The 57,671-nt window shown below is 51.6% G+C and carries 58 protein-coding genes and 1 pseudogene (1 of these 59 running past the window's edge); 13 read left to right on the top strand and 46 right to left on the bottom strand.

Annotation, left to right across the window (positions count from 1 at the left end; translation table 11 throughout):
- Positions 1-899, top strand: partial view of a glucose-specific PTS transporter subunit IIBC gene (ptsG, locus tag HCN83_RS05845; protein ID WP_168005416.1) — the 3' portion only. 1,129 nt of this gene lie to the left of the window's left edge; only the last 899 of its 2,028 coding nucleotides appear in the window; its start codon lies off the left edge, out of view; it ends in the stop codon at positions 897-899.
- A gap of 720 nt (positions 900-1,619) precedes the next feature.
- On the opposite strand, the gene hpf is transcribed toward ptsG, so the two are convergent.
- A complete protein-coding gene (gene hpf / locus HCN83_RS05840; RefSeq protein WP_168005414.1) occupies positions 1,620-2,174 on the bottom strand; it encodes a ribosome hibernation-promoting factor, HPF/YfiA family in 555 nt (184 codons plus the stop codon).
- Positions 2,175-2,372: 198 nt separating this feature from the next.
- Complete coding sequence (cspD, locus tag HCN83_RS05835; RefSeq protein ID WP_168005412.1) at positions 2,373-2,570, bottom strand: cold-shock protein CspD; 198 nt, start codon at positions 2,568-2,570, stop codon at positions 2,373-2,375.
- 358 nt (positions 2,571-2,928) lie between these two features.
- Between cspD and HCN83_RS05830 the strand changes: the two genes are divergently transcribed.
- Complete coding sequence (locus tag HCN83_RS05830) at positions 2,929-3,324, top strand: single-stranded DNA-binding protein (RefSeq protein ID WP_168005410.1); 396 nt, start codon at positions 2,929-2,931, stop codon at positions 3,322-3,324.
- Between the two features lie 6 nt (positions 3,325-3,330).
- Positions 3,331-3,573, top strand: a complete 243-nt coding sequence (locus tag HCN83_RS05825) for a hypothetical protein (RefSeq protein ID WP_168005408.1) — start codon at positions 3,331-3,333, stop codon at positions 3,571-3,573.
- Positions 3,574-3,707: 134 nt separating this feature from the next.
- Here the strand turns inward: HCN83_RS05825 and HCN83_RS05820 are convergent, their stop codons facing one another.
- Both HCN83_RS05820 and HCN83_RS05815 read right to left on the bottom strand, forming a co-directional pair.
- Complete coding sequence (locus HCN83_RS05820) at positions 3,708-4,124, bottom strand: hypothetical protein (protein WP_168005406.1); 417 nt, start codon at positions 4,122-4,124, stop codon at positions 3,708-3,710.
- Positions 4,114-4,560: a DUF2243 domain-containing protein gene (locus HCN83_RS05815; RefSeq protein WP_168005404.1), complete on the bottom strand. Its 447-nt coding sequence runs from the start codon at positions 4,558-4,560 to the stop codon at positions 4,114-4,116. The genes HCN83_RS05820 and HCN83_RS05815 overlap by 11 nt, the downstream gene beginning before the upstream one ends.
- A gap of 188 nt (positions 4,561-4,748) precedes the next feature.
- On the opposite strand from HCN83_RS05815, the gene fdhF reads away from it, so the two are divergent.
- The 3 genes from fdhF (at position 4,749) to HCN83_RS05800 (ending at position 9,558) form a co-directional block, all read left to right on the top strand.
- Positions 4,749-7,709, top strand: a complete 2,961-nt coding sequence (gene fdhF / locus HCN83_RS05810) for a formate dehydrogenase subunit alpha (protein ID WP_246238106.1) — start codon at positions 4,749-4,751, stop codon at positions 7,707-7,709.
- Positions 7,702-8,193, top strand: a complete 492-nt coding sequence (locus HCN83_RS05805) for a DUF1641 domain-containing protein (RefSeq protein WP_168005402.1) — start codon at positions 7,702-7,704, stop codon at positions 8,191-8,193. The genes fdhF and HCN83_RS05805 overlap by 8 nt, the downstream gene beginning before the upstream one ends.
- An 81-nt stretch (positions 8,194-8,274) precedes the next feature.
- Complete coding sequence (locus HCN83_RS05800) at positions 8,275-9,558, top strand: L-lactate MFS transporter (protein WP_168005401.1); 1,284 nt, start codon at positions 8,275-8,277, stop codon at positions 9,556-9,558.
- Positions 9,559-9,626: 68 nt separating this feature from the next.
- On the opposite strand, the gene manA is transcribed toward HCN83_RS05800, so the two are convergent.
- Positions 9,627-10,583, bottom strand: a complete 957-nt coding sequence (gene manA / locus HCN83_RS05795) for a mannose-6-phosphate isomerase, class I (protein WP_168005400.1) — start codon at positions 10,581-10,583, stop codon at positions 9,627-9,629.
- 202 nt (positions 10,584-10,785) lie between these two features.
- Here manA and HCN83_RS05790 point away from each other — a divergent pair, with 202 nt between their 5' ends.
- Positions 10,786-12,558, top strand: a complete 1,773-nt coding sequence (locus HCN83_RS05790; RefSeq protein WP_168005399.1) for a glycoside hydrolase family 13 protein — start codon at positions 10,786-10,788, stop codon at positions 12,556-12,558.
- 181 nt (positions 12,559-12,739) lie between these two features.
- On the opposite strand, the gene HCN83_RS05785 is transcribed toward HCN83_RS05790, so the two are convergent.
- The 11 genes from HCN83_RS05785 to HCN83_RS05735 all read right to left on the bottom strand — a co-directional run bounded on the left by HCN83_RS05785 (position 12,740) and on the right by HCN83_RS05735 (position 22,003).
- Complete coding sequence (locus tag HCN83_RS05785; RefSeq protein WP_168005398.1) at positions 12,740-13,054, bottom strand: DUF3243 domain-containing protein; 315 nt, start codon at positions 13,052-13,054, stop codon at positions 12,740-12,742.
- 141 nt (positions 13,055-13,195) lie between these two features.
- On the bottom strand, positions 13,196-14,164 hold the full coding sequence (locus HCN83_RS05780) for an alpha/beta fold hydrolase (protein ID WP_168005397.1): 969 nt from the start codon (positions 14,162-14,164) through the stop codon (positions 13,196-13,198).
- Positions 14,151-14,552, bottom strand: coding sequence for a hypothetical protein (locus tag HCN83_RS05775; protein ID WP_168005396.1), 402 nt, complete (start codon positions 14,550-14,552; stop codon positions 14,151-14,153). Before HCN83_RS05775 ends, HCN83_RS05780 begins: the two co-directional genes overlap by 14 nt.
- A gap of 110 nt (positions 14,553-14,662) precedes the next feature.
- Positions 14,663-15,106 carry a flagellar export chaperone FliS gene (gene fliS, locus HCN83_RS05770; protein WP_168005394.1) on the bottom strand — a complete coding sequence of 148 codons (444 nt, stop codon included), beginning with the start codon at positions 15,104-15,106 and terminating at the stop codon, positions 14,663-14,665.
- A 122-nt stretch (positions 15,107-15,228) separates the two neighbouring features.
- Positions 15,229-15,573, bottom strand: a complete 345-nt coding sequence (locus tag HCN83_RS05765; protein WP_168005392.1) for a flagellar protein FlaG — start codon at positions 15,571-15,573, stop codon at positions 15,229-15,231.
- Between the two features lie 66 nt (positions 15,574-15,639).
- Positions 15,640-15,993, bottom strand: coding sequence for a hypothetical protein (locus tag HCN83_RS05760; RefSeq protein WP_168005390.1), 354 nt, complete (start codon positions 15,991-15,993; stop codon positions 15,640-15,642).
- Between the two features lie 23 nt (positions 15,994-16,016).
- Positions 16,017-17,795 (bottom strand): flagellar filament capping protein FliD, encoded by a 1,779-nt coding sequence (fliD, locus tag HCN83_RS05755; RefSeq protein ID WP_168005388.1) that lies wholly within the window; start codon positions 17,793-17,795, stop codon positions 16,017-16,019.
- A gap of 134 nt (positions 17,796-17,929) precedes the next feature.
- Positions 17,930-18,847 (bottom strand): cation diffusion facilitator family transporter, encoded by a 918-nt coding sequence (locus HCN83_RS05750; protein WP_168005386.1) that lies wholly within the window; start codon positions 18,845-18,847, stop codon positions 17,930-17,932.
- A gap of 13 nt (positions 18,848-18,860) precedes the next feature.
- Complete coding sequence (locus tag HCN83_RS05745; protein ID WP_168005384.1) at positions 18,861-19,430, bottom strand: TetR family transcriptional regulator; 570 nt, start codon at positions 19,428-19,430, stop codon at positions 18,861-18,863.
- A 630-nt stretch (positions 19,431-20,060) separates the two neighbouring features.
- Positions 20,061-21,635: a flagellar hook-associated protein 2 gene (locus HCN83_RS05740; RefSeq protein WP_168005382.1), complete on the bottom strand. Its 1,575-nt coding sequence runs from the start codon at positions 21,633-21,635 to the stop codon at positions 20,061-20,063.
- 149 nt (positions 21,636-21,784) lie between these two features.
- A complete protein-coding gene (locus HCN83_RS05735) occupies positions 21,785-22,003 on the bottom strand; it encodes a hypothetical protein (protein WP_168005380.1) in 219 nt (72 codons plus the stop codon).
- A 122-nt stretch (positions 22,004-22,125) separates the two neighbouring features.
- On the opposite strand from HCN83_RS05735, the gene HCN83_RS05730 reads away from it, so the two are divergent.
- Positions 22,126-23,013 carry a sulfurtransferase gene (locus HCN83_RS05730; protein WP_168005378.1) on the top strand — a complete coding sequence of 296 codons (888 nt, stop codon included), beginning with the start codon at positions 22,126-22,128 and terminating at the stop codon, positions 23,011-23,013.
- Positions 23,014-23,056: 43 nt separating this feature from the next.
- Here the strand turns inward: HCN83_RS05730 and HCN83_RS05725 are convergent, their stop codons facing one another.
- Positions 23,057-23,422 carry a DUF4870 domain-containing protein gene (locus HCN83_RS05725; RefSeq protein ID WP_168005377.1) on the bottom strand — a complete coding sequence of 122 codons (366 nt, stop codon included), beginning with the start codon at positions 23,420-23,422 and terminating at the stop codon, positions 23,057-23,059.
- 153 nt (positions 23,423-23,575) lie between these two features.
- A complete protein-coding gene (locus tag HCN83_RS05720; RefSeq protein ID WP_168005376.1) occupies positions 23,576-23,845 on the bottom strand; it encodes a hypothetical protein in 270 nt (89 codons plus the stop codon).
- Between the two features lie 425 nt (positions 23,846-24,270).
- Here HCN83_RS05720 and yyaC point away from each other — a divergent pair, with 425 nt between their 5' ends.
- The 3 genes from yyaC (at position 24,271) to HCN83_RS05705 (ending at position 27,790) form a co-directional block, all read left to right on the top strand.
- Positions 24,271-24,897, top strand: coding sequence for a spore protease YyaC (gene yyaC, locus HCN83_RS05715; RefSeq protein ID WP_168005375.1), 627 nt, complete (start codon positions 24,271-24,273; stop codon positions 24,895-24,897).
- Between the two features lie 252 nt (positions 24,898-25,149).
- The gene (locus tag HCN83_RS05710) at positions 25,150-25,488 is read left to right on the top strand and encodes a DNA primase (RefSeq protein ID WP_168005341.1); all 339 of its coding nucleotides are present in this window, start codon (positions 25,150-25,152) and stop codon (positions 25,486-25,488) included.
- Positions 25,489-25,693: 205 nt separating this feature from the next.
- On the top strand, positions 25,694-27,790 hold the full coding sequence (locus HCN83_RS05705; protein WP_168005374.1) for an ATP-dependent Clp protease ATP-binding subunit: 2,097 nt from the start codon (positions 25,694-25,696) through the stop codon (positions 27,788-27,790).
- A 348-nt stretch (positions 27,791-28,138) separates the two neighbouring features.
- Here HCN83_RS05705 and HCN83_RS05700 read toward each other — a convergent pair whose 3' ends face one another.
- The 6 genes and pseudogenes from HCN83_RS05700 to HCN83_RS18730 form a co-directional block, all read right to left on the bottom strand.
- Positions 28,139-29,743, bottom strand: coding sequence for a hypothetical protein (locus HCN83_RS05700; RefSeq protein WP_168005373.1), 1,605 nt, complete (start codon positions 29,741-29,743; stop codon positions 28,139-28,141).
- Between the two features lie 60 nt (positions 29,744-29,803).
- Complete coding sequence (locus HCN83_RS05695) at positions 29,804-30,400, bottom strand: YusW family protein (protein ID WP_168005372.1); 597 nt, start codon at positions 30,398-30,400, stop codon at positions 29,804-29,806.
- Positions 30,401-30,712: 312 nt separating this feature from the next.
- The gene (locus tag HCN83_RS05690; protein ID WP_168005370.1) at positions 30,713-32,800 is read right to left on the bottom strand and encodes a glycoside hydrolase family 3 protein; all 2,088 of its coding nucleotides are present in this window, start codon (positions 32,798-32,800) and stop codon (positions 30,713-30,715) included.
- A 2-nt stretch (positions 32,801-32,802) separates the two neighbouring features.
- Entirely contained in the window at positions 32,803-34,116 is a 1,314-nt protein-coding gene (locus HCN83_RS05685) for a serine hydrolase domain-containing protein (RefSeq protein WP_168005368.1), read from the bottom strand.
- Positions 34,117-34,175: 59 nt separating this feature from the next.
- Positions 34,176-35,496, bottom strand: a pseudogene (locus HCN83_RS05680) (exo-beta-N-acetylmuramidase NamZ family protein).
- 294 nt (positions 35,497-35,790) lie between these two features.
- Positions 35,791-36,558, bottom strand: a complete 768-nt coding sequence (locus tag HCN83_RS18730; RefSeq protein WP_168005367.1) for an STAS domain-containing protein — start codon at positions 36,556-36,558, stop codon at positions 35,791-35,793.
- 220 nt (positions 36,559-36,778) lie between these two features.
- Between HCN83_RS18730 and HCN83_RS05670 the strand changes: the two genes are divergently transcribed.
- Positions 36,779-37,468 (top strand): helix-turn-helix transcriptional regulator, encoded by a 690-nt coding sequence (locus HCN83_RS05670; RefSeq protein WP_168005366.1) that lies wholly within the window; start codon positions 36,779-36,781, stop codon positions 37,466-37,468.
- Here HCN83_RS05670 and HCN83_RS05665 read toward each other — a convergent pair.
- The 21 genes from HCN83_RS05665 to HCN83_RS05565 form a co-directional block, all read right to left on the bottom strand.
- On the bottom strand, positions 37,465-38,148 hold the full coding sequence (locus HCN83_RS05665; protein ID WP_168005365.1) for a hypothetical protein: 684 nt from the start codon (positions 38,146-38,148) through the stop codon (positions 37,465-37,467). The genes HCN83_RS05670 and HCN83_RS05665 overlap by 4 nt on opposite strands.
- Positions 38,149-38,283: 135 nt before the next feature.
- The gene (locus HCN83_RS05660) at positions 38,284-39,444 is read right to left on the bottom strand and encodes a flagellin (protein ID WP_168005364.1); all 1,161 of its coding nucleotides are present in this window, start codon (positions 39,442-39,444) and stop codon (positions 38,284-38,286) included.
- A 168-nt stretch (positions 39,445-39,612) separates the two neighbouring features.
- Positions 39,613-39,825: a carbon storage regulator gene (locus tag HCN83_RS05655; RefSeq protein WP_168005363.1), complete on the bottom strand. Its 213-nt coding sequence runs from the start codon at positions 39,823-39,825 to the stop codon at positions 39,613-39,615.
- 139 nt (positions 39,826-39,964) lie between these two features.
- Entirely contained in the window at positions 39,965-40,111 is a 147-nt protein-coding gene (locus HCN83_RS18840) for a carbon storage regulator (RefSeq protein ID WP_425483591.1), read from the bottom strand.
- A gap of 252 nt (positions 40,112-40,363) precedes the next feature.
- Positions 40,364-41,737 carry a hypothetical protein gene (locus HCN83_RS05645; RefSeq protein WP_168005361.1) on the bottom strand — a complete coding sequence of 458 codons (1,374 nt, stop codon included), beginning with the start codon at positions 41,735-41,737 and terminating at the stop codon, positions 40,364-40,366.
- Positions 41,738-41,815: 78 nt separating this feature from the next.
- Complete coding sequence (locus HCN83_RS05640; protein ID WP_168005360.1) at positions 41,816-42,841, bottom strand: flagellin; 1,026 nt, start codon at positions 42,839-42,841, stop codon at positions 41,816-41,818.
- 313 nt (positions 42,842-43,154) lie between these two features.
- Complete coding sequence (locus tag HCN83_RS05635; RefSeq protein WP_168005359.1) at positions 43,155-43,343, bottom strand: hypothetical protein; 189 nt, start codon at positions 43,341-43,343, stop codon at positions 43,155-43,157.
- Between the two features lie 65 nt (positions 43,344-43,408).
- A complete protein-coding gene (locus tag HCN83_RS05630; protein WP_168005358.1) occupies positions 43,409-44,107 on the bottom strand; it encodes a response regulator transcription factor in 699 nt (232 codons plus the stop codon).
- Positions 44,108-44,306: 199 nt separating this feature from the next.
- A complete protein-coding gene (gene csrA / locus HCN83_RS05625) occupies positions 44,307-44,537 on the bottom strand; it encodes a carbon storage regulator CsrA (RefSeq protein WP_168005357.1) in 231 nt (76 codons plus the stop codon).
- Complete coding sequence (gene fliW, locus HCN83_RS05620) at positions 44,538-44,981, bottom strand: flagellar assembly protein FliW (protein WP_168005356.1); 444 nt, start codon at positions 44,979-44,981, stop codon at positions 44,538-44,540.
- Positions 44,982-45,135: 154 nt separating this feature from the next.
- Positions 45,136-45,699, bottom strand: coding sequence for a DUF6470 family protein (locus tag HCN83_RS05615; protein ID WP_168005355.1), 564 nt, complete (start codon positions 45,697-45,699; stop codon positions 45,136-45,138).
- 6 nt (positions 45,700-45,705) lie between these two features.
- Positions 45,706-46,857 carry a flagellar hook-associated protein FlgL gene (gene flgL, locus HCN83_RS05610; protein ID WP_168005354.1) on the bottom strand — a complete coding sequence of 384 codons (1,152 nt, stop codon included), beginning with the start codon at positions 46,855-46,857 and terminating at the stop codon, positions 45,706-45,708.
- A 24-nt stretch (positions 46,858-46,881) separates the two neighbouring features.
- A complete protein-coding gene (gene flgK, locus HCN83_RS05605; RefSeq protein ID WP_168005353.1) occupies positions 46,882-48,513 on the bottom strand; it encodes a flagellar hook-associated protein FlgK in 1,632 nt (543 codons plus the stop codon).
- A 36-nt stretch (positions 48,514-48,549) separates the two neighbouring features.
- Positions 48,550-49,038 (bottom strand): flagellar protein FlgN, encoded by a 489-nt coding sequence (locus HCN83_RS05600; RefSeq protein ID WP_168005352.1) that lies wholly within the window; start codon positions 49,036-49,038, stop codon positions 48,550-48,552.
- Positions 49,039-49,050: 12 nt separating this feature from the next.
- Positions 49,051-49,350, bottom strand: coding sequence for a flagellar biosynthesis anti-sigma factor FlgM (flgM, locus tag HCN83_RS05595; protein WP_246238105.1), 300 nt, complete (start codon positions 49,348-49,350; stop codon positions 49,051-49,053).
- A gap of 61 nt (positions 49,351-49,411) precedes the next feature.
- Entirely contained in the window at positions 49,412-49,846 is a 435-nt protein-coding gene (locus tag HCN83_RS05590; protein WP_168005351.1) for a TIGR03826 family flagellar region protein, read from the bottom strand.
- Between the two features lie 71 nt (positions 49,847-49,917).
- Positions 49,918-50,595 (bottom strand): ComF family protein, encoded by a 678-nt coding sequence (locus tag HCN83_RS05585; protein WP_168005350.1) that lies wholly within the window; start codon positions 50,593-50,595, stop codon positions 49,918-49,920.
- Complete coding sequence (locus tag HCN83_RS05580; protein WP_168005349.1) at positions 50,592-51,965, bottom strand: DEAD/DEAH box helicase; 1,374 nt, start codon at positions 51,963-51,965, stop codon at positions 50,592-50,594. Before HCN83_RS05580 ends, HCN83_RS05585 begins: the two co-directional genes overlap by 4 nt.
- A gap of 111 nt (positions 51,966-52,076) precedes the next feature.
- Positions 52,077-52,925 (bottom strand): DegV family protein, encoded by an 849-nt coding sequence (locus tag HCN83_RS05575; RefSeq protein WP_168005348.1) that lies wholly within the window; start codon positions 52,923-52,925, stop codon positions 52,077-52,079.
- A 150-nt stretch (positions 52,926-53,075) separates the two neighbouring features.
- The gene (locus HCN83_RS05570; protein ID WP_168005346.1) at positions 53,076-53,768 is read right to left on the bottom strand and encodes a response regulator transcription factor; all 693 of its coding nucleotides are present in this window, start codon (positions 53,766-53,768) and stop codon (positions 53,076-53,078) included.
- A 27-nt stretch (positions 53,769-53,795) separates the two neighbouring features.
- On the bottom strand, positions 53,796-54,926 hold the full coding sequence (locus HCN83_RS05565) for a sensor histidine kinase (RefSeq protein ID WP_168005344.1): 1,131 nt from the start codon (positions 54,924-54,926) through the stop codon (positions 53,796-53,798).
- Positions 54,927-55,321: 395 nt separating this feature from the next.
- Between HCN83_RS05565 and HCN83_RS05560 the strand changes: the two genes are divergently transcribed.
- Positions 55,322-55,978 carry a YigZ family protein gene (locus tag HCN83_RS05560; RefSeq protein WP_168005343.1) on the top strand — a complete coding sequence of 219 codons (657 nt, stop codon included), beginning with the start codon at positions 55,322-55,324 and terminating at the stop codon, positions 55,976-55,978.
- A gap of 393 nt (positions 55,979-56,371) precedes the next feature.
- Here HCN83_RS05560 and HCN83_RS05555 read toward each other — a convergent pair whose 3' ends face one another.
- On the bottom strand, positions 56,372-57,313 hold the full coding sequence (locus tag HCN83_RS05555) for a nuclease-related domain-containing protein (RefSeq protein ID WP_168005342.1): 942 nt from the start codon (positions 57,311-57,313) through the stop codon (positions 56,372-56,374).
- Between the last annotated feature and the right edge of the window lie 358 nt (positions 57,314-57,671).

The raw sequence follows: 57,671 nt of genomic DNA, 5'->3' as shown, positions 1-57,671 counted from the left end.
GCCGTGAGCCCTGGTGGATCGTGATTATCGTCGGTCTCGTATTTGCCGTCATCTATTACTTCCTGTTCACCTTCATGATCAAGAAGTTTAACCTGATGACGCCGGGCCGTGAGAAAAACATGGACAACGGTGACTCGAAAAAGTCCGGTTCCGTCAGCGAGCTTCCTTACTCTGTATTGAAGGCATTTGGCGGCAAAGAGAACTTGTCTCACCTGGACGCCTGCATCACCCGTCTGCGCATCACCGTTAAAGACGTGGATCAAGTTGATAAAAATGAGCTGAAAAACCTTGGTGCATCCGGCGTCATGCAAGTTGACAAAAACATTCAGGCGATTTTCGGACCTCGCTCAGAGACGATCAAGAGTCAGATGGAAGATATCATCAGCGGCAAAACACCTGCTGAACCGGATTCAGCTCCGGAAGCTTCCAGCGGACCTGTTCTGTCCAGCGCTGCCGTTGCACTGCCGCTGAACGGTGAACTGAAAAAGCTCGAAGAAGTTCCGGATGACATGTTCGCTGAAAAAATGATGGGCGACGGTTTCGCGATTGAACCAGCTGATGGCACGGTCGTCTCCCCGGTTGACGGGAAAGTCGTGCAGCTGTTCCATACGAAGCACGCTGTCGGCCTCGAAGCTGAAGATGGTACAGAAATCCTGATTCATATCGGTATTGATACCGTCAATATGAAAGGCGAAGGTTTTGAAGCATTCGTGGAGCAGGGTGACACCGTCCGCGTCGGCGATGAGCTGATCCGCTTTGATCTGGATAAGGTGCGCAAGGAAGCCAAAGCTTCCATTACACCGGTTATTTTCACGAATTTAAGCGAGAAACAGCGCATTTTCATCCTGCGTGAAGGCTCGGTTAAACGCGGCGATACAGACGCCATTCGCATCGATTAATCTAAAAGCCGGTGATTCTCTGTTGCGGAGGATCGCCGGCTTCAAAGTGTTGATAAAGTCATTTTAGGTGAATAACGTTGCATCTGCCTGTATCTGCGGACACTCGCTTTCCGGAGGGAACGGCCTCAGCTAACCGCTTCCTCCTGCTGTCGGAAGCGCTGGATCTTCGCCTCGTTCTGATCCTCCAGGAGTCGAGCTCCTTCGATGCCGGCAGTTTGCAGTGCGTTTCACGTACTTGGATAGGACTGCACGATCGGCTTCCTTTCAGGATAGAACCTTCCCGATGAAACGTTTCGATGTTGAATAGGGGGTGTCCGTACTTTCTAGAAATCTTGATAAACGTAAAAAAGCAGTCACGTCTATCTGTGTGCCGTTGTTCTCCACAAGCAGAGTCGTTTCCTTGATGTGTCCGGCGGAGACGCCTGTGGAATCCGCGCAGTCTGAAGATCCTTTCTCAGGGGGCACCCTGAGAAATAGCTGAAGACAAGCCCACGGCAGGCTCGGTAAGCAGAGAGGAAATACAACCAAACAAATAAACATGTAAATTGAAAGACTTTTTCAACAGTCTGGGAGGTCCTCTCTTACAGAGGATCGCCGGCTTTATTACTATGAAAGGCTGTCCAAAAAGATACGGCGCGCGTGAACGGCGTATGAAAAAGCAAAGAAGCTGCCCCCGCTGAGAGGCAGCTTCATTCGTTTGTTATTCAGGTACAGCCGGGATCAGGATTCCGGTTCGATCAGCCCGTAGCGTCCGTCACGTCTTCTGTACACGACGTTCGTATCTCCGTTAACCGAGTTGGAGAACACGAAGAAGCTGTGACCGAGCATGTCCATCTGCAGAATAGCTTCTTCTGCATCCATTGGCTTCAGGTCAAAACGCTTCGTACGGACGATTTCAAAATCGTCGTCCGGGAATTCTTCATCCGCAAGCGGCTCGAGTTCATTTTTGAACATGAACTTCAGGCTGTCATCGCCGTTGCGGTATTTACGATTTACTTTCGTTTTATGCTTGCGGATCTGCCGCTCAAGCTTCTCAATTACGAGATCGACGGCAGCATACATATCTGCATGCTTTTCCTCCGCCCGAAGGAGGAGCTTCGGCATTGGGATCGTAATCTCCACTTTTTGCTCCTGATTAAGGACACTCATCTTCACGTGAACGTCAGATGAAGGTGTTGTATCGAAATAGCGCTCCAGTTTGCTGACTTTTTTCTCCACGTGGTCTCTCAGCGCATCCGTAATCTCCAGGTTCTCGCCACGAATATTAAAATTCATAAGCTAACAACTCCTTTCGGTTATACGTACATTATTCGCTGTACCCTCACGCTTCTCCTGCTGAAACATTCATTTTCTTCATAAATAATTAACAAAAACCTGCTGGGCGCCGAAGCGGATCCGCCCTCCTTTCCGCAGGTTCAGCTGGTAAAAAACGCCCCGTCTAAAAAGCTGTACGGGACGTCTGCTTATATACGGTTATTTTTTCACAACGTTGGATGCCTGCGGTCCCCTTGCTCCTTCGACGATGTCGAATTCGACTTCCTGGCCCTCATCCAGCGATTTATATCCTTCTTCATCGATGGCCGAATAATGAACGAACACGTCCTCCGACCCTTCCACTTCAATAAATCCGAATCCTTTTTCTGCGTTAAACCATTTTACTTTTCCGAGCATAGAATGATCCCATTCCCTTCGTAAAAAGTGAGCGGCTGCTCCGTCACCTACAATATATCAACCCGCCTCTGCTTCGTCAATGCTATTTGTCAGATAATTTCATCATCTTTCCGGAGTAGATTTACTTTTCAGAAAGCGTTCTCATTTTTAGTTCTTTAGACTCATTTTTATCTCTTTCATTTGTCATATTATTATTTTAGCACGTATTTTGATCCATTATTTTACTTCTGATTCAGTATTCATTATGGTGAAACAAGAAGTATTTACAACTCATTCATAAAGGAGGGCAGTCGTACATCGCAGTTTACAATCCAACATCCTATCCCACTACACCAACCAAGTTAAAGGAGCGACTATTATGCTGAATCAATTTATTTTTATCGGAAGAGTGGCCAAAACGCCTCATCATACAACGACCGCCAACGGTGCTTCGCTGACACGCTTTACGCTTGCCGTGAGACGTTCTTTTCGCAACAGCAAAGGCAGCTATGACACAGATTTTGTACAGATCGCCTGCTGGAACAAGCTCGCTGATCGTGTTGCAGATTACTGCGGCACCGGCTCCCTTTTGTCTGTAAAAGGCCGTATTCAGATGCGCCAGCTCGTCGTAAATGACGAAAAGCAGGTCTGGGTGCCTGACGTTATCGCTGACACAGTCACGTTTTTAAAGCTGAATAAGCTGGACGGGTCTTATGAGGAAACGACGATAGATGACTCATCTGAAGAATCCGTTCAGGAACAGACAGGGGTGTGACCGGACGTGACAGAGCTGGAGCTGCTGAAAGTAATTATCCGCCGGCTGTCCCGTCTCGAAAACCTGCTCTCATCCAAAGACGATATGGAGCTCATAACCGAGCAGCTTGATCATCAGTCTGATGCCATCCGCCATCTTCATGACAGCATGGCGGAAATGAAAGGGCTCGTCGATTCTCATCATATGGAAAACGTCAACTCAGACGACGTTCTGCTCCGCTCGATTCTGCAAAGCTCGGACAGAAGCTGATACACATCCTGCCTCTCACCCGTTCGCAGGAAACAGAAGAAGCCGCCCCGATGCGGCTTCTTTTTTGCATTTTATAGAGCTTTTCCGTTCTTGCTGCGTCCGATTATTCGTTAAAACACCTTATCGTCAGGGAACTATTTAATCGTGGCATTACTGCTGATATCGTATCCGCCGGTTGTCAGGATGCGATGCTCGTGATCAGCCAGAACAAGCGTGATTTCGGTTCCAGGGTCAAGCTCACCGAGAGCATACGGAAAGGCATAAACTCTCGCTTCCCGTTCGCCATTCACGTAAAGGTGCCCGTGTCCTCCGGGTGTCACCGCTTCATCTCTCGTAAAGCGAAAGTGCTCGGTTTCCTCATGAAGCAGGTAACCGCCTTCCGTTTCCTCCAGACGGATTATGAGTTCCGGCACTGGTTCTTCCGCTTCCACCGCCCTGTGGCTATGATTTTCTGTCAGGTGGCTGATGAAATGGCTGTTAGCCGTATGCCCATACAGCATAAGTCCCGCCGTACCAAAAATAATAAAGAAGCTGACGATTTTATAGGTCACGCTGCTTCACCTTCTTTCGAAGCAGGAAGCCTGCTCCGAGCAGGATGACCCCGCTTGCCAGAAAAGCCAGGTCGAACAAAAGCGGGTTTTCAGCTTCCGGATGCACCCGGTGAATCTGAAGGATATGATGATTGATGATCCCTTCCACCAGATTAAACAGGCCTCCTCCGATCAGGAATAAACCGCCCGCAGACATCCACGCACGTTTTGGTTCCTGCGGTTTACCGCTCAGCCAGAGCAGCAAAGCTCCTGCCATGATCGTCAGCGTTACAGCGAAATGAAACACCCCGTCACTGATAATCTGAACGTTTGTCGGCGCATCGTGAATGACGCTGTGCCACTGCAGAAGCTGATGAAAAACGATCCCGTCCAGTGCCCCCAGAAATCCGAACCCGAGCAGGAAACTCCCGATATGCATTTTTTTCTGATCCTTCATGTATCTCTCTCCTCTCAAAAATCGTTGTCATCCTATACACAGGATTTCGATTTCCGAAACGTCATCTAATGACCTATTATCATAGAATTATATTATTCAAAGAAACAGGTTTCCTGAAAGCGCTGACTGGGGAAAAGTGTAAGTATCTGAAAATTTCATACAATTTTATTTTAAGGGAGGAATCTGCATTGTCGAAGCAAGTCAGTGTACAAGTGAACGGAAAGCTCCATCAGGCTTCTGAAGAACAGACGGTGCTGCAGCATTTGAATGAACGCGGAGTGGAAGTCCCCCAGGTCTGCTACCATGAAGCGCTCGGCCCGATTAAAACGTGCGATGCCTGTATCGTGGAGGTCGACGGCGAGCTCGTCCGCTCCTGTGACACGAAAGTAAAGAAAGGTTCCCGGATCGATACGGTTCAGCAGGATGTGAAGGATGCCCAAGTCATTGCAATGGACCGCATTCTACATAACCATGAGCTGTACTGCACAGTGTGCGACTATAACAACGGTAACTGCGAAGTCCATAATGCCGTTAAGGACATGAAGATCGAGCATCAGACTATCCCGTTTGAACCGAAGCCGGAACCAAAAGACAATTCTCACCCTTATTACCGCTATGACCCGGATCAGTGTATTTTATGCGGCCGCTGCGTCGAAGCATGCCAAGACGTGCAGGTGACAGAAACGCTCCGCATCGACTGGGAACGGGACCGTCCGCGAGTTATCTGGGATAACGATGTGGCCATCAATGAGTCGTCCTGTGTTTCCTGCGGCCACTGTTCGACCGTCTGTCCGTGTAATGCGATGATGGAAAAAGGCATGGAAGGCAAAGCAGGCTATATGACCGGGATGGATCAAAAAACCCTTCGCCCGATGATCGAGCTGACGAAAAATGTTGAAACCGGCTATGGCTCCATTCTTGCAATATCTGACATGGAAGCTTCCATGCGCGACGCTAAAATTAAAAAGACGAAAACCGTCTGTACGTATTGCGGTGTCGGATGTTCATTTGATGTATGGACGCAGGGAAGAGACATTCTGAAGGTGGAGCCGCAGGAGGAAGCCCCGGCAAACGGGATTTCCACGTGTGTGAAAGGAAAATTTGGCTGGGATTACGTGAACAGCGAAGAGCGGGTTACGAAGCCTCTCATCCGTGAAGGATCCCGCTTCAGAGAAGGAACGTGGGAGGAAGCCTACAAGCTGATCGCCGAAAACCTGCGTTCGATCGAAAAAGAACACGGAAACGATGCGCTTGCCTTCATTAGTTCATCCAAAACGACAAACGAAGAGTCTTACCTGATGCAGAAGCTCGCGCGCAGTATTTTCAAAACAAACAACGTGGATAACTGCTCCCGCTACTGCCAGACGCCGGCAACGAAGGGATTATTCCGCACCGTCGGCTATGGCGGGGATTCCGGCAGCATCACCGACATTCAGCAGGCGGATCTCGTGCTCGTGATCGGCTCCAATACAGCCGAATCCCATCCTGTACTCGCCACGCGGGTGAAGAGCTCACAGAAGCTTCACGGTCAAAAGCTTATCGTCTCAGACCTGCGCCGACACGAGATGGCCGAACGTGCGGATCTGTTTCTGCATCCTCGCTCAGGCTCCGACCTCGTCTGGCTTTCTGCTGTATCCAAATACATTTTGGATCACAACATGGAAGACAAAGCATTCATCGATAAGCATGTCAACGGCATTGACGAATTCCGTGAAACGCTCGAAACGTACACGCTTGAGTATGCAGAGAAATATACCGGTCTCAGCCGCGAGGAGCTGATTCGGACGGCTGAAATGATCGCCGAAGCGGAAACGGTCTGCTCTCTCTGGGCCATGGGCGTCACCCAGCACCTCGGAGGCAGCGACACGAGTACGGCGATTTCCAATCTGATGCTGATCACCGGAAACTATATGAAGCCGGGAGCCGGCACGTATCCTCTCCGCGGACATAACAACGTGCAGGGCGCCAGCGATTTCGGCAGCATGCCGGATAAATTCCCCGGCTATGAATCAGTAGAAGACAGCGTAATCCGCCGCAAATATGAAGAGGGCTGGGGCACCTCCCTTCCGGAAAAAGCCGGCTGGAACAACCATGAAATGGTAGAGGCGGTTCATGACGGCAGACTGAAAGCGATGTACCTGAAAGGCGAGGACATGGGCATCGTTGACTCCAATATTAACTACGTGCATGAAGCATTCGAGAAGCTTGATTTCTTTGTTGTACAAGACGTCTTCTTATCCAAAACAGCTGAATTTGCGGACGTCGTGCTTCCGGCAAGCCCGAGCCTCGAAAAAGAAGGTACGTTTACGAATACAGAGCGCCGCGTGCAGCGCCTTTATCAAGTACTGGAGCCGCTAGGGGACTCGAAACCGGACTGGAAAATCATTATGGAACTCGCAAATGAGCTGGGTGCAGACTGGAACTATTCGCATCCTTCTGAAATCATGGCGGAGTCCGCTTCCCTTGCACCACTTTTTGCAGGTGTCTCCTATGACCGTCTCGAGGGTTACAACAGCCTGCAGTGGCCGGTTGCCGAAGACGGCACCGATACGCCGCTTCTCTTCAAGGAAGAGTTCCCGTTCCCGGATGGTAAAGCCCGCCTCTTCCCGGTTGACTGGTCCGTTCCGCTTGATTTTGGAGAGGAATATGATCTGCACATCAACAACGGACGACTGCTGGAGCACTTCCATGAAGGCAACATGACGTACAAAGCGGAAGGCATTACGAGTAAAACGCCAGGCGCGTTTCTTGAAGTGTCTCCGGAGCTTGCAGAGGAGCGAGGGATTGAAGACGGTTCGTTTGTCAAACTGACCTCTCCGTACGGCCAGGTGAAGGTATCCTGTATCGTAACAGACCGGGTGCAGGGCAAGGAGCTGTACCTTCCGATGAACGACTCCGGCTCGTCAGCTGTTAACCAGCTGACGAGCAGCTACGCCGATAAAGACACCGACACGCCGGCCTATAAGGAGCTATCCGCCAAGATGGACGTGCTGAAGCCGAAGGGCGAGAGCCCGCTTCCGCGCACGAACCATCGTTACGGCAATCCTCAGCCGCAGATCGGGGTCAATGTTGAAGCAAAATGGCAGCGCAAAGATTACGTGTTCCCTGGAGATGTAGTGAGAAGGAAAGGGGCGAAACCGAATGGCTAGACCGATTCGTGACATTGAACCTGCTCCGCTCTCAGCTGAAACGCAGCGTCAGAAAGACCTGGAGGAAGTGGAACAGGCACTCGCTGATAACAAGGAAGCGGTGCTCGGTGCGATTGATCTGATGAACAACCTCCATAAAAACGGCATCACCCGGATCGCAAACGGTCTTGTGTCAGAGGGCGATAAAGTGCTTGAGATCATCGTTCAGGAGATTTCAAAAGATGAAAACACGAATGCGCTTCGCAACATGCTGCTGATGGTCGGCGTGCTCGGTACGATTGACATGCGTAAAATCGAGCCGCTTCTGCTGAAGCTGAACAACGGCATCGAGCGGGTTGCAGAAGACCCGGATCCGGATGAAAAAACGGGCTATTTCGATCTCGCCAAAAAGCTGAAGGATCCTCAGATCAATCGTTCCCTGACGATTTTGATGCGCTTTTTAGAAGGCATGGGCCAGGAAACGAAGGATCAGGAGCGCAACTAAATGAGCCTGAACCGGGCGGAGGGACACCGCGTTCCCTTCCGCTCGTTTTTTTCAGACAACCGTTCAAAGGAGTGAATAAGCATGGCAGCAGAAACATCCAAAAACCGCTGGCTCATCGCAGCGGCGGCAGTTGGCATTCATATATCCATCGGTTCCGTTTATTCATGGAGCGTATTCTCCAATCCGATGAACGAAACGTTCGGCTGGAGTCTGACGGCGATCTCGATTACATTCAGTATTGCGATCGCCTTTTTAGGTCTGTCGGCCGCCTTCATGGGGCACTTCGTCGAAAAGTACGGACCGCGTGTTTCCGGGCTTGTTTCCACCGCTTTTTTCGGAGTCGGCATGATCGGATCCGGTCTGTCCGTCCAGCTCGAATCGCTGTGGATGCTCTATTTCTTTTATGGGGCAATGGGTGGCTTCGGTTTGGGTGTCGGCTATATCACGCCGGTATCGTCGCTCGTCAAATGGTTTCCGGACCGCCGCGGACTTGCGACCGGCATGGCGATTATGGGCTTTGGTTTCGCTTCGTTGATTGCAAGCCCCGTTATGCAATACTTAATTGGTGCCTTCAGCATCGCGGCAACCTTTTATATTCTCGGTGTCGTTTATTTTGTGATCATGCTCATTTCGTCCTTGTATCTCGCCAAACCGCCGGAAGGCTGGAAGCCAAAGGCGATGCGGGAAAAAGAAGAGAGCGGCGAGCAGTCTGAGAAAAAAGACCTTGCCTTTCTCACTGCGAACGAATCGGTTAAAACACGGCGCTTTTACCTGCTTTGGGTGATGCTGTTTATTAACGTCACCTGCGGAATTGCCATCCTGTCCGTTGCTTCGCCGATGGGTCAGGAAATTGCCGGTCTTTCTGCAGCAGCGGCTGCGACGATGGTTGGGATTATGGGCTTCTTTAATGGAGCAGGGCGTTTAGCCTGGGCATCTATTTCCGACTATATCGGACGACCGAACGTCTACACCGCTTTTTTCGCAATTCAGATCGTCTCGTTCATTGTGCTTCCGAGCTTAACCGATGCGCTCATTTTCCAGGCCGTCCTGTTTCTTATTATGACATGCTACGGCGGTGGGTTTGCGTCGATTCCGGCCTACATCGGTGATATTTTCGGTACGAAGCAGCTCGGTGCCATTCACGGCTATATACTCACTGCATGGGCTGCAGCAGGTCTCGTCGGACCAGTCGTTGTTTCCTGGCTCCGTGAAGTGACGGAAAGCTACGCGCTGACGATGTATATTTTTGGCGGGATGTTCGTCATCGCCTTATTTGCCTCCATCCTCATCCGCGCCGACATAAAGAAACTGAAGGAAAAGCAAGGAAGCGAAGAGTACGCAGAAGCGTCCGGAAGCAGCAGCTGATACGAAAAAGGTGCCCGATCATTTTCTGATGCGGGCACCTTTTCTTATTCGTGCAGCGTTTTACTTGCTCAGGCTGATTCACCAGGCTCAGCAGCGATCAGCTCAAGCGTACCGGCAAAAACAGGCTGCTCCTCCCCTGCTGTGACGACGAAGTGATCTCCCTTTTGGACGGGCATTTTCTCGTCGTTTAACAGGACATAGCCTTCTCCGTCAATGACCGAGATCAGCTGATACGACGCTTTTTTTGCCAGCGCAGTTTCCGATTCGACTAGGGCTCGGCGAACTGTAAAGTACGGAGCCTCAATTAAGGTCTCAATCGTCGCACCGGCTGTCTGTTCCGTTGTACGTGGAGGGGTTTGATCCTCATGAGGCACCATCGAGCAGGCGATCGAATCCTCCAGATGCAGCTCCCGCAGCTCGCCGTCCTGACCGGGACGATCGTAATCATAGAAGCGGTAGGTAATATCCGAGCTTTGCTGGACCTCCAGCAGCGTGATCCCACCGCCAATAGCATGCACCGTCCCACTCGGAACATAGACGAAATCCCCCGCCTTTACGTTAACGCGCCGAAACAGCTTGTTCCATTCCCCTGCTTCTGCAAGCTCCTGGAGCTCTTCTCTTGTGGCAGCGTGATGACCGAGCACCAGCTCTGCACCGGGAGCGGCATGTACAATATACCAGCACTCCGTTTTTCCGTACGCCCACCCTTCCTTTTCCCTCGCGTAATCGTCGTTCGGATGCACCTGTACAGATAAATCATCGGCCGCGTCAAGCAGCTTTACAAGCAGCGGAAAGTCACCGTTCTGCTGTCCGAACAGCTCTGGTTTTTCACTCCAGAGCGTGGACAGCGGCATCCCGTCATACGGGCCTCCCTGTACTTCAGTCGCTCCGTTTGCGTGCCCGGAAATGCCCCAGCACTCTCCTGTATTGTTTTTCGCTTCCCTATATCCGAAACGGTCCCGTAAAGCAGACCCGCCCCATATTTTCTCTTTGAATACCGGCTTCATTTTCAGCAATTGTGTCATGGCAACCTCCTGATTGAATGTCCATGGACACACCTTTGTACCCATGCTATACTGGCGGTGCAACCGCTTTTTTATTCGTCCGTTTGTGCAAACGATTGCACTTATTTATTGCGGATGACCGGCACGACGTCGTGCACTGATACTTATTGTAGCGGATACGGGAGGCGCTGCCTACCCGCTCTGCGGACAGGGAGGAACCGATATGCTGCTAGAAGCAATCTACCACCAGCCAAAATCGCAATATGCATACGCCTATGATCATGAAACACTGCACATTCGAGTTCGTACGAAGAAAGACGATATGGACCGGGTTTCCGTCGTCTGGGGAGACAAATATGACTTCCATGAGGAAACGATCCGGACGTCAGAAATGAACGTTTTTGCCCGTGATACGATGTTTGACTATTATGAAGTGGAAATCAAACCGCCGTTTCGGCGCTTTGCCTATGCCTTTAAATTTGAGAAGGGCGACAGAACCGTTTTCTGGAACGAGACCGGCTTTAAAGAAGACTCGCTTCATTCCGGCGGTGTCGGCATGCTCTGGTCGCCGTCGGGCATGTTTGAATTCCCATTTTTAAATACGATCGATGTTTTCACTCCGCCTGAGTGGGTGAAAGACGCCGTGTTTTATCAAATTTTCCCGGAGCGGTTTGCTAATGGAGACGCATCCTTAAATCCGCCCGGCACAGAAGCATGGACTCCTGACGCTGTGCCGACACGCGACAACTTTTTCGGCGGCGACCTGCAAGGGGTCATCGACAAGCTGGACTATCTGGAAGAGCTCGGCGTGACGTGTATCTACTTCACACCGTTTTTCGAAGCGTTTTCCAATCATAAATACGATACGATCGATTACTTAAAAGTCGACCCGCAGTTCGGTGATAACGAAACCGCGAAGCGGCTCGTTGATGAAGCACACGCGCGCGGCATCCGTGTCATGCTCGATGCTGTGTTCAACCATTCCGGCTACTATTTCCCACCGTTTCAAGACGTGCTGAAAAACGGAGAGAAATCACGGTTCCGCGACTGGTTCCACATCCGCGACTATCCGCTAGCAGAAGATCCGCTCAACTATGATACGTTCGGCTTCGTCGCCCAGATGCCGAAGCTGAACACGGAGCATCCGGAAGTGAAAGCGTATCTGCTTGAGGTTGCCCGTTACTGGATTGAGGATATCGGCGCAGACGGCTGGCGCCTTGATGTCGCCAATGAAGTAGACCACCGCTTCTGGCGGGAGTTCCGGGATACCGTGAAGAAAGCGAATCCGGATGCCTATATCCTCGGTGAAATCTGGCACAATTCGCTCGCTTGGCTTGGCGGCGACCAGTTCGATGCCGTCATGAACTATCCGGTCACCAACGCGATTCTCGACTTCTTTGTCAAAGAAGAAATCGACGCCGCGCACTTTATGGGCCGGCTTGACGCCATGTTGATCTCCTATCCGCGCCAGGCAAACGAAGCTGCGTTTAACCTGCTCGATTCCCATGACACGCCGCGCCTGCTAAGCATTGCAGAGGGCGACAAAGAGCGGATGAAGCTCGCTGCTTTGTTTCAGCTGACTTACATGGGCGCGCCGTGCATTTATTACGGCGATGAAGTCGGCATGGACGGCGGCGCCGATCCTGGCTGCCGACGCCCGATGGTCTGGGAGGAAGATCACCAGGATCAGGAGCTGCTTTCGTTTTATCAGACCCTCATCTCGCTGCGGCGCAGCCACCGCGCGCTCCGTGACGGCTCCTTCCGCTTTATCTCCGCGGAATCCGGCAGCAGCGTGACGGCCTACGAACGCGCAGACGACATGTCCCGTTTCGTTATCGCAGCGAACGCTGGCACAAAGCAGGAAAAAATTGAGCTAAGCGACCTCGGTCAAGGGACATTTCGAAGCCTTGAGGACGATACGCTTTACGAATTGAAAAATGGGAAGCTGACCTTAACACTCGTGCCGCTGCAGGCGGTCGTGCTGAAAGAGCAGTAACCACTGATCCGCATCTTCCGTTGACGAAGATGCGGATATTTTAGCAGAATCAGCCTGGATCCCAACTGGCTGGTTTGGATGTCCGGTTTGCAGATCGTGAGTAAAATTACGGATGCCATTACCGAAAGCATTCCATGAAAAAAAAGCTCCGGATCGCATTGATCCGGAGTTTTTTCCTGCTTTATGCGTTGCCTTCTTTTTGCGCGAGACGGACGAGCGTGCGGGCGATGTGCCGCTTTTCTTCTTCTTCCGCGACCTGCCACATTTCCTGCAGCAGCTTCTCTTCCGAGTTACGCGGCTCTTCGTGGTTCTTCAAGTATTCAGCCACGCGCTCGGCACCTTTTGCGAGCTGCTCTTCTCCGAGACCAAGCTTCTCGCCGCGATTCACCTGCTTGTTTAAATAATCGAGAAATCCTTGAAAGCTGTCGAGAATTTCCTGTTTTTTCTCTTCGGACGTATGGTCAAGCTTTTCTTCTGCCTGTTGTTTTGGATCCATGTGATAACGCCTCCTCTAATATAGTGTGTACGAAGGCTATTTCACGAATCGCCATATTCTCAACCCCATAATCAGGATTTTATGTAAATCCTTTTCATAGTAAAAAAGGTAATCCTTACTCTCCCTTGTTGTCTCCTCCTTTTACCTGCCCGTTAAAAACGTGAAAATCCGGTCCCGCATGCCGGGCAGCGCTTCATGGGCAAAATCCGGATAGAGCACGATCTCTTTTTCCGACGTGATTTTATTGTAGGCAGCAAACTGCGACGACGGCGGACAAACCGGATCAATCAATCCGGTTCCCATTAAGACAGGTGCCTGAATCCGGTCAACCAGATGCTGAATGTCAATATAGCCGAGGCGCTCAAAAAAGGAATCCCGTTCCGCATGCACCGGGTCGAAGCGGCGGAAGTAGCGGCGGATATCCTGATAGGCTTCCACGTCCAGATCCATTTCCCAGACACGCAGGTAGTCCGATAAAAACGGATACACCGGCGCTGCGCGCTTTACACGAGGCTCCAGCGCCGCACAAGCAACCGCGAGCGCCCCGCCCTGAGACCAGCCGGTCACTGATACGTTCGTTTCATCGATATCCTCCCGTGCCATTACGAGGCGGGCGAGCTGAACGGTGTCGAGAAAAATGTGGCGGAACAACAGCTCATCTTCCCCATCCTGCATGCCTCTCGTAATATGACCCTGCAATGTGTTGCCGCTTACGCCTCCGGTATCCTCCGATAATCCACCTTGACCGCGGACATCCATCGAAAAAACGGCCCGGCCGGCAGCGGCAAACGCTGCCTTTGACGTCCAGTCACCGGCATTCATGCTGTACCCGTGAAACTCCAGCACGGCCGGCAGCTTCTCCGCCCCCGCAGGCGGCTGATGCGGGATAATGGCTTTGACATGAATCTGCGCCCCGCGAACGCCGGTAAACGTCAAGTGTCGGCACGTGGCAAACGGAAATTGAAACGATGCCTCTTCTTCTTTTACGTCAGCCTCAATGGCCTCAAGCTCTGCGAGTGCCCGCTGCCAGTAATCGTCAAAATCAGCTGGCTTCGGATTTCTTCCTTGATAGGCGTAAAGCTCCTCAAGCGGCATATCAATGACCGGCATCAGTATCATCTCCTGACGTAGAATAAAGAGCTGCGGTATCCTGCCACGTTTTCAGTGCAGGAATAAACTGCTCGTGTAAAAATTGCATTTTTTCCGCTGTCGTCCATTCTTTTTCCGTAATCGCTGCCGCTTCGGTAACCGCATGATGAAATATAGTCAGACGATTGAGCGCGCTCTTTTCTGATCCGAAGATCGAGAACATCGTCATATTCTCCGGATTGTACGGAATCAGTCCCGTGCTGACAGAGGCGAGCAGCCTGTCTGCGATATCGTCATCCCCCTGAATGTAGCATTCTCCCGCATAAACAGCGGATTCCTGTACTTCCTGCAACAGGCTCGTGTACTGCTTTAAAAACACTTTCTGCTTCTCGTTCAGCTGAACAGGCATGAAGGGCCACTCCTTTCAAACGTCATCTTCTTCAGTTTAGCACGGCAGCCCTTATAAGAAAAAAAGAACACGAACCGGCTGAGCGGTTGTGTTCTGCGATATGTTATAAGTCAGCGTTTTGCTCCCGCAGCTGCATACGCACTGCCAGCTGCTTTTGAAATGCCGCCGGAACCGTGCCGTGCACGCCGGTCCATCTGAATGACTTCCTTCCACGTATCACGGAAATCCGTCACAAATCCCGCCGCTTCAGCAAGCGCCTCGCGGTCGTTCTTCGTATTGGCATCAATCAGCTTGGCGAGAATGAAATCATACAGCTGCATCATGCCCTGACTGACGTTTACGCTTTGATCGAGTGTTACCATGAGCTCGCGGATGATGTTTTGCGCCTTTACCAGATTCGTATGGCGGTCCTCTGTGCTGCCTGCTTCCATTGCGGCATCGGCTCGCCTGATGAACTTCAAGCATCCGTCGTAAAGCATGAGCGTCAGTTCTCCCGGTGATTTCGTTTCGATCGATGTTTGTTTATATGCAGCATATGGATTGTTTGCAGCCATACAGTATGACACCCTTTCTTTCTGGTAATAGACTTCCACTGTTCATATCGGTACATCCGGTGGAAAGGTTTAATGTATTTGCCTGTCAAAAAGAAAAAGAGGAGCCGCAGTCTCCTCTCTTCTCACACTTTCCGGTCGAACAAAAGACCCGCAAACTCCAGCATCGAAGAAATCATATCAAGAAATTCCTCCGGCGGCAGTTCCCTGACGACTTCATCCGTTTCCCGGTCAATGATTTTGACCATCGTCCTGTCCAGCGTGTCGTGCTGTTCAAACTTTAAGGAACGCTCTTTCATGATCGAAAGCTCGTTCATGCCCTCGAGGCTGCGGTCCAGGTTTTCCTGAGACCATGGCCCTGCTTCTGTACGTCCTTGTGGAGCAGATACGGGCTGCTGCGGCAGCTGTTTCTCCTGATGTATCAGGGCAGAGCGGTTCGGCACCGCGCTTCGGCCTGTGTGCACTTCCATGTGCCAACACCTCACTTTTCCGATGGTACATCGTTTATATCGGACGAAAGGCTCATATGTGAAGGTTTATTTCTTGGAGTCGACGAAAACCCCGTCCGGTGTCGGTCCGCTGTACGGATTTTCGTACTGCACGGCCCGTTTCCGCTGTTCATGGGAGCGGATATCTTTTTGAATCAGTGATTTACCGGATTCCAACTCCTTAGCAATTCCCTTGGAAAGCCGGATTATTTCCCGGGCAATACGTGTTTCTGCTTCTGATTCCGGCGGTCTGACGCCGTCCATATAGTGCTCCCGACGCTCCAGCAGCTCGTTGACCGTTTCAATATACGTATCACGCGCTTCGCCGTCCTTCGGCATCGGCACCGTGACGTGATCATAAAGTGCTTTCGTCGTTTCGTACAAGCTGCGCAGCTGTGCCATCCGTTTCTCTCCTTTAATTCCGTTTACATACCGTTAAACATTTGCGCAAAGAAGGTCTCTGCCTGTGCATTCGCTTTTGCGACTGCTTTTTCCATCGCGGTGAACTGGGACCAGTACCGCTGCTCTACCTGCTGCATGCGGCGTTCGAAAGCCGACATTCGGTCTTCAATATTATTGATTTCCCGGCCGAGCGTAAACTGCTGATTGACCGTCCGGCCCCGAAGTCCTCCGGCTCGTCTGGAAATCGATTCGATCATGCCGTTGGCGCTGTCTCGCAGCCGCCTTGCCAGTCCCTTTTCTGATTCAGCGGCTCCATCTGCCGCGAAAAGCTGATAAACGCCCTCCGCATCCTGTTCAATGGCAGCCCGCAGCCGATCCTCGTTGATTTCCAGCTTGCCGCCGTTTCGGAAATCAGACGTTGTCGTGATACCGATTTGCGCCAGCTGCCTGAACTCAGAGCCGGTACCCTCCACGTTGGAATACATCTGCACCCGGAAGCGGTCCATTCCGCCTCGTAGAATGGAGTCGTTTCGGAGCAGGCCGCTCATCGCCTTTTCATCCCAAAGCTCGGCTTCCCGCTCGGTTAAATCGCGTCGCTCTTCTTCCGTCAAAGGCGGAAAGTCACGGAATGCTTCTTCGGAGATACGACCCTGCATGAGATCAATCAGTTCATTGTATTCGTCCACAAATGCTTTTATCGTATCAAAGACCTTATCTGTGTCACGCTGAACGGTCAGGCTCACGTCTCTGCCGCTGAACGTTTCGTGGAGCGTGATCGCCATACCGTTAACGCTGAACGTATTCGACTGCCGGTGTGTCTCCAGTCCGTTGATCGTAAACACGGCGTTCGTGCCGGTACGCTCATTCGCTTCATCCAGCTTGAGCGCCTCGCGAAAAAAAGATCCGCTGAACGTCATTTCAGCGCCGCCCTCGTTATAAATACCGGTCTCATCCCGGACGATTGACACCCGGTCCGTCCCGGTATCATAAAAAGCACTCACTCCGACCTTTGAGCGGTTCATCATCTGCATGACATCGTTCATCGACTGGTCACCAGTGATGAGAAAACGGTCCGTCACCGTCGAGCCGTCCTTTGCCTTCGTTTCGATGCTGTTCATGGAAAACAGATCCGTTCCGTTCTCATCTTCTCTTGCAGAAACGACCTCGACGCGGGCATTGCGGGCAAGCTCCTGTCCGAATACGAGACTGTTCGTCTCCCGGTCAAGCATCACCTGTGTAGCGGTAAGCTCGCCGTCAAAGCCTTCCTCCACCACTTTGTAGGAAACACCGTTTACCCGCACGACCGTCGACTCCGGATTTCCCAGCTCGCGGTTCAGGCTGATCGACGACTGCGACTGCTGAACCGTAATTGTTTCACGGTTGACGACGCCCCGTGTCCATACGTTTTCTGCATCCAGCTGCTGCTCGCTCAGCTTGCCTGAAACAGACAACTGCTCGCCGACACGGCTTGTGCTGGCGTTTGATGCTGCGGTCGCCAGTGATTTCACTTCCGTAAGCCTCAGCGAGCCTTCCATCGTGGATGAACTCCCTGCAGCCGTCACGAGCGATGGCTGTGAGCTGACGATTTTATTCGCCATCATGGTCGAGCGTCGCATCACGTTATCAAACGTATTGTTCCGGAACTGATCGAGCTTCACGTTAATTTCCCGGAATTGATCGATCCGCCACTGCGTCTGCGTTTTGCGCTGCTCTAATTTATTGAGCGGCATCCGTTCTGCCTTCATTAAATCCTGCACCATCTGATTGATATCCATCCCCGTTGCAAAGCCACTGAGCCGCATATGCCTCACTCCTCATGTTCTATTCGGTTGTTATTTGGTTGTTATGCTGTTGTCAGTATGATCCTCTTCTAACTATATCGGATAAAAAAAGAAGCGCGTTCAGCGCTTCTCGTAAAAACAGGACTATCTGCCCTTTATTCATCAAGTGCCCAGTGACGATCGGCCATAAACGAGACCGTCAGCCATTTTTTCGGGGCAGCTCCGGTCAAAACCGAGGACAGCTTGCTTCGCATTTCATCCTGCTTCGTCAACGAATTCAGGGGGCTTGTTTCCGGTGCAACGATGTCAATCTCTACCCAGATGGTGCGCCCTACCTTCGTCATTCGCAGAAAACTTTCTTCTACGCCGTATTCGCCGGCAAGCTCCTGAAGGGTTTCCTCCATCCGGCTTCGCACTGCGCCGTCCGGACTCATCTCGAGTACTTCCTTCAGCGCCGCCCGCATTTCCTTCAGTGGAAACTTTAAAAAGTAGAGCGACACGAGCAGAACCATCAGCGGGTCGACATATGGAATAAAGGCCGGGAACCACTGGAATACGTCCAGCACGAATGCAACGAGAAATCCGGCAAATACGCCGGTGCTCACAAGCGTATCCATGAGCCACTGGTTCGATTCCGCCTTCAAAAGAGCAGACTCCGAGCGTTTCGCGCGTTTGTGCAGATACATCGTAACCGCCCCGCAGGCGAGCAGCCCAACAAACGAATACGCGAATGCCGGTCCAACCTGCATGTCACGCCCGCCCTGAAACAGCGCCGTCACCGCTGCGGCGGCTGAGCCTGCAATCAAAATAAGAATCACCGTATATTTAAACAGGACGACGAGCGGCTCCACAATATCTTTCCCAAACGGATACCGCTTCCAGTCGCTTTTTGCCATAAACGCTGCCGCCATAAGTGACACGTAGGAAAGCGCCACGCTGATTAAAGAGTATAGTCCGTCAAACAAAATCATCTGGGACTGAAACAGCATACCGAGTACGATGCCGGCACCAGAAAAAAGGATGGCTGCAGCCACAGACATCCAGAGAATATTCTTTTCTTGTTTCAAACTCACGTTTTTCACCTCATTAAATTGTAAGCGCACGGACGAGCATCCGCTTCAGTTCCGCTTCTGCAGTCGTCCGGTCTTCTGTTACCGCCCGGGATAAATAGTGGGCTTCTGCTGCATGCTCAATCAGGCCGACCGTATTATTCACGGCCGCCTTCAGCTCAAGCTCTGTCGTGATTCTGCCAGCCCGCTGCAGTTTGGAGAACTGCGATTCGAGCCAATCATAGTAGGGCCGGTAAATCTCATCCCACCGCTCAAACGAGTAGTACATCGAGATCCCGCTGTAGCAAAAGCTGATATAATCCCGGAATTCTTCTGTAATTGTAAACGTCACGTCAATCATCGTTTCCACTAGCGTCTCCAGCGTTTCTGCATCCCCACGCGCCTGCATGCGGGCAAGCTGCTCATCGAGAATGCGTGCTGCGATTGCCGGCACGAGCTCGTTTTTTGAAGCAAAGTAATTGTAAAAGGTGCCTTGAGCGACGCCCGCTTCTTTCACAAAGCGCGACACCGACGCTTTATCAAAGCCTTCGCGGCGGATCACATTCATCGCCGCTTCGAGCAGCTGGTCATAGGTTGTCTGCTTCATATCCGCCTCCTGATTTTCAACCGAATAAGTGACTGACAGTCAGTCACTTTCTATCCATAGTTTAGCACGGCGCATATTTTTCGTCAAACGGTCCCACGCATGGTTTATATTCAGACTTTAGAGAAGCTTGCAATAATAAGCCGGTTTCTTGTTACGTATATATTTTACACTTACGGTTGGACGCTTTCCGGAGGGAACGCGCTCAGCTAATCCCTTCCTCCTGACGTCGGGAGCGCTGGATCTTCGCTACGTTCTGATCCTCTCAGAGTCGCCGACCTTCGCTTCGACATTCAATGCTAATAAGTTCCCCTCGACTACACACGAACCGCACATAAGCTTTATATTAGAATCTAACGTTTTCTTATTATTGCTTCATAACAAATGAGGCTTACTTTTCATTTGAAATAATTTCACACGAAACTCCCCTTCATCCTGAATTTAATTTAGGGATATTTACAGTTATTACAATGCAAAAAAAACAAACCCTAAATGACCGTCGAACAACTGAGAGTCATTTAGGATTTGCTATCGTTTTACAGGATCCTTCAATATCTTTGCCTAAAATACAAATTATACCATTTAGATAGTTTCATCTTATCCGTATCGTTTTCAAAATCAGCAAACTCTCATTTACTGCATCTGCATGCCGCCGAGTGACGACATCAGCTGTTCCGCCTGGGCATTCGCTCGTGCCATGGCCTGTTCCATCGCTGTAAACTGGCGCCAGTGACGTTCTTCCACCTGCTGCATGCGGCGTTCGAAGTTGGTGATCTGCTCTCCCTGTTGCTCCAGCTCCCGTCCGAGTGTAAACGTCTGGTTAGAGGAGATATCGGTTCGGCCGGCGCGTTCACCGATTTGGCCGATCGTCCCGCTCAGCGTGTCGCGGAGGCGGCGGGCTATGCCCTGCTCTTCACTCGTTTCACCGTCTGCGGCAAACAGCTGCTGGACGCCTTCCGGATTTTCAGCAATCTGACGGCGCAGCTGCTCTTCGTCCACTTCCAGCAGTCCTCCCATCTGGTAATCGGATGAAGTCGTGATGCCGATCTCCGTAATCTGGGACAGATCACCGGTGCCTTCTACCGGCTCGTAAAACTGCATCCGCATTTGGCTGAGCGCACCGGTTAAAATGGAATCACGGCGCAATAGACCACTGTTGGAGCGCTCTTCCCACATCTCAACTTCCGATTCCGTCATATCGCGGCGCTGCTCGTCCGTAAGGGGCGCGTAGTCCCGAAAGTACTCTTCGGACGTTTTTTCCTGCACGCCGGCGACCATTTCATTGTAGTCATCGACAAATGCCATCACGGTATCAAACATTTTCTCCCCGTCAGAAGCGACCGATACCGTCACCGGTCCTGCTGTCTCATTTTGCAGCGAAAACTGCACCCCGTTAATTTCAAACTGATTGCTCTGCCGTTCCATTTCCGTCAGCCCGTTCATCGTAAATACGGCGTTTTCGGCTTCTTCCATAACGGCATGTGCCGGATCAAAGCCGAACATCGAGGAAAAAGCGTTCTCAGCCGTTTCTGTAAACGTCTCCTCATCGCCTGTGCCGAACCGGATTTCCGAACCGGTTTCATTGTAAACGCCTGTGTCCGTCCGCTGCATCGACATCTGGCCGGAGAACTCATCATAGAACGCCTGCACGCCGATCCCGGATCCGTTGATATCCTGAAGCAGGTCATCCAGCGTCGTCGTATCGTCAATCGTAAACGAGCGGACATGCTCCTCTCCTTCCTCATTCGTCACGGCAATCGCAAACGCTCCTGTCTCAAAGCCGGCTGCGAGCTCATCTGCCTGATCCGCCAGTGCAAGCTGACGGTCCAGAGAGCCGCCTTCGCGGATAAACGATCCGTCCGTACTGCCTTCCAAAAACGATGCCTGCGTTTCAGCTTTGGCAAGTGAAATATCCGAAAGCGTATACGTCCCCTCCGGTGTACCGGCCCCTGCCGAAACAGAAACCGCTGCTTCATTGGAGCTCGCCGCTTCCATCGCGCGCATGTTCGAGCTTCGGAGGACGCCGTCGAACGTATTGTTTCGAAACTCGGAAAAACTCCGGTTCATCGTCCGGTATTCGTCAATTTTAAGCTGAAGCTCTGCTGCGTTCTGCTGCATCGGCTCGAGCGGCTGCCGCTCTGCCCGCATCAGGTCCTGTACCATTTGATTGATATCCATGCCGGAAGCAAACCCCGTCATTCTGTTCATGCCATCCATCTGCTCACCCTTTCTTCAGTTGACCGCCATCTTCTATAAAAAAAACAGAACACGAAGCCTCTTTCCGGCGCCGTCTTCTGTTTTCCCTGCTTGTGTTTCTATCGGTTTCCTCCACGAAACGTTGACCATCTGCGGACGATTCAATGAATAGTCCCGGTTGCACCTTCCACCATTTGCTCATAAGCCGCCAGCGCCTGATTAAACTCCTGCTGCAGTTCCTGCCGCTCTGCTGATGTAACGGAAACTGCCGCTTGTTCAGCGAGACAGCGCATGTACAACAGCATCTGCTCCAACTGTTCATACTGGCGGTCCAGACGCTTTACTTCTTCAAGCTGCATCTCGAGCATTTCTTTTTCCACAGCTATCTCCCCTCTCCCTCCTTCCTCGTATCGGCGCTGATCGCCTTCTCGTTAAGACTCAGGACCAATTTAAGGAAAAAACCACGGAAATCATGGTACGATCAGACAAAGGAGTTGATCAGATGACATTTTACCATCCGATTGTAACGACCGACTGGCTGCTCGAGCATCTGGATGATGACAACGTCCGCATACTCGATGCGAGCGTTCTGGCAGAAGAAACGCCGGATGAATTCCGCATTCATCCCGGTGCCGACGCGTATCAGGAGGAGCATATTCCCGGCGCATTTTTCGCCGATCTTCTGACTGTATTCTCCGACACGAAAGCCTCTGTGCCACTGACGGCTGTCAGTCACGAAACATTTGTCACACTGGCCCGTGGACTCGGGATTCACGATGATACGACCGTTGTGATTTACGACCGCGGACCGCTCGTGAATGCGTCGTTTACCGCTTCCGACTGGGCCTCGAGGCTCTGGTGGCAGTTCCGGCTGGCCGGCCACGAAGACGTGTACGTTCTTGCAGGCGGCCTGCCGCAGTGGAAAAAGCAGGCCGGACCACTTACCGATGAGATTCCGCTTGCTGCTGCCGGCACATTTACCGGATCCCATCGTCCGGAGCTGCTCGCTGATATTAACGACGTCAGACGGGCGATGCACGATGACCAGACCGTTATCATGAACTGTCTGTCGCTGGAGGATTTCCGTGGGGAGTCCGGCCGCTATCCGCGTAAAGGTCACATCCCGGGAAGCACTCACGTGTTTTTTGGGGACTTAAGCCGTGAAGACGGGACATTGCCGCTCCCGGAACGACTGCACGAACAGTTCCGGGAATCTGGCGTGCTCGATGCGGATAAGCGCGTGATCACATATTGCGGCGGCGGTGTAGCCGCGACATGGAACGCACTCGTGCTTACTTCACTCGGCCGTGAACCTGCCGTATACGACGGTTCGCTGATGGAATGGACGAGTGATGACGCCAATCCGCTGACACTGCCGGAAGACAGCTGAATGTAAAAAGAAGCCGTCCGGCGAATTCGGACGGCTTTCATGATTACTGCCCTTGTGCGGACATTTTATCTACTTGTTCACGAGCAAATTTGCCGGCCCACGGAAACTCATACCATTCGCCTTTATACGCCTTCACCATACAAAGGATCCAAATCACAAGCCCGACCGGTGCAAGCAGCGGTGCCAAAATCCAGCCAATAATCGGAATAAAGCTTAAGACGGTATTCAAAATGAGAAATGCAACGGAAATGACAATCGACTGCATCGCATGAAAACGGATAAATTTATTATCCTTCTCAAGAAACAAAAAGATCAGACCAGTGATAAACCCGAGCACGTAACTGAGCGTTGCGGCTGTGTTCTGCGTTAGGCCGGAGCTGCTGACGGGAGGCGAATTTTTCTCGGACATGATCGATCCCTCCAACTAATTGTTTTCGGTGCAAGTCGTGTTGCTACTTGTATTTTATCATAAAACGAACAGCGCTGTCATTTATATTTTGACTATTCAGATAATAATAAATTGGTGAAGAAGAGGTGCTGCCACCTCTTCTCGCTGACAGGGCTAAACCCGGACGTCTACGACACCGCCAAGATACGGCTGCACGCTGCGAAGCTGCTCATCCACCTGCTGCTGAAGCAAGTGACGCTGCTGCTCCCGCGCCGCCTCATCCTCGCGGCTGCTGCCGGCTTCCGCAGGCAGTTCTGCCCCGTCCACCGGGAGAACCGACCGTTCTTCCCCTGCCTTGTCTAAAAGCTGATGCTGCTGTATGGATTCTACCTGCTGCTGCGTCTGAAGCTGATTGACGGCAAGCGACATTCTCCCTACATCCAACATAAGCCCTCCTTTCGCGGACAATTGTCCGTGCGGCTGAACCGCATCTTTATCATACTAAAGATGTTCATCAAAAAGAATACAAGGATAGACCTGTTTCTGTAAAAAGCGGAACGAAGGCATTTGCTGATTCTTTAAAACGAACGCTTGCTGCTTTCTTTTCAGATTCGGCGTTTTCTTTTCTGCAGAAAAGGTATGTAACAGGTACGCACACAATTAATCGGAAGACGGATTTTCTGCCGCAGTTTACCACCATAGACCTACTATCAGGCGCCGCATATACAGAGATCACGCCGGAAGCTGCTTCCAGACCGGCAGGCGTAATTGCTTCACTTCATTTTTCTCCGCAGAAAAGACTTGATTATTTTCACCTGTGCGTTATAATGAACTAAATCATATTCTTTATAACGAACGGAGGAGTACGAATGAGCGAACATCTGCACAGGGAACAAATGCGCTATTTATGGGATTCACCGACTGCGCTCCGGGAAATGACGGATTTTCTGATCCGCCGGCTTGCCGGAAGCACAAGGCCTGTCGTTCTCGTTTGCATCGGAACGGACCGTTCCACAGGAGACTCGCTCGGTCCGCTCACGGGAACGCTGCTGAAAGAGCGATACTTAAAGCAAATGAACGTCTACGGCACACTCGATGAGCCGGTCCATGCCAAAAACCTGCACGGCGTCATTGCCGAGATTGAAGCAGACTACGATGACCCGTTTATCATCGCCGTTGATGCCTGTCTTGGCCGCCGTCAAAATGTAGGAACGGTCGTTGTCGGCGACGGTCCGCTTTATCCCGGTTCGGCGCTGAGCAGAGAGCTGCCGCCTGTCGGCAACATGCACATCACCGGAATCGTAAATGTCGCCGGCTTTATGGAGCTGTCAGTGCTGCAAAATACGCGGCTGCATACGGTGATGAACATCGCAAAGCTGATCGCCTCTGCGATTAAGTATACCGACTGGAAGCTTCACCGGGAAAACGAAGCAATCCACGAGGCACATACGAATGTCGTCTTGTTTAAGCGAAACGAAAAAACAGCCGAGGTGTAACAAACGGCTGCAGTATCAAAAGCTCGATGAAGCCCGGATCATTCTGTCATCATTGCAGAATCATCGCGGGCTTTTTTCATTGTTGATAATCATATAGATAACGCTACCGCTTAATCGCATAACACCATGCCGTGCCCTGCCAAAATGTGAAAAACTATGAGAAAGAACCGACATATGTTTAACGAATCCGTGAGAGTGAAATAGCCTGTCGTAAGAGCTATCATTACTTATTACTAGGAGGATGTATTATTTATGAAAAAATCACTTAAACTTACAGCAGCAACAGGCATGATCGCAGCAGGGGTACTCGCAGGCTGCGGAAACGATGTCGACAACGGAATCGACAACAACGGTGACGGACTGAACAACAACGGTACAGAAGAAAACGCAGATATCGATAACGATGCTGGAAACGACAACGCAATGAATGATGATGACGATGATGACGACGACATGATGAACGACGACGATGATGATGACGACGACATGATGAACGACGATGACGATGATGACGACGATATGATGAACGACGACGACGATGATGACGACGATATGATGAACGACGATGACGATGATGACGACGATATGTAATCAGCTTTAATAACCTGAGCGTGCCGGAATTTCCGGCACGCTTTTTCGTTGTATGCTGCGACTGTCAAGGCCCGACACCTGCTGTTTTAAAAATAAATCCATCAATTATAAACAAAACACTTGAAAGTCAAAGATAGTCAAACTATAATATAGTCAAAGATAGTCAAAGTCAGACTTTGATTACATCAGAAGGAGGTTATCTATTATGAAATGCCAACACTGCCAACAGCGAGAAGCTGCCATTCATGTGAGATTACAGCATAACGAAAACGTTCAGGATATGCGCCTTTGCCACGTTTGCTTTCAGGAGCTGAGGTCCCGGGCTCCTCAGTCACCGAACATGAGCGGAGGTTTTTCCGGCGGCGGCCCAGACGCCGGATTCCAGGCGCCTCCGGAAGCACCCGCAAAAGATCAAGGTGTCCTCGATGAGCTCGGAACGAACGTCACCGATGCTGCCCGCGCTGGCTTGATTGACCCGGTGATCGGCCGGGATCAGGAAGTAAAGCGAGTCGCAGAAATTTTAAACCGCCGCACGAAAAATAATCCGGTGCTGATCGGTGAGCCAGGAGTCGGTAAAACGGCTGTTGCCGAAGGTCTCGCGTTAAAAATTGCTTCCGGCGACGTGCCGGCTAAGCTGAAAAACAAGCAGGTGTACCTGCTCGACATGGCATCGCTAGTAGCTGACACCGGCATCCGCGGTCAGTTTGAAGAGCGAATGAAGCAGCTGATCAATGAAGTGCAGGAACGTCAGGATGTGCTCCTGTTTATTGATGAAATTCATCAGGTTGCCGGAGCAGGCAAAGCTGAAGGGTCCATGGATGCCGGAAACATCTTAAAACCGGCCCTCGCCCGCGGCGGCCTGCAGGTTATTGGAGCCACAACGTTGAAAGAATACCGTCAAATTGAGAAAGACGGTGCGCTAGAGCGCCGTTTTCAGCCGGTGATGGTCAACGAGCCGTCGCTGGAGGAAGCACTGACCATTTTAGAAGGGTTAAAAGAAAAATACGAGGATTACCACGCCGTTTCTTTCACGGATGAGGCACTGCAGGCGTGTGTGAAGCTGTCCGACCGGTACATTCAGGACCGCTTCCTTCCGGACAAAGCAATCGACCTCATGGACGAGGCCGGCGCAAGAACGAACCTGCAAAACGGAGGCATGACGCTCAGTGAAGCCGAAGAACGACTTACCGAGCTTGCAGCTGAAAAGGAAAAAGCATTGAAAAAAGAAGATTATGAAACGGCTGCCAAACTCCGTGATGAAGAGGAAAGTCTTGAAAAACAAGTGAAGCAGGCCGAGCCGGATGTCAAAACAGCGATCAACGCTGATGTGATTCAGCATATTATCGAGGAGAAAACCGGCATTCCAGTCGGTAAACTGCAGAATAACGAAGCGTCCAAAATGAAGCATTTGGCCGAATCGTTAAGCGGAAGCGTCATCGGCCAGGAAGAAGCAGTGCAGCAGGTCGCAAAAGCCGTTCGCCGCTCACGGGCGGGTCTTAAATCCAAGCACCGGCCGATCGGTTCGTTTCTGTTCGTCGGTCCGACCGGTGTCGGAAAGACCGAGCTGACAAAAACCTTGGCAAAAGAAATGTTCGGCACGAAAGAAGCGATGCACCGCCTTGATATGAGCGAGTATATGGAGAAGCACGCCGTTTCCAAGCTGATCGGTTCTCCCCCGGGCTACGTCGGCCACGAAGAAGCAGGTCAGCTGACCGAAAAAGTGCGTCGCAATCCGTATTCAATCATTTTGCTCGACGAGATTGAAAAGGCGCAACCGGACGTGCAGCATATGTTCCTGCAGATCATGGAAGACGGTCGTCTCACCGACAGCCAGGGACGTACCGTCAGCTTTAAGGATACCGTGATCATCATGACGAGCAACGCCGGAACGGGTGCTTCCCAGCAGGAGCCGATCGGCTTCGGGGAAAGCGACTCTGTCCGCGAGCAGAACCTCATGGAAAAGCTGTCCGGCTACTTCAAGCCGGAGTTCCTGAACCGGTTTGACGCGATCATTTCGTTCAACCATCTGGAGCAGGAGCACCTCGTGTCGATCGTTGATCTGATGATCAGCGAGCTGAACGAAACGCTCGCCGATCAGGAGCTGACGCTGACGATCAGCGGGGAAGCCAAACGAAAGCTTGCGGAGATGGGCTACAACCGCGCATTCGGCGCACGCCCGCTTCGCAGAACGATTCAGCACGAAGTCGAAGACCGCATCACCGATCTGATTTTGGATCACGACGATCTGACAAAGATCCGCGTCGATGTGAAAGACGATGCGATCACCGTCGTAAAAGCATAGCAAAACGCCCCGGGTTAATATCGAACCCGGGGCGTTTCTGTGTGATTACTTCTTTCGCTGATCAGACCAGCCGGGACTTTTCGTTTCAGCCACCGACCTCCCGCGAGAAGCCCTGACCGGCTTCACTCGCGCGTACAGGTGGCAGGTTCAGTCGATTGTCCGGTTTGCCCTGTGACACGTTACAATTGCAAGGTCTTAAGTTATTTTATCTGCTAAGTTGTTTCAATCATTTTAACCGCTCGCTATTGTGTTAGAAGAAACAGCTTCCAGCAGCTTCACATACACAAAAACCGTCTACAGCCTGAACCCGGGATGTTTTGATGCGCAAAAGTCCGTTACAAGCTGCTTTTACTGCGTTCCGTTGTGCATCTGCTTCAGCAGGCCTAAAAAACTGGAGACACTGTGCTGCGTAAAGTCATTGCGAATTTCGTAGCTGCCGAGACTCGTGTGCACCGCTCCGATGCAGAGCGGCTTATAGTCATAGAACATTACGCTCTCACGTCTATACTGCATGCGCAGCTGAAACAGGATGCCGGCCTTCGCTGCCTCTATGCAGCGCCGCTGCATGTCCGTATCTCCAACGCGTTCGGCGAGTGCTGCCAGTGCGGATAAGCCTTCGCTGCGGCAGGCAGTCGGCGTGGAACGAGGGGTCCCTTTCATGTCATAGGATCCGTGCCACTCCGGGACTTCGGTTTTTTCCAGCCGCTGTGCGTCCATGATCGCTTCGCCGATAAAATAGGCGTGGTCCACGTACATTTGCTTTGGGCGCAGCGGATACAGGTCATTTAACGCATAGAGCAGCCAGTGATCGTGCGGAATCGACTGTTTGTCCGCGTCACGATCGCGGTCGTTGATTAAGTAATGCGCTTCGTCTTCTGCTGCATCGAGCCAACGCTCATCGCCGTCATGATGATAAAGGCGCACCAGGCCAAGAATCGCTTCTCCCGGATAGTAGTCCGACGTAAACGGCGAGGTCTTCCCTGACTTAAAGGACATTTTATGAATGGCAAATTTCTTCGTTTCATCCTGCGTCGCGAGCATCCATTCTGCCAGCCCCTGCATAACAGGAAGGAACTGTTTGTCTCCTGTCACATCGATATACTGGCTTAACGCGAGCAGCGCAAGACTGTGCCCGCCCAGCTTGATTTCGTCTTTATGAACGAGTGCCATCACGCTTCGTCCGTTTACGGTCACCGGCTCCATGTGCCGGACGAGAAAGCGCACCGCTTTTTCTGCGTGCCGGAGAACGTCCGCTTCATTCGTATGGGCATATGTCTGCAGCATCGCATAAACGGTCCCCGCGTGCCGCAGCATGTTGTAGGCGGTTGATACCTCGTTCGTCACCGGATTAAACGCGTAGACGAACTGTCCCTGGCTGCTCACCGCGTGCTGAAAGTAATGAGTCGCAGCCGTTCTCACTGCGTCTTCCAGCACCGATTCAGTCAGCTCTTCATGCGTTCTTCTGCCGCGAAACAGCGGGCGCACACCTTCTTCGCCGCCGTACCACGCATCTGTTTCAAACACGTGTACGTGAAGCCACTCTTCTGTAACAAGCTCTTTATATGTATGCCAGTCATCAGCCCGGCCGTGCCGTGGCAGCGCATGGAGCAGCGCCTCGCGGTTCAGCTTTCCTTTGACGATCATGCCATAGGCCTCCACTTCATCCGGAAGAAAATACAGCTCCTCACCGATCAGCAGACCGTGCTTTCTCGGTGTATAGGCAATTTTCGTTTTAGACACAGAGGTAAGCGCCTGAGCCCCGGAAGCAGGCTTCACGTTTTTAACAACGTCGATCCTCATCGCTTCGGCTTCTGCCGCTTCTTGGTACGCTTGTCCGCGGAACGGCTGCACGCTTGCCCGTCCCGATCCATGATCAGCTGACACGAGGACGACCGTTTTGTCCTGAATTGCTGCCTCTTCCTGTACGACTTGCTTCAGCTTCTCCCAGCTCACAAAACCCGCTCCTTCTCTACGCAGAAATACCGGTCCGGGATGCCCGGACCGGCTGCTCAATTACTCTTCGTCTTCTACTTCCAGTTCTTCATCATCAAAAAACTCAATCTCCACTTCAAACTCCTCGTAGCCTTCTTCAATACCAAATGCGTTCATGACTTGATCCATAACCTCATCGTCCGAGCTGTCTGCATCGAGATCAAGCTCTGTCAGCGGACCTTCCAGCTCTTCCAGCGCGCCTTCCCCGGTCAGGCTCAGCTCGTCACCGTCACGGCTGTCTTCGATCTGCGCTTCCGGATTTCCGTCGTTATATTCGTACTCGGCTTCATACTCCTGATCACCGTAGTCGACATCGAGATCAAATTCATAGAAATTCAGATCCTCGTACCACTCTCCGGATGCTTCCTCGTCGCCTTCTTCCTCTTCATCTTCCACATCACCGTCTACGTCGTTATTCCCCTCACCAACGAAGTCGTTCTCGTTTTCTTCATCATCTTCTGTTTCCGTCTGGCTTTGCGGGCTGTTGTCATCGGTCTGACCCGTATTCGTCGCATCCATTTCGTTTTCTGAAATGTCGAGTCCGTTATTATCTTCTCCGCATGCACTCAATACGAGGGCTGCGGCTAGTGTCCCTGTTGTCAGCAATGTCTTTTTCATGATGATGTCCTCCTCCAAAAAACTAAGTCACAGTCATTATTTCCTGAAAGAGGGAATTGTAAACATATGACCCAGGTCGAAGGATAAAGCACCAGTCATTCGTTACATGTCTCAGTTATTCATGGATCATCTTTTCTCTGTTCTTGCAGCCTGCCCTTTCGTACGATACATGGTTTCTCTTCTTTATCAAAGATGCATCGCAGCACTTACAGTCTCACAACCAGTATTATCAACCGTTTTTTCACTGATATGATTTGTATGAAAAAAGATAAAAACCACGGCCGAGGGGGTATCGACCGTGGTTTTTCGTGCTTATTCGAAAGAAATGCCGCTTCCATATTCAAACAGCGTGCCGCCATCCGGATCCGGAATCGTCACCGGCAAGGTGCCCGTTGGATTTTCTTCGCCAAACAGAACGGCTGCGGTTGCCCGGAAGCTCGCGTCACGGAAGCCGTACTGAGCGAGATACGCATCGACGTCCGGGTAGGCCATGATGTCATACGGGTTTCGAATGGCAACGGCCGCAACATCGTCCTTCATGTCCATCACCTCAGCGTACATCTGCATCACCGCATTGTCTGCGCTTCGCTGTGCGACGGTCGCTGTGGTGGAGCCGATCACGACGTGGTCTGCCGCTTCAATCGTGCTGCGCTGATCATCTGTCAGGCTGCTTTGCCCGGAAAGGTTCACTGCATCGATATGCTGATGATGCTCGCCGACAGCTGAAACGAGGCTGTTCAAGTAGGTCGTTCCGACGACGGCAATGCGCTCTTCTGCATCAGGTGTGAGCGGCAGCACGTCATCGTTTTTCAGCATCGTCACCGCATCATCGGCGATCGTCTGCTCAACAGCCAGATGAGAGTCCTGTCCGATCGTATCCAGTGCGCCCTGTTTTCCTTCTGCCGGGTCTTGCGGGGATTCCTGCTTGAAAATACCGCGCTCGACCTTCAGCGTCAGAATACGCTCAACGGATTCATCCAGCTCCGCTTCTGAAATGTCACCACCGTCGACTGCATCAAGCACACCGTCGACAACTTCTTCCAGTCCGACCGGCATGAGAATGATGTCTGCACCGGCATCAATCGCACGAATCGCGGCATCCACCGGGCCGAAGTGATCCGTGATCGCATTCATGTTCATCGCATCGGTCATGACAACACCGTCATAGCCGAGCTCGTCGCGCATCAGGTCCGTCAGTACGGTACGGGAAAGGGTCGCCGGAATGGAGATTTCCGTTCCGTCCTTTTCGGAAATCGCTTTGCTTCCATCAATTTGCGGGAAGGTGACGTGTGCCGTCATCACCGCATCCAGTCCGGCATCCATCGCCTGCTGGAACGGGTACAGCTCAACATCCATGAGCCTGTCCAGATCGTGCGGCACTTCCGGCAGACCGAGATGCGAATCAACCGCGGTATCGCCGTGTCCCGGGAAATGCTTGGCCGTCGCTGCAATACCGTTCTGCTGCAGGCCGTTAATATAAGAGACGCCCATGTCCGCTACAAGCTGCGGATCTTCCCCGAAGGACCGCACGCCGATGACGGGGTTATCCGGGTTGTTGTTCACGTCCACAACCGGCGCGAGGTTCGTGTTAATGCCGAGTGACGACAGCTCCGCACCGATGACGTCCCCTGCTGCTTCTGAAAGCTCCAGATTCCGGGTTGCGCCGAGCGCCATATTGCCCGGCAAGTCCGTGCCTGTCTGCAGCCGGGTGACGATACCGCCTTCCTGGTCAATCGTCACGAGCATGCCGAATTTTTCCGCTGCTTCCTGGTAGTCATGAACGAGCTGGTACGTCTGCTCGGTTTCCACGACGTTTTCCGCAAATAAAATCACGCCGCCTAAATGATAGTCTTCCACGAGCTGCTCAATTTCCGGCAGCATTTCCGTTACTTCCTGACCGTCGTAGTGGCGGAAGTCCGGCATCATCATCTGCCCGACTTTTTCTTCAAGCGTCATGCCTTCAACTGCCCCGTCCACGATGTCGTAGCGCTCACCAGACTGCGGCACAAGCTGAGCTTCGACAGGCGGCGGTCCGCCCCCGTCGCGTGCGTCCGGATTCGGCTTATAGTCCACCGCGATCCGGTCGGTATGCTCTCCGTCCGACACCGAAATAAACGTACGTCCGCGCTGGCCGGTCATCTCAACGACGCCGTTATCGTCAACGGTTGCCACATTCTCATTCGTCGAGCTCCATTCGAGTCCCTCTGAACGTTCCGTGAAATGTCCGTCCTCATGCACAGCGAGCGCCCGAAGGTCCAGTCCTTCCTCCAGATCGGTCTCTACACCCGGTACGTTTTGATACAAAATCAAGTCCCCGTCTGATTCCTGTGCCACAGCAGCAGGCGCTGCGTGTGTGAGAAGCATCGTACCTGCCAGTACGGAAAGTGCTGCTTTTTTCATCGCTATTCTCCTCCCCTTCTGTTTGCTGGATGTGCGTTGATCGAGTCGCTCACGGCATTCATCAGTCCGAGCCGCCACGGATTAATTGACCCGCCGTCACGTGTCGGATGCACGCGGTTCGTCAGTAAAATCGCGATCGTATTCGTTTTCGGATCAATCACGAATGATGTGCCGGTAAAGCCTGTATGACCTGCCGCTGTTGGGGCAAATTCCCCCATAAACCAGTCCCGGTTGACGTTAAAGCCGAAGCCCTGCTCCAAATCGCCGCCGGTTTGATCCGTCAGCATCTCGCGGACCGTGTCCGCTTCCAGAATCCGCTCTCCGTCATACACACCGCCGTTTAACAGTGTCTGTAAAAAGACGGCAAGGTCACTCGTCGTACTGAACAGACCGGCGTGGCCGACTGCCCCGCCGAGTGAATAGGCGTTTTCATCGTGCACGCTTCCCCAGACGAGTCCGCGATCCAGTGCCGGCTGCGGCTCTGTTGCGGCAATCCGCTCCTGCAGCGCTGCCGGCGGATTAAACATCGTATCCTCCATGCCGAGCGGCTCAAAAATCGCTTCTTCCATGTACGTATCGAGCGTGTCACCAGACACCGCTTCGATTACCTGACCGAGCAGAATCATGTTCAGATCGCTGTAAATGTACGCCTCACCCGGCTCCTCCTCCGGTGCTGTGTCATAAATCGCGTCCCATCTCGCCTGCTCGTCTTCTAAAAAGGCAAGCGGGATCCAGGCCGGAAGCCCGCTCGTGTGCGTCAGCAGCTGGCGGATTGTAAACGCCTCCTCCACTTCCGGAATGTAGTCGGCTACATGATCATCAAGCGCGAGCTCACCTGCTTCGATCAGCTGCACCGCAGCAGTGGAGGTGAACGTTTTCGTAAGTGAAGCGAGATCATAGATCGTATCGGTCTCTGCTGCAATTCGCTCTGCTTCCGGCAGAAGCGCTGACTCCGCATCGTAGCGGAGCGCTTCCCCGTATGCGTCATGCTTGACGATCGTTCCTTCCTTCGCAACGAGGGCGACAGCACCAGGAAAGAATCCTTCGGCGATGCCTGCTTCCAGCCCCTCATCCATCTGTTCAAGCACTCGCGGGTCCATCTGCACGCGCTGCGCTGGTCCTTCCTGCAGCGTGACGGACGGTCGGCCTGCTCGTTCCCAGGCCGGCACCCAGTCCGGGGCGTTCGCCTGCTCCGGCAGACCGTCCAGCTGGCTCTCTTCCGTGAGCTCCGGCTCCATCGACGGCGTAAGCTCCGCTGCTCCTGCCACGGATCCCGCTGCCAGCAGCGTAACGGCTGTGATCACTGTTTTCTTCATCGCGCTCCTCCTCAATGAACAACGGCAGACTTTCATCGAAAGCCCGCCGTCATTTCAGCTTAGTTCCCGTGTCCCGGCGGGTTATTTCCGCGACCAGGGTGATCCGGGCTTCCCGGCGATCGTCCCGGTGCGTCGTTTGATTCATAGAGCAGGTAGTCCGCACGCACATCCATGAAGTCGTCCAGCTCATCCTGCCACTTCGCAATGATCTCGTCGGCCGGCACGCCGTTTAAGAGATCCTCCCGCACGTAGCTGTTGCCGATCAGGTTATCAAAGAAGTTCGTTCCGAGGAATTCAAACTCATCCGGGTACAGCTCGAGCATCGTCTGCACGATATGAAGTCCCGTTTCCACCGGCTGGAACGCATCGCGGTCGTCAATATGAATCTGGACGCCGTTTGAGAGCGTGCCCTGATGCTTCGATATCGTCGGCGTAAACGATGCCGCCCGGAACGTCACACCCGGAAGTTCCAGTGCATTCAACTCCGCCGCGAGCTCCGTTGAGTTCACAAACGGGGCACCGAGCAGCTCAAACGGCTTTGTCGTGCCGCGCCCTTCTGACGCATTCGTCCCTTCAATCAGTGCCGCTCCCGGATAGACAAGTGCGGTATCCAGTGTCGGCATGTTCGGTGACTGAAGCACCCAGTGCAGCGGCGTATCGTCGTAGTACATCCAGCGCTCCCAGCCTTCCATCTCGACGACAGATAAATCAGCGTTAATATCGAACTCTTCATTGAAGAAGTAAGCAAGCTCCCCGCTCGTCATTCCGTGCCGGAGCGGAATCGGGTACAGCCCGACGAACGATTCAAAATCAGGGTCGAGCACCGGTCCTTCGACTGCCTCCCCGTTGATCGGATTCGGCCGGTCGAGCACGACAACCGGAATGTCATATTCCTCTGCCGCTTCCATCACGTAGGCCATCGTATAAATGTACGTATAAAATCGCGTCCCGACGTCCTGAATGTCATAGAGCAGTACGTCCACATCTTCCAGCATCTCTTCGGTCGGCTGTCTCGTCTCACCATACAGGCTGTAAACCGGGAGACCCGTCTGTTCATCGATGTAGGACTCGACGTATTCACCAGCCTGGGCATCGCCGCGGATGCCGTGCTCCGGACCGTACAGTGCGGTCAGCTCCACTTCCGGATGCTCAAACAGCACGTCGACGATGTTGTTCAGCTCCTGATCGACACCGGTCGGATTCGTAATCAGTCCAACATTTTTTTCCTTCCACAAGCTCCAGCTCTTCCTCCATCAGCACGTCCACACCGAGCTTAAAGTCGTCGCCTTTGTCCGGTGCGTTTCCCGGACTCGCGCCGGCAGTCGTCATCACGGATGCCACCAGTGCCGCAGACAGTAAAATCGAAACCTTCTTTTTCATCGTAACCCCTCCTCCGTTTAATTAAGCGCTTACAAATAACTTGCTTCTAAAATAAAATTTTACAACTATTTATAATTTTCAATCTATCATTTTAAATTTTACCTGACCACCCTTTCTCACACGTTTTATAGGAATGAACTATGTAAAAAATCCCAGATCCCTTCTTTCCGCTTACGAGCCCCTCACTGGTATGGTTCGTTCGCCTGCTGTCTGCGAGTCTTCAAAACAGGACAGATTCAGATACTTTTTTCCGCAGTAAAAAACCGCCCGATCGAAATCGGACGGCCGTGTTTCTTATTTATAGACGCTTTGCGACGCCATAATTTGTTCCAGCGCCTGGTGGGTCGTCTGGTACGTTTTTAAATCCTGATCGAGCGCGCGGAAAGACATCGCAAGAGACGGTCCGATGCCGACAACGAGACATTCGGTGCCGATCAGCTGCAGGCATTCGCACAGCTGGCGGATTCCGGACGCAAGCGTTTCATCAAACGTGTGAATCCCGGACAGCGCAACGATCACGTAATCCGTCTCGGAATCGGTGCACGCTTCCAGCACCGCCGAAACGAGACGGTTGCTGCGCTCCTCGGTCATGCTGCCGACCATCGGCACAGCGATCGTGTTTTCCCAGACGTGCATGATCGGAACAGACAAATCCTCGAGCATTTTCTCACGCTCCGCATCCCGTTCTGCAGTGCGCGTCACGTCCTGGAGCATGACGACGTACCCTTCAATCGGGGCATCCTTCGCCTGAATCGCTGTGATGACAATGTCGGTTACAATCTGGTCCTTGATCGTAATGCGGGTCCGGTGGCCTTTCTCAAGTGACGCCATGATCCGCTGCTGATGCTCCGGCTTCTCATGAAAGTGATTCATCTGCATGCCGATCAAATCTTCGGCACTCTCATATCCGTAAAGCAAGGCGATTTCATTAAACAGCTTCACCGCCTCGGTATTCATCCAGTTGATCCTGTAGTCTGTATCTGCAATTAAAATATTTTCCCCAATGCTGTCGATTGCATTCAGTAACGTTATCTGGTCCGGAAGATTTCCGATTGCGGGCACGTTGATCACTCTTTCTGATTGTTTTCATCATCATATCATATTCATCACTTTCAAAAAGGGAGTTAGGACCGATTTTTCATGAATAATCTATTAAACGAAGACCTATTTCAAAAGTATCAATCTTTCTATTATCGGAATATTTTACGAATATTACATAGATATTACAAATTGAATATGATACATATATAAATAGACACAATTCGAAAAGGCAGGTTTGTTTATGACGATGCTGACCGAAAAAGACGTTGCAATTTTGCACGCCCCCCAGGCAACATCCGAGAAAATGAAGCAGATCCGCTTTCCGGAACCGATTTCCTGCTCGTTTTTAACGAGCTTTGACCCAAAAGAAGCCGCACGTTTTGACCACATTTTCGTCTATCACCCGCGCGCTGCGCGCATGCTGGAGCTCTTTCCGGAAGAATCGTCCACTATCATGAACGATCTTGAGCCGGTCATCCTCACCGATGAAGCGCATCTGGCAGGAGCGCGGACGCTGCTCGACTACCCGATCAAAGGGCTTCTGTCGGTCGAATCGATGAGCGAAAGCCCGGAGCTGTATTTGCAGCAGCTCGAGGAATACGATTTTATCGCCGATCCCGGCCTCAGCTTTGAGATAGCCGAGCATAACTTTCAATATAAATTTTCACAGCGCCCGATCGACTCGTTTGAATTGAACCACGAGCAGATCCCTGAATCAGTCACGAAGCAGGAGCGCCTTGTGCTCTACTACTTGATTAACGGCTACTCCACCCAGAAAACCGCCGATGAGATGCACTACTCGCTGAAAACGATCAAGCGCTACATCGGCAATCTGATGCGCAAAACGGGCTGCACCGAGCGTACGAGCTGCATCGTCTACGCGATTCGCCACCATTGGGTGACGAGCGTTCACCGCCTGCCGGAGCGCTAGCGCACCGACGACGTCAGCAGGAGCGTAACCCAGCCTTTATCCGCACGGCGGGTATCCAGCAACAGCAGGCCGCCGTCGTTCTCCAGCCGGCGGTCTGCAGACCCGTCCAGCTCCTCCCAGTCGCTCTCGGCAAGCTCTTCCACAGGAAGCTGCACAACAATCGTGTACACGTCCCCTGTATGGGAGCGAACGTATACATCCACGTCCTCATAGGCATGATGCACCGCGCTCACGATCAGCTCCTGACCAGGCGGTTGAAAATCGTGATGCAGCGTCTGCGACTCCGCAACGCCAAGCGCATCAATGAGCAAAGCCTCCGGCATACCCGCGTAAAGAACCGCTCCATTTACTTCAACCTCAAACCGTTCGTCCGCTTCCCTCACCAAAACCTCTGCATCCCACTCGTCGCTTTCCGCAAGCAGCTGATCCGGCTCACGCTCCGCAGCGATCTGTGACTCCGGTTCCTCAGCTGGAACCTCGTCATCGATGTCCGTTTCAAATGATGACAGCGGTTCTTCTATGTCTATTTCCACTTCAGCATCGAGCTCATCGTTCGCCAGCGCTTCCTCCGGATCACCGTACACCCGCTCCAGAAACTGCGGCATAAACCACACATTAAACCCGAGCAGCACAACGACCGCACCAAGCATCACGTACCGCTTTTTCTGACGACTCTTCATCAAACCGACTCCCCCTGCGTAAAAATAACTATGTATATTTTACTACAACAACCAGCTAATAGCGAGTTAAACAAGGACTTTCGAAAGTCAAAAAACAAAAAAGACCCATCCCGAAGGACAGGTCGTGAGAAGGTATTAACCAAGAAGCTGAAGTACAGCTTGTGGCTGCTGGTTAGCTTGCGCCAGCATAGATTGGGAAGCCTGAGAGAGAATGTTGGCACGTGTCATTTCCATCATTTCTTGCGCCATATCCACGTCACGAATACGAGATTCCGCAGCGGAGAGGTTTTCGGATGCATTATTTAGGTTAGAAATTGTGTGATCTAAGCGGTTTTGAGTAGCTCCAAGCTTGGAGCGTTCTGCTGAAACAGTTTCAATCGCATTGTTGATTGTTGTGATTGCGGCGTTAGCTGCTTCCTGTGTAGAAACGTTAATTCCCTTTGAAGCGTCTTCAGTGCCCGCTGCAACTGTGGCAGGTGTAGCTACGACTGTAGCAGGATCTGTACCAGTAGCTCCTCCTTCAACAGCACTTACTGCTCCCGTAGCATTCAATGCTGAAATAACATCATTTTTTGTTGCTGTGATAGCTCCTGCATCAGTACCGTCCCCTGCGGCTTGACCAAGAGTTACTGTAATTGTATTAGCTTCTGCATCAAATACAGCAGTTGTCTCTCTAGCAGCACCGTTAGCTTCCGTATCTGCAGTAGTATAATTTATAGTAATCTCATTCTCAGTAAGGTTCTGAACATCAAATCCATCAACCGCTACTACTGCCCCAGGTTCTGTGCCGATAACACCTAGCGCAGTTGCGCTCATATCATTAATGCCTAACGATATATTCTGGTTCGCATTAGCACCAATCTGAAACTTAGCCTGAAAGTCCCCACCCAATAGATTCTGCGTGTTAAATTCAGTATTACCAGAAATACGGCTGATTTCCTGAGCCAATTGATCTACTTCTTTTTGAATTTCCTCCCGGTCTTTTTCTACGTTAGTATCGTTTGCAGATTGAACTGCAAGCTCACGCATCCGCTGTAAGATACTGTGAGTTTCGTCAAGCGCTCCTTCTGCAGTCTGAATTAAGGAGATACCATCTTGTGCGTTTCGGCTAGCCTGATCCAATCCATTAATCTGCGCACGCATCTTTTCAGAAATCGCTAGGCCTGCTGCGTCGTCACCCGCTCTGTTAATACGAAGCCCTGAAGCAAGCTTTTCCATTGAGTTTTGCATTGCGTTCTGGTTCATTCCAAGTTGACGATGAGTGTTTAAAGCTGAAATGTTGTTGTTGATAATCATGATTACATGACCTCCGTGTAATAGTTTTTTTGGCATACATCCGTTTATACCATCCGCGACTGAGTAACAATCAACTTTTCTGCTCTAATCTTTTTGAACGAGCAGAGGAAGGGACAGAACATTTACCATTCTGCATCTTCCTCCGCTCGTCCTTGAGCATTCGTATTTTTATGCTTGAAGCTGTTGAGTTGGATCCTGCTGCGCGGCTAGAAATGCAGCAGTCTGTTGCTGCTCTTCGTATACTTCTCCGCGGGTGATGCTCATATGTCGAGGTGCGTCGATGGCTAGTCTCAGCTGACCGCCGGCACCTCGTACGACTTTAACCGTAATTTCCTCATTGATAACGACGTATTCTCCAGGCTTTCTTCCTAATACCAGCATGTTATACCCTCCTTGGCATGTAAAAAACAAAAAACGAGCAGACTAAGAAACCGTCCACTGCATCCTGCAGCGCGTTTCGCTTGTCTGCTCGTCCTGAGCTTTTTTTATTCGATTCTTTTCCTGCTAAAAACACCATTTACTAACCGATCTGCTTCGTGTCTTGGCGCTTAATGGCGATTTCTTTTGGCGCGTCAAACGCCAGTCGTAACTGCCCTTGTTTGCCTTGAACGACCCGCAGAGTGACGTTGTCACCCACTACAATGCAGTCTCCTGCTTTACATTGCATTACGAGCACGGGACAGCTCCTCCTTCCGTGGAAGATAACGAACAGCTTGACACAGGAAAAGCTGGTACGAAAAAGACGAGATACGAATGAACATCCATTGCCTCCTGCAATAAATAACACACGAAACTCGTCCTGAGTTTACCGTCTTTTGAGGTTTTACTGTTCTGATGTATATATCGGCGCTATACTCCGACTGTTTAGCCTTTTATCAAAAATTAAAAATAATTATTTCTCTGCTCTATATTCTTTAGTTTATTGCACATTTTTCTGCATCCATTTGATTACCTTCGCCTGATCCAGCCTGCCTTTGCCATTCTTTGTTCTACTCAGCCGGATAAAGTGATAGCTCCCCTGCTCTTTTCTACAGTAGATTCGTCCCGTGTCGCCAAATCGGTACTCGGGAATCGTTCCACCACTCACCTGTACTGGATTTTTCCTGATCGAAGAAACTGTTAGCTTATTCTCATGCACTAGCCCGGCAATCACACCTTCTGCTTTTAATCGGTCAGATGCCGTTAGCGCATAAAAATCTTGAAAGAATTCTTCACGAAAAACTGCCCGCTTATAGAGTTCGCGAAATCGAATTTCATATTCATTTCGAAGAATGATCAGCTTTTCTTTATCCTCCGGTGACACTTCGGTTTTCTCTGCCTCTTTTACCGCAATTGTTTCCTGCGCCTGTTCCAACTCTGCTTTGGCATTTTGCAGCTCCATATCAGCGACAACCAACTTTTGAGCAAACGTTACCTCTATCTGCTTCAACCTTGCTTCTGCCTCCTGTTTATCAACAACTATTTGTTCCATCTCTTTCAAATATCGAAGCATTTCTGCTTCCTTCTCAAGCGTAAGCTGGTATAGTTTTTCTCGATCGTTTTGCAGTGTCGTAACCTCGAGCTTAGCTTGTTCATAAGCTTCTTTCGTATTAGCAAGCTGATGCTTTTCTTCGCAATACTTTTGTTTGTATTCATGAAACTGGCTGTTTAATTTCCCAAGCGCCTGAAGCTTTCGCTGAAACTCTTTTTTCAGGTGATCCAGCTCCTGCTGATTAAGAGAAACCTCTCGTTCCAGCTCTGATACTCGAATTTGTTTTTCTATGAGGAGTTCGGATGAAGGCTCTTGCTTCAACGCTTCTACCTCAATCAGTAACGAGTTCTTTTCCTCTATGAGCTGAGTCGTTCGGGCATCTAGTTCTTGATACTGCTCGCGATACGTATCACGCTCTTTCGCTGTAGTCAGCTGTTCAGCTTGGACCTGCTCCATCTTTATCTCGAACAGGTTAAGCTTTGCTTCCAATTGTTCCAAATCCAACTCTGCCTGATGCAGCTCATTGACCTTATGGGAAAGCTCATCGCTTATAGCTGCATACTGCTTAGAGGATGATTCTGCAGTAAGCTGACTTAGTTTTTCATGAAGCTCAAGAATTTCATGTTGCTTCAACTCGATAAACATCGTCAGCTCATGACGATCCTGCACGTACAGCTCAAACTCCGCTTTTGTCTCCTGCAGTAAGCGAAGCGCTTTGGATAAATAAAAATCCGTCTCATCAACCAGCTTCGAAAACCACCGCTGAGCAGTCGACAGCATTTTATGTAGGATCTTTTTCCCCTGGGATTTCACTTCGTGCATGCACTCACCTCCAAATCAAAATCAAAAAAGAGGCCCGGCCTAAGCCAGAGCCTCCCGTTAAGAAGTAACGAAATGAAATTATCCAAGCAGTTGAAGAACAGACTGTGGCTGCTGGTTAGCTTGAGCAAGCATAGACTGAGAAGCCTGAGAGAGAATATTCGCACGCGTCATCTCCATCATCTCAGCAGCCATATCAACATCACGGATACGAGATTCCGCAGCTGATAGGTTCTCCGAAGAGTTATCCAAGTTAGAGATCGTGTGTTCTAAGCGATTTTGTACTGCGCCCAGCTCGGAACGTTGTGCAGAAACTGATTCAATAGCAGAGTTAATTGTAGTAATTGCAGTATCAGCAGTTTCTTGACTAGAAACATCAATTCCTTTAGCACCTGTATTACCATCCGCCAATGTAGTTTCTGAAGCTAAAACTAATTCATCATCTTCATTGTAATAACCAGCAACTGCAGCTTCAGTAGTTACATCACCATCACCATCAACAACTTCCTCAACGGCTTCTCGGAATGTAGCAACTGTAGTTCCATCTTGACCTACTAAAGTACCTGTTGTTTCATTTTCTGTTTCAGCAGTATAGGCAGTACCAACTTCAAGTGCATCTGAACGCATATCAGCGACTGAAACGGATATATTCTGCCCCTCGTTGGCTCCGATATGAAATTTATTGTTTAAATCACCATCTAACAGTGTCTGTGTATTAAACTCAGTATTGTCTCCAATACGGGTAATTTCGGCGGCAAGTTGATCTACTTCTTTTTGAATTTCAGCACGGTCTTCTGTAGTATTAGTATCGTTTGAAGACTGAACAGCTAACTCTCTCATTCTCTGAAGAATGCTGTGTGTCTCATCGAGAGCACCCTCTGCAGTTTGAATGAGTGAAATACCATCCTGCGCGTTACGGCTAGCTTGATCAAGTCCGTTGATCTGAGCACGCATCTTTTCAGAAATAGCTAATCCTGCTGCGTCGTCCCCTGCACGGTTGATACGAAGGCCAGAAGAAAGCTTCTCCATCGAGTTCTGCATCGCGTTCTGGTTCATGCCCAGCTGACGGTGAGTGTTCATTGCTGAAATGTTGTTGTTAATAATCATAAAAAATATCCTCCCTGATTTTAACTCCCGGTCACATCCTTGTGATGGAAGTACGTAGTTAGGGCGTTGGTTCCGTCGGCCGCCGGTTCCTCTGCCCTGCATGGTTAATATCGGAGGAAGTTAATTAATGTTTAGGAAATAGGTCACTTTTCTTTTGATAATAAAAGCCTTCCAGATCAGCTGGCTTTTAAGTTAATAATGAAATGAAGGTTTTGTACAAGCAGATATGTTTGATAAATAATGAATTACTTTTATTCAACCGTCTAAACTCCTGCATGTATGCAATGCTGCCAACGACGTTTTAGATGGCACTTTATTCTGACTGCATTTCCGTTGAGAAGAATTGTTCTGTAATAACCGCCAATCGTGTCTTCGTAGCGATGATCGACGACTCCGGGAGGATCAGGGCGAGTCGAAGATCCACTGGCTTTGTTATATAAAGCCAGCTAGCTGAGGCCGTCCCCTCCGGAAAGCGTTCGATCGAAAGCGAAGAACTACCCATCAGCCATTATTTTACTACTCCTATGCATACAAAAAAGCCCTCCTATCCGGAGAGCTTCAAAACGTTTATCTCATTGCGTCGACCCAGCCGTTGCGGATAATGCGCACCATGGCGTCGGTACGGTCGTTGGCGCCGAGCTTTTTCAGCAGGTGGCTGATAACGGTGCTGACGGTGGATGGGGCGAGATACATGAGTTCGGCAATTTTACGGTTGTTGTGGCCATCCAGGATGTGCTGAAGGACGGCGCGCTCGTTTTTCGTGAGCTGGTACTGCACGTCCTCCTGCCTCAGAACGAGCCGCTTAATCGGCCGGTCGCGCAGCTTCTGCTCGTGCAGGTGGCGGACGAGGTCGTCATGCATGCCCTGCTCGAGGTAGCAGCCGAATTCATCGACGGTACTGATAATCGTCTTTCCGTACGTATAAAAGCTATGTACCGACAACAGACCGCTCAGATGATTCGACAAGTATGGGATCAGTGAGCTGCTCGGGCGTCCGACTGTGACAAGCAGCACCTTCGCATCCCCCGCCCGTTCCAGCACATCGTCGATCCAGTCGGTCGTTTCCGACGTCAGGGATTCGATCAGCAGAAACACATGGGAGGCGTCATCAAACGATTGGACATCCCCCTGTTCGACAATGACACGCTCTCCCGGCAGGGTTTCCTGCAGGCGCTTCTCGGAGTTGCCGGTGAGATAGCGGTCATGATCGATGACGAGGACCTGGCCGTTCGCTGCAGTGTGGGTCGGTGTATACGATTGTTGCATGAATGAAGATCCTCCCTTTATTGGTCTACTCATAAGAATACACGTTGAGAAAAAAAACGACAAGATTCGATAGGTATTTTCCAGTCACACCACTGTTCAAAAAAGGCTTGCTATAGAGGCAAAAGACGCAGACAATTCTAAGACAATTATCGATGCCTTGCGGGTGCGCCTGGATGTTTATTCCACTTATTGGATGTTTTTAGTGACTCGAATCATTTTTTGCAAAGGCTGTCAGCACATCAATACTGGAAGAAGCAGCGCTTGCGTTTTCCTCTTGAATCGCGAGATACACCTCTTTGCGGTGGATCTCGACGTTCTTCGGTGCGTTAATGCCGAGCTTTACCTGATCGCCTTCAACGGAAACGACCGTGAGCTCAATATCGTCGCCGATTTTGATCGACTGATTCTGCTTGCGGGAAAGAACGAGCATTTACTTGCCCTCCTTTGCTGGCACCGGCAGCGCATGTTTCGTCGAATAGCTGCTTTCTGCCAGCACGATTTGCCGTCCGAGACGCGTCTCGTGATTGATCACGATCGGTCCCCGCAGATTCGCAGAAGAGTCCTGCCAAGAGTCCTTCAGTGTCAGCATGACAAACAGCGACACGTCCTCTTCGGCGCTCACGTGGAGTGCTTCCAGCGTCTGATCGCTCAGCTCCACTTCATAATCCGGAAAAAACGTAAACGGATTCATGACGATGAACGCGAGCTCCGCTGTGGCGACGGACTGCAGAATGTAAAACGGCCCCGTTTCTTCTGCGAATGGGAGCAGAACAAACTGCTTTTCCGCTTCAAAGCTCGGGATACCGGACGGGAACACGGTAATGTTCGCTTCATTGATGTCCACCGTTCCGCTGTACTTCGTTTCAATTTGCATAATCATCCCCCTGTTTCTCTTCACTTCGTTTAGTGTACCGCATCAAGGTTCTTCATTTCGATAAGGAATTTGGCTTATATTCCCTAAATTTTGTTAGCCGTTCGTGATAATGAAAAAGGCGTTCCCTGACAAATGGAACACCCAGTTTCTACTATTATATAGTCCGGTCAAGACGCGGGGCCGTGATGCGCACGTCCGGCTTTTGTGTGACGTACGTGTCAACGCTCCATCGAGGCGCATCGATATGCGGCCGGTGCGGAGTCACGTTGACTGCTACGTCAGCCGGAGTGACCGTTACCGACAGCTGCGACGGCTCATAGGATATGCGCACCTTCTCCGTCCCGGACGGGATCTGACGGTAGGCGAGCTCGTGCTCAAAGATGCGGCCGCGCTCTTTGGCGAGCATGGCGATTTTATTACCGGGTTCTTCAATCCGCTTTAGCTGCTCCCCGTCCCGGGCCACTTTCGCGATATAGGCGAGCACCTGCTGATTCGCTTTAGCGGCCATTTCGTTGTTGCGGCGGAGAATGCCTTTTAGTCCGGCATCAGCAAACGCTTCGGTCTGATCAATCGACAGCTTTCCATCCGTCGTACTCATCTGCACGGTCCCTGGATCCTGCTGAATCGACAGCTCCGCCGGACGCTGCGTAATCTGCATCGGCGGCCGGTGATGCGTCATGCCCGTTTTCGCGTGGGTTACGTCGATTTGAATCTGCATCAGCTGTTACCGGAGAAAATCCATGAGTGACGGCTGCATGATGCGTGCCCCGGAGGAGAGTGCGGCGCGATGAACGTTTTCAGCGGTCATTAAGTTCATGATCGCTTCTTCCATTTCCACGTCCTCGTTGTCGGACATGATCCGCTTGGCGATTACTTCCTGCTCCTGCACGCGACGGTCGATCATCTCGACCCGGTTCATGCGCGCGCCGAGCTCCGCGCGTTCATTGACGGAATTATTTACGTGCTTATCGAGCACGTCCAGCATGCCGGAAAGCTCCGAGGCTGTTGTATCCGGATGCTCCAGTGCGTTTTCCAGCGCCTTTAAATCCGCAAACAGCTGGTTGCCGAAGACGGCCTGCGGGTTCACGTTAATGTCCACGTTCGTGCCCTTCATCAGCTCCACGCTCACCGTACGTCCATTCGTCGATACAGCGTCTTTATGAGATACGATGACGCTTCGTTCAGGAAGCGATTCCGTGCGGGTCGTGCCGTCCTCAGTAAAGCTGCGCACGGCTCCCGTTACGCTGCCGTCCTCAATCGTAAACGAAATCGTTTCGTTATCCGGTCCGGTAAAGACCGCGCTGTCTCCTTCCATCCCCTGAAAGGCATAGGCGTTTCCTTTATACATCACGTCGAGCGGAAAGTCCTCGGCTTCCTCCGGGAGATCTCCCTCCAAAACGCCGCTCAGGCCGTTAAAGCCGATATCCATGCGGCTCGTATCGACCGGAGCGTTCGTCGTATCCGTGCCGTTGAACATGTATTTATTATTGTTGCGCGTGTTCGCAAGCGACGCCAGGTGCTCCCGCAGCTGGGCGACTTCTTTTGCGATATTGGAGCGCTGTCCGGCTTCGTAGGAGTCATTGGACGCCTGCACGGTCAGCTCGCGGACGCGGTGGAGCGAGTTCGTCGCTTTATCAAGCGTTGCATCCGACGTATCCATCCAGTTGTGCGCTTCAGAAAGATTGCGTTTAAACTGGCCGGTTTCCGTCACCTGGGTTCGATAGCGAATGCCGTTCATCGCCACGACCGGATCCTGGGAGGCACGGGAAATTTTCTTCCCGCTTGAAAGCTGGTCCTGGTATTTCATCATCTGCCCGTACCCGCTGGATAAATGCTTCATCGAATTGGCAGTCATCATCGACTGGGTTACTCGCATGCCGTTTCCTCCTCTACTCGTTTCTTACAGACCGACGCGGCCCATACCGTTGATGACGCGGTCGAGAATGTCATCCATGTTCGTCAGGCTTCGTGCCGCTGCGTTGTAGGAATGCTGAAACTGAATCATGAGCGACATCTCTTCATCCAGCGACACGCTGCTCACCGAATGACGGCGGTTTTCCACTGATTCCCGCAGCGAAGCCGTGTTGCGCTCGAGCCGGCCCGCTTCACTCGTTTCCACGGCCATTTCGCCGATCACCGACTGGTAAAAGCTCTGTACGTTCGTCGTACTGCCGCCAAAGTTCAGGCTCTCATCCTTGACGTTTGCAAGCGCAAGCGCCCCCGATCCGTCGCCGGCAAACGCCTGGCCACCATCAAAGCTTGAGGCAGCAATGTTATCGAGGCTGCTTCTCACCTCATCGCTGACGCGGAAGTTTTTCGCTGCGCCGACGAAGTATTCACCGTCGCCGAGATCGGCAAAGCGCACGTCAGAACCGGTGCCGAAAAAGTCGATGTCCTGATTTTCTCCGGAGGCGATTTCACTCAGGCTCGCGTTGCTGTTATGCACGTCGTTCAGCGCTTTAGCGAACTGGCTCACCATCATGTCGAGCTCCCTGAGCATATCCGGATAAATACCGCGGATGTCGGCTGCCGCAGCGGATGCCGGATTATCGGCTTCGCCTGTATAAATACCGTACGCTTCTGCGATGCCGAACAGCTTGCCCGGTGAGCTGAATTCGCTTAAACGGATTTCCTCACTGCCTATGGAAATGGAATAGAGCGGGTCCTCCAGCTCGTCGCTTTCAGACGGAACGGTGTTCATCGAGATCTGCTCGTATGTAAGGTCCGTTCCGTTGATGAGCGTGAGCGGCTGTCCGTCTGCGCCGGTAAGCGCACGGCCGTTTTCATTGGCAAGCGTCACCGTTACTTTTCCGTCTGCCATCTGCTTTGCATTTCCGCCGCTCGGCACGCGGTCAACTTTAATGTTCACATAGGCTGACAGCTCATCCAGCAGCACGTCGCGCTGATCGTACAGGTCATTTGGCAGCATGCCGTGCGGTTCGACGGATGCAATCTGCTTGTTCAGGCCGTCGATCTGGCGGATGAGGGAATTGACCTTGTTTTCTGTGACATCTACTTCGTTTAAGTAGTCGCGCTGAATCGCCTGGATTGCGCTGTAATTCGTGCCGATCGTATCAGCGAGCGCTTCACCGTTTTGACGCACGACGGATCGTGCTCCGGCGTCCTCCGGATTAACGGACAAGTCCTGGAGCGACTGCCAGAAGCGGTCCATCGCCTGGGAGATCCCGTCATCGGACGGCTCGTTCATGATGTCCTCCATTTTCGTCAGTGCATCAAGCCGGGCGCCCCAGTAGCCGTTTTTTTGATTTTCTTCGCGGTACTGAATATCGAGAAACGATTCCCGGACCCGCTGCACTTCCCCTGCTTTCACGCCGGTTCCCATTTGTCCCGGAATGCCGGGCTTATTGAAGGCCGGGCTCGGGAAGGCTTCTGTCTGTGTAAAATTCACCCGCTGACGGGAGTAGCCCTCTGTATTGGCATTGGCGATATTGTGGCCGACCGTCATCAGTGCTGACTGGTTGGCACTCAGCGCGCGGCGCGCTGTTTCAAGTCCGCTGAACGTGGAAACCATTGCTTTACTCCTCTCTGCAGAAAAAGGCCGCCCCTGTCAGGCTTTTGAATCAAACAGGGACCGCCCGTTCTGTTCCTCTTCTTCCCGGCCGCTGCCGGAATAGCTGCTGAACTGCCGATTCGGCTTCATCGTATCGAGGCTGACGCTTACAAATCGAAGCGAATCCTCCAAAAGCTGCCGGTTTAAGTCATTTTGCGCCTGCAGCTTGTCGACGACCTCGATCAGCTTCGTACGTATCGCACTGAATGTTTCTTTCTCGTCTTCTGTTAACAGCGGCGCGAGATCACTCAGCGTCGCCTGCTTCGGAGGCAGGTTCTGCGCTCGCAGCAGTCCTGCTGTCAGCGTGCGCCTTGCTGCTTCAAGCTTTGACAGCCTGGCAGCGAGTCCTGCTTCCTGACGCACGAGGTCATCGAGCGCTTTCGTATCGTTATGCTGAACGGCTGCTGTCTTCTCTTCCGCAGCTGTCAGAAGCTCTTCGTGCACGCTGAGCTGTGCCTGCAGAATGGTGTATAGGTTCTCCTTCATACAGGCCTCCCTTTACTTATTCCAGTAGTCGTACATTTTTCGTGCCGTTTCGTTTAAGTCCGGCTTATAGGTGCCGTTCTGCACCTGCGCTTTCAGCTCCTGCACCTTCTGCTCACGGGCTTCTGTAAATTCACGGGCCTTCGCAAGCTCTTTTGCCTGAGCGGAAATTTCCAGCTGATCCGCTTTTTTCACAATCTCTTGTTGCTGACGCTGCACGTTCTGCTGGCTTTTGTAAGCCTGAACCGAGTGCATCGGATTGATTTTCATTCGGGCGCCACCTCCTTCTGCTCGCAGCAGAGTCATTTCCTCCATGATAGCATGTCATCCGCTTCCGTGCTTCTACGGCTAGTATCGGCAGAAAGCGCACGCATGTTTACCGGTCTTTGCGTACTTTTCCTTCTAATGAATGGTAAGTCGTGTAACGGCTCTTTTCACGAACGGCCTTCCGGTCGCTGAAATCCTTTTCCCGGTTGGACTGCTCAATGCCTGATTCGATCCTCGACCGGCACGTTGAGCAAAGCTTTCCTTCGCGGATATCCTTCCCACAGGAGTCGCACGGGTACGTTAAATTCGGAAACTGGGAAAGTAAAATGCGTCCTTCCCGGATAAACTGAAAGATGCGTTCCTTCGATACGCCCGTGCTCTCGACGACTTCATCGATTGAAGCCCGGCGGTTGTCCCGTTTGCGGATAAAGCTGTACACCGTATCAAACTGGGCTTCGACGTCTTTGGCGCACGTTTCACAGACGCTCCGAAGCGCCTTGACGAAAAGCGCGCCACAGTCCGGACAGTTGGCTAACTCCGGCATATGCGTTCCTCCTCTGCAAACCGGATTGTCTCCGGCTTTTCTACGCTTAATATCGGCAGGGAGAGCGCGGTTTACATGGGACTTTTGCGTAACGAACGTGCTACTGTTATCCCACAAACCGAAACTGCGCCTGCCTGCATCAGGACGTCTTTACAGGCGCGCATCGTAGCACCAGTCGTATAAATATCGTCAACGAGCGTAATTCGCATGCCGGTGACGTTCCCTGTTACGTGAAACGCTTCGCGAAGGTTCGCTTCCCGCTCAACCGGGGTCGATTTACTCTGCTTCGCCGAGAGAGTGCGCCTCGCGAGCAAAAGCTTCGGACGCCGCACGACGAGCTCGGCCTGATTAAAGCCCCGTTCAAACAGCCGGTCCGCATGCAGCGGCACTGGTACGACTGCGTCCGCTTTCGGAAGCCGGCGTAAAAGCCGCTGCATCGGCAGCTGGAACAATGCTGCTAGCGCCGCATCGCCGCGGTACTTGTAGCGCGCAAGCACGTCCTTTACGTCGTCGTTGTACGGATAAAGGGAGCGCTGCATAAAGTCCTCCGGCTGGCAGGCCGCGCAGCGCGGCTTCGAATCGGGATGCCCGCAAATCGTGCAGCACGACGTCTGGCTGATCGGCGCAAGCTTCGCAGTGCACGCCGAACAGAGCGACGGCAGCTTCGTCTGCAGCAGCGAATACCAGTCGCCGGCCGGATAAATCGTCTCGGAGCAGAGCAGGCACGTGCCGGTTACAATGAGCTTCATCGGCTTTCCCTGTTCAGGCGCCGTATAGTGGCAACCGCTCGCACCGCAGCTGACGTTTTGCCAAAATGAAAAAACGCGACGTCCCCGTTCGGGTAGCGCGGACTGCGTCCGGCCCGACCGGCAATTTGAATCAGTGCGGTTTCGGTGAAAATCGGTGCTTCGATTCCGAGAACGGCTGTCTGCACGTTCTCGATCGTAATCCCACGCTCCAAAATCGTTGTCGTCACGAGCACGTCGATCTGCTTGTTCCGGAATGCCTTCACCCGCTCAGCCCGGAGCGGCTCCCCGGAATAGACGCTCGTGCAGCGAATGCCGGGAAGGAGCTTAGCGACCGCTTCTCTGACCGGCTCCAGATCAGCGGTTTCCGGGACAAACAATAGCACCTGACGATCGCGGTGCTTTCGTAAAAAGCGGACGAGCGTCTCAGGCAGCCTTTTCTTCTCCAACCGCTTCTGCCAGCGGCCAGCCCAGTGGAAGGCCGGAACCGGCAGATCAGCGCCGTGGTAGCGCCTCCCGACGGTGACAGCCGGAAGCTTGCCACGTTTCGCCTCCTGCTGCAGCGTACGCGACGGCGTCGCCGTCACGTAAACGGTCAGGCCGTTTTGGTCAACCGCCTGAGATGCCGCCCGGATCAGCGCAGCATCCGCCGAAAATGGGAACGCGTCGACTTCATCGATGATGAGCACCGGAAAGGCGTCGCGAAAGCGGAGCAGCTGATGCGTCGTGGCAACCGCAATGTTAAAGGAAGCGATCCGTTCGTGCGGCTCCTTACCTCCGTAAAACCCGGCTGTTGTCGCTTCGGGAAACGCCGCGCGGATGCGCGGTTCAAGCTCCTGCACGACGTCCCGCCTTGGTGTTGCGATCATCACCGGCTTCTGATCAGCCAGCACCGCTTCAATCAGCGGAAACAGCATTTCCGTTTTGCCGGCGCCGCATACGGCCCACAATAGCTGCCGGCTCCTCTTTTTCCGATAGGCGGTGACAAGCGCATCTGCCCCCTGCTGCTGCAGGTCCGAGAGCGAGCCGCCCCAAGTGCAGGCTGCAGGATGGGCTGCTGGCGGTGACGCCCGGTATAAAAACGTGCACGCAGTAATCCGCCCCATCATCAAGCAGCCGCGGCAGTAGCTGCACGTTTTACCGCAGCGGCCGCACGTACCAGGGAGCATCGTCGGCGTTTCCCCGCAGCGTCGGCACGTTTTCTGAATCGCTGCTTCTTTCGTGACGATCCCCTCTGCCTCGAGTGTGTCAAGAAGCTGTGTTATCATATCGTAGCTTTCACGAAACGGTTCGCCGCCTGCCAGAGCTGTCACGAGCTCATCGATCGTGAGCTGTCTGCCGCAGAGCGCAGCAAGTACATCCTTTTTCAACATAAAAAGACCCCTTTCATCATTGAAATGAGGTCCGTTCGTATCACATAGGTTGTCGTTCGGTATATTTGCTCCCGCCGGCGGCTTTTAGACCGGTGCCGGCGGTAATAAACATCAGTCGAGGTGCATCCAGCCAATGCCGAGCGCGCCGGGCCCCAGGTGGGTGCCGATGACCGGGCCGAAGTGGCTGATGTACACATCCGCGTTCGGGTATTGTCCGCGCAGCTCATCTGCAATCGGTTCTGCTTTGTCGAGGCAGTTGCCGTGAATGACGGCAATCGACGCGGATTCCTCCTGCGTCAGGTCCGAATCAAGCAGCGAGCGGATTTTCGCGAGCGCTTTTCTCTCCGTTCGCACCTTTTCGTACGGTACAATCTTTTTGTCTTCAAAATGAAGCACCGGCTTCACCTTGAGCATGCTGCCGATAAACAGCTGCGCGCCGTTGAGGCGGCCGCCGCGGTGCAGATGATTCAAGTCATCTGCCATAAAGTAGGCGCTCGTTTTTTCCTTCAGCTCCTCAAGCCGCGCCATAATCGCTCTGCCGTCCTTGCCTTCGTTCGCAAGCTTGGCTGCTTCGAGCGCATAGAAGCCTTGAATCATGCAGCTCACTTCGGAATCAAACACGTGCACCGGCAGCTCCTCGAACATGTTCGCTGCGGCAATCGCCGTCTGGAACGTGCCGCTGATCCCGCTTGAGAGCGTGACGACGACAATTTCATCGTATTCCGCTCCGAGCTCACGGTACGTTTCCTCAAACAGCCCGATGCTCGGCTGCGACGTCGTCGGCAGCTTTTCAGTATGCTTCATTTTATAATAAAAATCTTCAAACGTAATGTCCCATTCTTCCTTAAACGTTTCTTCACCGAAAATCACGTTCAGCGGCACCATTGTAATATTATACTGCTTGCGTGTTTCTTCCGGTATGTAGGATGTAGAGTCGGTAATCACCGCTGTTTTGCCCATCGCCAGGTCCCCTTTATCGTCAAAGTCGTCCGTTTATCGTCTATCTTCCATAGTAGCAGACCGTCTTTTCGCATGTCTATCGTTTCCGGATAAAACACGCGGAAGGACCCACAGAAAAGCCGCCCCTCCTTAAAGGGACGGCAAGCTTCATTAATTCACTTTCACCCAGCCATTTTTAATCGCATCAACGACAGCCTGCGTACGGTCGTTCATGCCCATCTTCTGCAGAATGTTACTGACGTGGTTTTTAACCGTTTTTTCGCTGATATAGAGCGCTTCTCCGATCGCCCGGTTGCTCTTTCCGTCCGTCATCAGCTGCAGCACTTCGCACTCACGGCGCGTGAGCAGGTGCAGCGGCCGGCGGTACTCGACTTCACGGAAGCCGACTTCGGTTTCACCGCCACCGTCTGTTGCAAGACGACGATATTCCTTGATCAGGTTAAACGTTACTTTCGGATGAATGTACGCCCCGCCCTCGCCAACGACCTTCACAGCTTCGATCAGTGCTTCGGTATCCATTTCCTTCAGCAGATAGCCGGAAGCTCCTGTTTTCAGCACGTGCGTAACGTACGTTTCATCATCGTGAATGGAAAGGATGAGTACTTTGACATTCGGGAACGTTTCGACGAGCTGTTTTGTCGCTTCCATCCCGTTCATTTCCGGCATGTTAATGTCCATCAGCACAACGTCCGGCTGGTTTTGACGCACGAGGTCAATCACTTCCGAACCGTCGTTTCCTTCCGCTACGACTTCAATGCTGTCTTCCATGGAAAGAATCCGCTTGACACCTTCGCGGAACAGCTGATGATCATCAATGAGTACAATTCGCAGTTTGTTTTCCATGCTATCTTCCTCCTGTAGGTATATTCATTACTCTGTATCAACGGGAATCTGCACGATAATGAGGGTTCCCTTGCCTTTTTTCGAATCGATGCTAATTTTGCCGTCGAGCATGTTAATCCGTTCCTTCATGCCGATCAGCCCAAAGCTGCCTTCTTTTTTCTTGTCGAGATCAAAGCCGCGTCCGTTATCCCGGATCACCGCGGTAACGAGGTGGTCCTTCACGTCAAGCTTCACCTGAATGAGCGTCGGGTCCGCATGCTTCACCGCATTGTTGACAGCTTCCTGAACGAATCGGAAAATCGCAACTTCCATGTCCGTCGGATAGCGGATTTCCCTCCCCAGATTCCGGAGCTCAATCGTAATGCCGGACCGTTCTTCGACATTTTTCAAATACTTGCCGAGCGTCGGCAGCAGTCCGAGATCATCGAGCGCCATCGGGCGGAGATCGTAAATGATGCGCCGCACTTCAGCAAGCGAGTCTTTTACCATGCTTTTCATATCGCGGATCTCCAGGCGCGCCTGCTCAATGCCCTGCTTATCGAGCACGCGCTCGACAATTTCAGAGCGGATGGCCACATTTGCCATCATTTGAGCCGGACCGTCGTGAATTTCACGGGAGAGCCGCTTGCGCTCTTCTTCCTGCGCCTGAATAATCTGCAGGCCGAATTTCTGCATCTGCTCCGCGTCCTCCAGCATCTCGGAAACCTGCTGCAGGTCCCCGGTTAAATAATGGATGACGACGTTGATCTGATTGATCAGCTGCTCGGCACGCTCCATCGTTTCCTGAAGTTTCACGAGCCGCCGTTCAATATGATCACGCCTGCTGCGCAGCTGCTTTTCCTCCTGGTGAAGCACCGCAAGCTCCACCTGAAAGTTATTCGCCTGTTCATACGCCTCGCGCACCTCCTGATCGGAGTAACTGTCAAAGTGACGGCTGACCTCTGCCAGGCGGTTGCGGGCAAAACGGGAATGAACTTCGGATCGCTCGACCTTATCAATAACTGTAATGACCTTATCCTTTATCACTTTCAATTCTTCTGAAAGTGTTTCATACTCCTGACGGGAATCCTCACCGATGTCAAAAATCTGTTCCTTGCTTTTGCCAACAGTGTCCATCATCCCGGTCAGAATATCGTCTATCGACTGTAAGGAGCTCATTGCACCCCTCGCTTTCTCCCTGGGGGACGGCATCCTTATGCAGGGTCTTATAAACATAAGCCTATATATCTAGTCGATGCCGGATATGTTTCTCTGGGGGGCCCGCAGCATGAGGCGAAAAGAATATTTCGTAAAACTTGTCCCCTCATTCCCTTGATTGGGATAAAGCGGCGTAAACCTCAGACAGGCATGAAGCCTTTTTCCTATTTTCTCTTATAAGCAGAAATTGGTCAAGTAAAGCTGTTATCATCAGAATGCCTTCCTTGACAGTATCTCATTACTCATCTTACCCTAAAAAGGGACTGATCTCGGGATAATTCACAACTTTTCTATATTTTTTTAGAATCCAACTTTTGTGCTAGATATCAGGATGTTCGCTGAAAGGAGCGATGACGTTGCTAAATCAGTACTATACCGTCAAGCCGGAGGGCGAGTCGGAAATTGTCATTCAAAAGTCACGTTTTATTACCTACGTGCGGCGCACGGAAACCGAAGAGGAGGCAGCTGCCTTCATCGACAAAATCAAGCAGCGCCACCGCGACGCCAACCACAACTGCTCCGCCTATATGATCGGCGAGCACGATTTAATTCAGAAGGCGAACGATGACGGCGAGCCGTCCGGCACGGCTGGCGTACCGATGCTTGAGGTGCTGAAAAAGCGTGCGTTAAAAGATACGTGTGTGGTCGTTACCCGCTACTTCGGCGGCATTAAACTAGGCGGAGGCGGTCTGATCCGCGCATACGGCTCAGCTGCTTCTGCCGGTATCAATGCCACCGGCGTCGTGGAGCGCAGGCTCGGCACGGTGATCCGCTTCCAGTTCGACTACGGCATGCTCGGTAAAATCGAAAACGAAGTCCGTAACTCCGATTATATTCTGAAGGACATCGCCTACGAAGAGAACGTCAGCATGACCTGTTTTGTCGAAGCCGGCGGCGAAGACACCTTCGAAAGCTGGATCGCCGACCTCTCCAGCGGCCAGGCTGCCGTTACCCGTGAAGGCAGCGAATACATCGAAGTCGACGTCGCGTTACAAGGCGACGAACGGGAATAGATCGAGCAGAGGCCCCGGCGTTGAGGTGACGCCGGGGCGGTTTTAGGTGGACGGATGGGTTTGGGTTTGGGTGGTGCAGGAGAAAAGTTTTCATTCCGGGAACGAAAGTTATTATACTCCGGAGCAAACTTTTCAAGTTGTCGAGAAAACTTATCATTCTGCGACTTAAACTTATTACGGTTATTATCATTCGTTCTTTATAGCGAAAATTTTATCATTTGCCCCACTGAACTTTTCAACTTCCGACATCAAGTTATCATTCCTTAAAACCCCATCATCCACCTCCGCAGATTCCATCTGCCTTTATTACAACCGGTTGGCACATTTACTGCTAAAGATCGGAATGCTGAATTCATAAAAAAAGCTTCCGCCAGCATGCGGAAGCTTCCTTACTTAATCATGTCGTTTAAACACGTAAAGCTGACCTCTTCGTTCGAGGAAGGGCATCATTAACCGCCTGCCTACCTGATAGGATGGCTGTCGTAATAATGTTAAGAATACGCGCATCGTTACAGGTGTTTTGAGTAACAATCGCAAATCCTGAAGCGCTTCAATATGTCGATACGGCTGACTTTCCCCGCAGTCACAGCAGACCCATGTACCATGGCTCCTCTTAAGTGCTCCTTCACATGACTCACATGCTATCGGATAAAATAACTCCAGTTCGTCAATTCCATACCGTTTTAGTAAATCCTCCTGCTTTTCCATACTCTCCTGCTTCAAGCGCATTAATACGTTTGTTAACGCTTTTTGTGAAACTTTCTTTCGCGAATGCTTTTGAAATAAGAGATCTATTACGGTAGGGAGGCGGCTGCTGTGATAAATGTTCGCTACATTTTCGGGAACGATGAGGCGGGCAGCCGCATTGGAGGAGATGACATGCGCTTCCAGAGGGAGATCCTTCATCCCTGACTCAGCGAACTTACGTTTCAAGAATGCTGCCTGACGAACACTTTGGCTGAGAGGACAAGCGAATGCTCGTTTTTCTCCATTAATATCCTGAATCAGCTGGCCTTGTTCCGGATAAAAATACAAGCTGCCAGACATTTGCTTGATTTCACCTATGTATAAAAAATATGGAGTCGCTATAAGGAGATCGATCTGAAAGATGTGGCTGGAGGTGGTATCTCGTAGTCTGAGCTGCTGAAGCACGGTGCAATGATCCGCAAGAAGTGGGAAATAATACTGTACTGACTCTTCACCGTAATGACCGGCCGTATAGCGCCGATAATCTGATTCAATCTTTTTCCTGCTCGAATGATCAGGCGGCAGCCTGCGTAGTATCGCTTCGTATTGATCAAATAAAAATGGTCGAACGATTGCCGATTTTGTCATGAAAACCTCCATATGTCATTTTTTTCTATTATAAGGAGGGATTCTCTCGATTGCAAACATATATTCCCCAACGTGCAAGCTGATACGGTGATTCTTTCACCACTTCTTTAATACGTACGTTATTCGTATCGTTCATGGCAGCTTCGTCAGTCCAGACGAAATGAAACTTATTAAACAGACGCTTAAACGTTTTAATCTCCCTTTGAAACTTATCAAACAGGGTGATAAAATTTTCATTTCAGCTGCTAAAGTTATTACGGTTATCATTCTCGAACTGTTATAACGAATAACTTATCAAACGACCACCCAAACTTTTCATTCTCGCCATCAATCTTATCATTCTCAAACCCCTCCCCTC

Origin of the sequence: Alkalicoccus luteus (assembly GCF_012034335.1) — a bacterium.
Lineage (GTDB): Bacteria > Bacillota > Bacilli > Bacillales > Salisediminibacteriaceae > Alkalicoccus > Alkalicoccus luteus_A.
The sequence above is the reverse complement of the archived record's forward strand: the minus strand, read 5'-3'. Positions and strand labels throughout refer to the sequence as shown.

Bases quoted from the DNA above. Each gene is read 5' to 3' on its own strand.
- fliD (WP_168005388.1), bottom strand. From the start codon at position 17,795: ATGCGGCTCAGTGGCTTTGCAACGGGGATGGATATCAATCAGATGGTG.
- HCN83_RS05575 (WP_168005348.1), bottom strand. From the start codon at position 52,925: ATGGGCAAAACAGCGGTGATTACCGACTCTACATCCTACATACCGGAA.
- HCN83_RS05745 (WP_168005384.1), bottom strand. From the start codon at position 19,430: ATGAAGCAGACAACCTATGACCAGCTGCTCGAAGCGGCGATGAATGTG.
- HCN83_RS05790 (WP_168005399.1), top strand. From the start codon at position 10,786: ATGCTGCTAGAAGCAATCTACCACCAGCCAAAATCGCAATATGCATAC.
- HCN83_RS05665 (WP_168005365.1), bottom strand. From the start codon at position 38,148: ATGAAGAGTCGTCAGAAAAAGCGGTACGTGATGCTTGGTGCGGTCGTT.
- flgM (WP_246238105.1), bottom strand. From the start codon at position 49,350: ATGGAGGAAATGACTCTGCTGCGAGCAGAAGGAGGTGGCGCCCGAATG.
- HCN83_RS05815 (WP_168005404.1), bottom strand. From the start codon at position 4,560: ATGAAGGATCAGAAAAAAATGCATATCGGGAGTTTCCTGCTCGGGTTC.
- HCN83_RS05615 (WP_168005355.1), bottom strand. From the start codon at position 45,699: ATGCAGATTCAAATCGACGTAACCCACGCGAAAACGGGCATGACGCAT.
- fliW (WP_168005356.1), bottom strand. From the start codon at position 44,981: ATGCAAATTGAAACGAAGTACAGCGGAACGGTGGACATCAATGAAGCG.
- HCN83_RS05600 (WP_168005352.1), bottom strand. From the start codon at position 49,038: ATGAAGGAGAACCTATACACCATTCTGCAGGCACAGCTCAGCGTGCAC.
- HCN83_RS05765 (WP_168005392.1), bottom strand. From the start codon at position 15,573: ATGGAAGTGCACACAGGCCGAAGCGCGGTGCCGAACCGCTCTGCCCTG.
- HCN83_RS05580 (WP_168005349.1), bottom strand. From the start codon at position 51,965: ATGTTGAAAAAGGATGTACTTGCTGCGCTCTGCGGCAGACAGCTCACG.
- HCN83_RS05685 (WP_168005368.1), bottom strand. From the start codon at position 34,116: ATGAAGAAAACAGTGATCACAGCCGTTACGCTGCTGGCAGCGGGATCC.
- HCN83_RS05805 (WP_168005402.1), top strand. From the start codon at position 7,702: ATGGCTAGACCGATTCGTGACATTGAACCTGCTCCGCTCTCAGCTGAA.
- HCN83_RS05695 (WP_168005372.1), bottom strand. From the start codon at position 30,400: ATGAAAAAGACATTGCTGACAACAGGGACACTAGCCGCAGCCCTCGTA.
- yyaC (WP_168005375.1), top strand. From the start codon at position 24,271: ATGAGCGAACATCTGCACAGGGAACAAATGCGCTATTTATGGGATTCA.
- HCN83_RS05690 (WP_168005370.1), bottom strand. From the start codon at position 32,800: ATGAAAAAAGCAGCACTTTCCGTACTGGCAGGTACGATGCTTCTCACA.
- HCN83_RS05705 (WP_168005374.1), top strand. From the start codon at position 25,694: ATGAAATGCCAACACTGCCAACAGCGAGAAGCTGCCATTCATGTGAGA.
- HCN83_RS05630 (WP_168005358.1), bottom strand. From the start codon at position 44,107: ATGCAACAATCGTATACACCGACCCACACTGCAGCGAACGGCCAGGTC.
- HCN83_RS05800 (WP_168005401.1), top strand. From the start codon at position 8,275: ATGGCAGCAGAAACATCCAAAAACCGCTGGCTCATCGCAGCGGCGGCA.
- HCN83_RS05760 (WP_168005390.1), bottom strand. From the start codon at position 15,993: ATGGCACAGCTGCGCAGCTTGTACGAAACGACGAAAGCACTTTATGAT.
- HCN83_RS05660 (WP_168005364.1), bottom strand. From the start codon at position 39,444: ATGATTATCAACAACAACATTTCAGCTTTAAACACTCATCGTCAACTT.
- HCN83_RS05645 (WP_168005361.1), bottom strand. From the start codon at position 41,737: ATGCACGAAGTGAAATCCCAGGGGAAAAAGATCCTACATAAAATGCTG.
- flgK (WP_168005353.1), bottom strand. From the start codon at position 48,513: ATGGTTTCCACGTTCAGCGGACTTGAAACAGCGCGCCGCGCGCTGAGT.
- HCN83_RS05640 (WP_168005360.1), bottom strand. From the start codon at position 42,841: ATGATTATTAACAACAACATTTCAGCAATGAACACTCACCGTCAGCTG.
- HCN83_RS05590 (WP_168005351.1), bottom strand. From the start codon at position 49,846: ATGCCGGAGTTAGCCAACTGTCCGGACTGTGGCGCGCTTTTCGTCAAG.
- HCN83_RS05670 (WP_168005366.1), top strand. From the start codon at position 36,779: ATGACGATGCTGACCGAAAAAGACGTTGCAATTTTGCACGCCCCCCAG.
- HCN83_RS05555 (WP_168005342.1), bottom strand. From the start codon at position 57,313: ATGACAAAATCGGCAATCGTTCGACCATTTTTATTTGATCAATACGAA.
- HCN83_RS05655 (WP_168005363.1), bottom strand. From the start codon at position 39,825: ATGCTGGTATTAGGAAGAAAGCCTGGAGAATACGTCGTTATCAATGAG.
- HCN83_RS05710 (WP_168005341.1), top strand. From the start codon at position 25,150: ATGAAAAAATCACTTAAACTTACAGCAGCAACAGGCATGATCGCAGCA.
- HCN83_RS05730 (WP_168005378.1), top strand. From the start codon at position 22,126: ATGACATTTTACCATCCGATTGTAACGACCGACTGGCTGCTCGAGCAT.
- HCN83_RS05570 (WP_168005346.1), bottom strand. From the start codon at position 53,768: ATGGAAAACAAACTGCGAATTGTACTCATTGATGATCATCAGCTGTTC.
- HCN83_RS05725 (WP_168005377.1), bottom strand. From the start codon at position 23,422: ATGTCCGAGAAAAATTCGCCTCCCGTCAGCAGCTCCGGCCTAACGCAG.
- HCN83_RS05830 (WP_168005410.1), top strand. From the start codon at position 2,929: ATGCTGAATCAATTTATTTTTATCGGAAGAGTGGCCAAAACGCCTCAT.
- HCN83_RS05775 (WP_168005396.1), bottom strand. From the start codon at position 14,552: ATGCCTGTTCAGCTGAACGAGAAGCAGAAAGTGTTTTTAAAGCAGTAC.
- HCN83_RS05585 (WP_168005350.1), bottom strand. From the start codon at position 50,595: ATGAAGCTCATTGTAACCGGCACGTGCCTGCTCTGCTCCGAGACGATT.
- HCN83_RS05780 (WP_168005397.1), bottom strand. From the start codon at position 14,164: ATGCCGGTCATTGATATGCCGCTTGAGGAGCTTTACGCCTATCAAGGA.
- HCN83_RS18840 (WP_425483591.1), bottom strand. From the start codon at position 40,111: ATGCAATGTAAAGCAGGAGACTGCATTGTAGTGGGTGACAACGTCACT.
- HCN83_RS05785 (WP_168005398.1), bottom strand. From the start codon at position 13,054: ATGGATCCAAAACAACAGGCAGAAGAAAAGCTTGACCATACGTCCGAA.
- HCN83_RS05565 (WP_168005344.1), bottom strand. From the start codon at position 54,926: ATGAGCTCCTTACAGTCGATAGACGATATTCTGACCGGGATGATGGAC.
- flgL (WP_168005354.1), bottom strand. From the start codon at position 46,857: ATGCGAGTAACCCAGTCGATGATGACTGCCAATTCGATGAAGCATTTA.
- manA (WP_168005400.1), bottom strand. From the start codon at position 10,583: ATGACACAATTGCTGAAAATGAAGCCGGTATTCAAAGAGAAAATATGG.
- fliS (WP_168005394.1), bottom strand. From the start codon at position 15,106: ATGGCTGCAAACAATCCATATGCTGCATATAAACAAACATCGATCGAA.
- hpf (WP_168005414.1), bottom strand. From the start codon at position 2,174: ATGAATTTTAATATTCGTGGCGAGAACCTGGAGATTACGGATGCGCTG.
- HCN83_RS05740 (WP_168005382.1), bottom strand. From the start codon at position 21,635: ATGAACAGAATGACGGGGTTTGCTTCCGGCATGGATATCAATCAAATG.
- csrA (WP_168005357.1), bottom strand. From the start codon at position 44,537: ATGCTCGTTCTTTCCCGCAAGCAGAATCAGTCGATCAAAATCGGCGAC.
- HCN83_RS05635 (WP_168005359.1), bottom strand. From the start codon at position 43,343: ATGGGTAGTTCTTCGCTTTCGATCGAACGCTTTCCGGAGGGGACGGCC.
- cspD (WP_168005412.1), bottom strand. From the start codon at position 2,570: ATGCTCGGAAAAGTAAAATGGTTTAACGCAGAAAAAGGATTCGGATTT.